The sequence below is a fragment of the Streptococcus vestibularis ATCC 49124 genome (assembly GCF_000188295.1).
Taxonomy (GTDB): domain Bacteria; phylum Bacillota; class Bacilli; order Lactobacillales; family Streptococcaceae; genus Streptococcus; species Streptococcus vestibularis.
The window spans coordinates 374228-416452 of the sequence record NZ_GL831112.1 but is presented as its reverse complement, the minus strand read 5'-3'; the positions used below and the strand labels follow the sequence as shown (position 1 = coordinate 416452).

Sequence of the window (42225 nt, the reverse complement as noted above, 5' to 3'; positions counted from 1 at the left end):
ATCACCCTTATTCCGGATAACAAAGCCGTTTTTCTTTTCGCTTGAGGTACGGTGTGGGCGTTTGTTGCCACGATTTTCGAAGTCACGGCTATTCTTCTTAGACTTGCGTTTAAAGTCACGACGGCCACCGTCTCGGTCATCGCGGTTACGGTCGCCACGGTATCCACCACCACGACGGCTGTTATCACGACCACGGTTGCCACGGCCACCTTTGCCCCCTTTACCACCAAAGCCACCACCTGATGGTTTGAATGGCAATGGTTTTTCACGGGCAATTTCCACTTCTGGCATCATCCCTGGGTCTTGAACGGTCAAGCTCAAGATGTAAAGTGCCAATTCTTCAGGTGTGAATTCTTGAGCCAATTTAACCGCATCACCCTTGAACTTGTCAAAGTTAGAACGGATAGCTTCATCCGCAAAGTCACGTTCGATTTTCTTAAGGGCAACTTTCTTCTTAGCTTGGAAGGCTTCTTGAGCTGTTGGTGGCTTAAGACCTTTCATGCGTTTCTTCGTCAAGTTTTCAATGATACTGAGGTAACCCATTTCGTTTGGTGCTACGAAAGTAATGGATTGACCTGATTGGCCTGCACGACCTGTACGTCCAATACGGTGAACATAGCTTTCTGGGTCTTGTGGAATATCGTAGTTATAGACGTGAGTAACACCTGAGATGTCAAGACCACGCGCTGCAACGTCTGTCGCAACCAAGATATCGATTTGGTCGTTCTTGAAGTCACGGATAACACGAAGACGCTTGTTTTGGTCAAGGTCACCGTGGATACCTTCTGCACGGAAACCACGAAGTTTCAAACCACGTGTCAACTCATCCACACGACGTTTGGTACGACCAAAGACAATTGACAATTCTGGTTGGTCAACGTCCATAAGGCGAGTCATAGTATCAAACTTCTCTTGTTCCTTCACTCGGATAAAGTATTGGTCAACGTTAACATTGGTCAATTCTTTAGCCTTGATTTTCACATGCTCAGGGTCTTTCATGAACTGAACACCAATACGTTTGATGGCATCAGGCATAGTTGCTGAGAAGAGAAGAGTTTGACGTTCTTCTGGCACTCGGCTAATGATAGCTTCAATGTCTTCAAGGAAGCCCATGTTAAGCATTTCATCAGCTTCATCCAAAATCAAAGTCTCGATATTATTGAGTTTAAGAGCCTTACGTTTGATAAGGTCAAGGAGACGACCTGGTGTCCCTACAACAATGTGGGCACCTGAACGAAGGGCCTTAATTTGTTTTTCAATGCTAGAACCACCGTAGACTGAGCGAACCTTAACGCCTTTGTCACGACCAAAACGGAAAAGCTCTTCTTGAGATTGCACTGCCAACTCACGTGTTGGGGCAATAACAAGGGCTTGGATTGTATTTTCTTCTGTACGAATTTTATCTAGGGTAGGCAGACCAAAGGCAGCTGTTTTACCAGTACCAGTTTGGGCCTGACCGATAACATCCTTACCTTCAAGAGCGAGTGGAATCGTCAACTCTTGGATAGGTGATGGCTTTTCAAAACCGGCAGCTACAACAGCTGATTGGATGTCTTCTGATAGGTTTAAATCTGTAAATTTCAAAATATTCTTCTTTCTATTGAAGGTAGTGCGAAGCCACCTTATGAGACTTGGTTGTGTGGTATGTTAACTACCTGTATTTAATAGTCGTTAATTTAACAACTTATCTAGTCTATCATATTTAAGAATAAAAAGACAGTGAATAACGTTTTAAAACCGCCTCCAATTTGAGAAGACGGTTTCACTCACTAATTATTATTTATGGACCAACCAACGCAAGTAGCGGGCCAAGACCAAACAAAGAATGGCACTACCAAAAATGATGAAAATCCAGGCTGGACTGACAGTCATAAAAGGTAGAGGAACATTCATCCCAAAGAAACCGGTAATGACGGCGAGAACTCCCAATAGTACCTCAATAATAGTCAAATTACTCAAGTTGTTGTTCAGATTGTTGTTTAGGATATTATTATAAGAACCTGATAGTTGCTGTAAGACCTTAGAAATGAGGTCCGTCATGGCAACCAACTGCCTAGCTTCAATCATGGCATCATCAAACTGCTCTTTTTCGACCTCATTGAGACGACGATAAATGGCATGCCCCTTAATATGTTCCAAAAGGAGACGGTTTTGTGTAGCTGCAGCCACCAAATAGACCATGCCTGTTTCCAAATCTGAAAGGTCGTACAGATTCTTACTTGTCGTGGTCTGCCTTAGGCGTCGACTAACCTCATCTTTTTGCTGATCCAAGCGTTCAATAACGGGATAATAGGCATTTGAAATCATCTCAAGTCCTGCAAAGAGCAACTTGTAAATGGACAAATCCTCATGGTTATCCACATAGTCTTGCATTTTGCTTATCACATAAGCATTATCCTCGTTACTAATAGTCACCAAACGCGTATCTTGTACAATAAAGGTCAGAGGGATAGTTTCATAGTATTCCTTGTCCTTTTCAAGCGCCAGAACATTATAGATAAAGGTGATTGTCCCAGTCTCACGGTTGTAGTCCATGTGAGCTCGTTCATTTTTATCCAAAGCATACTCTATGGTTTCCTGATCAATATCATACTTGGTATAAAGGTAGGATTGCTCAGAAATAATGTCTGAGTCAATATTAATCCAGTGACGCTTATAACTCAGTTCTTTTTCAATAAACATTTTTCTTCCTCATTACTCTAGCACTGCTGCTGCCAAAGCTTGTTGGATTTCAAAAACATTATTATCACTCTTAAATTGAAGTACCTCTGCGGGCTCCAGTGCTGATGAAATCCAAATCTTAAGTTCAGCATCTAGGTCAAAGTGCCCAGAACTTTCTACAGTAAAACGAGAGATTGAGTGATAAGGGATAGATTTATAGGAAGTCTTCTTTCCTGTAACACCTTGCTTATCGACTAAAATCAAGCGCTTCTCTGTAAAGACAATCAAGTCACGAACAAGGACATAGGCTAACTCCACCTGTTCACCTGGAATCAAGATGTTCTCCAATTGACGTTCAACCTTGCCATTATCTTTCTTAGACGCATTGCCAAGCAATCCTGAAAAAATTCCCATAGTTTTTCTCCTTTTTTTACTTAAAGATAGTTCTTGCTTTAACTATACCACAATTTTAAGATTTCAGACACTTGCAGAAATGGGTTTCTGGTAGTACAATAAAAGGGTCACAAGAGGAGCAATTGCTGAGAATGGCTAGCTTGAATCTTTTCTTCAAGACTTGCCTAAACTCTTACCACCTGATCAGGTTAGAACCTGCGTAGGGATGTGTCTCAAAATAGATTGAAATAGGAGAACTTCTATGACGTCGTTTTGATGTGGCAAAAAATAGCCAATCAAGACGATTGGTATAGGAGGTTTTTTTATGTCGAAAACAAGTATTCGACCAATGATTGAGGTTGCACTCTTTGCAACTATTGCTTATATCCTGGACCTAGTTACCCAGCCTATGTCACTAGGCCCTTGGATTTCCCTTTCCTTTAAGATGGTACCTATCTTTCTCCTCAGTTTTCGCTGGGGCTCAAAAGCTGGTGCTATGGGCGGTCTTATCTGGGGGCTACTTCAAGTGGTGACAGGACAGGCAGCCGGTGGTTGGCTAACCTTAACACAAGGTTTTCTGGAGTATTTTGTCGCCTTTAGTCTTATTGGTATCAGTGGTATTGTCAAACCAGCCCTTGATAAAGCCATTATACAAGGGAAAAAGCTCAAGTCTCTGACGGTGATTACTGAGGGGATTCTGCTTGGTAGCTTTGCTCGTTACTTCATTCACTTTATAGCTGGTGTCATCTTTTGGGGGAGCTATGCTCCTAAAGGACAAAGCCCTTATCTCTATTCATTCATTGTCAATAGCTCATCTTTCCTAGGAGAAACATTGGCAAGCCTTATTGTTTTCTTCGCCCTGCAACGATTCCTAGGCAGATTACTCAATACGGAAAAATAAAAGAAACCATAGGACAGTCTTAATTGGCAGTCCTATGGTTTTTCTTGTTTTAATAAGATATTACGACATAAAGTCAGACGGCTAGCTAGCCACAAGATAGTGGCTAGCGTCAAAAGATGAACGATTTAAAATCGTCATCTTTTGTGCTGTATTACATCTTCTCTTCCAATGTCACATCTGGGTATTTGTCCGCAAACCAACGAAGGGCAAAGTCATTTTCAAATAGGAAGACTGGTTGGTCAAAGCGGTCTTTGGCCAAGATGTTTCGGCTTGATGACATGCGTTCATCAAGGTCCTCAGGTTGAATCCAACGCACGGTCTTTTTACCCATTGGTGTCATAACGACTTCAGCATTGTATTCGTTTTCCATACGGTGCTTGAAGACTTCAAACTGAAGTTGACCAACGGCACCAAGCATGTATTCACCTGTTTGGTAATTGGTGTAGAGCTGGATGGCTCCTTCTTGCACCAATTGTTCAATTCCTTTGTGGAAAGACTTCTGTTTCATGACGTTTTTAGCAGAAACTTTCATGAACAACTCTGGCGTAAAGGTTGGTAGGGGCTCAAATTCAAATTTGTTTTTACCTACGGTAAGGGTATCACCAACCTGGTAAGTTCCTGTATCGTAAACCCCGATAATATCTCCAGCCACGGCATTTTCGACATTTTCACGGGACTCAGCCATAAACTGAGTGACGTTAGAGAGCTTAGCTCCTTTACCTGTACGGGTTAGGTTTACACTCATACCACGCTCGAATTCACCAGACACGATACGAACAAAGGCAATACGGTCACGGTGACGTGGGTCCATGTTGGCTTGAATTTTGAAAACAAAACCTGAGAAATCCTTATTAAGAGGATCAATCTCATCGCCATCCACCGTCTTGTGGCCATGTGGTTCTGGCGCGAATTTGAGGAAGGTATCGAGGAAGGTTTGAACTCCAAAGTTTGTAAGGGCAGAACCGAAGAAGACAGGTGTTAATTCACCAGCTAAAATAGCTTCTTCAGAGAATTCATTTCCTGCTTCTGTCAGGAGTTCGATATCTTCTTTAGCTTGCTCATAGAATGGGTTGTTGGCAAATAGAGTATCACCATCTTCAATCTTGGCAAAGCGCTCGTCACCTTTATAGAGCTCCAAGCGTTCGTTATAAAGGTCGTAAAGTCCTTCGAAGGCTTTACCCATACCGATAGGCCAGTTCATTGGGTAGCTGGCAATACCAAGCACTTCTTCCAACTCTTCCAAGAGGTCAAGTGGCTCACGTCCATCACGGTCCAATTTGTTCATGAAGGTGAAGACAGGAATACCACGGTGTTTGACAACTTCGAAAAGCTTTTTGGTTTGGGCCTCAATACCTTTGGCTGAGTCAACGACCATTACAGCAGCATCAACCGCCATAAGGGTACGGTAGGTGTCTTCTGAGAAGTCCTCATGCCCTGGAGTATCAAGGATATTGACACGTTTGCCGGCATAGTCAAACTGCATCACAGATGAGGTTACTGAGATACCACGTTGTTTCTCGATATCCATCCAGTCTGACTTGGCAAAGTTTCCAGTCTTCTTACCTTTTACGGTACCAGCTTCACGGATTTCACCCCCAAAGTAAAGCAATTGTTCAGTTATTGTTGTTTTACCAGCATCGGGGTGAGAGATGATGGCAAAAGTACGGCGTTTCTTAATTTCGTCTTGAATGCTCATAGTTTTCTTTCTTCTTTAAAAAAATAATCTTATTGGAAAGCAAGATAGTTGTAGCACTTCTTTCAGAAAATTTCTGTCTTGTGAGAGCTACATTTGTTGTCGAGGCTTGCAATAATTCTCGCAGGCACAGCTCTTTTATTATATCCAAATTACAGTGTGAAAGCAATTCTGAAAGCGTTTTGTGTTAGAATAAAACAAATAAAATGAAAAAATACGCTATCAACTTTCTGATAGCGTGTTTCTTCATTTATTTAATATTTCTCTTCAAAACGCTCCAGACCTTTTTTCATGATTATCATGAGAAAAATCAGAGCTCCTGAAACAGCAAAGTATTTGACAAATAAGGGAGTTCCTATAATAAATGGCGTGTGTTTAAGCATGCCATAGTTTCCACCGATTGTCTGATTAACTATTACAAGACCTAGATTCAGTATCAAGGTAGCCACCATAATCAGTCGTTGGCTGACGGGTTGGGTTTTATAACTGTTAAAAATGACATTCAGGCTATTGACAAGTAGGGCATAGTGACCAATTAGTAAAGAAAAGCCTGTGATATGTGGAAACTCATAGGGATCAAATACTGGATAAATCAATGCACAGTAAGTCCCGACAACTCCCATAATAGCGAAATAACTCTTTATTCTACTATTTTTCAGGAGGAGAACAGCAAACATGGCCATGCGACAATGGTAAAGGGGTAGACTAATGTAAAGTGGAAAGCCCTGCCAGAGGTACCAGGTATAAAGGGCAAAGAGTTGAATGGCTTGGATAGTGAGAAAGGTCCAACGCCATATCTTATTCTTATACCAACGCCAGCTCAAGTAACTCAAAAGCACCATCGCCAAAAGCATTAGTAAATAATAGGGCAACGGTATCTGGGGTGGATGAGTTTGGGTGGTTGTCAAAAAATCCTTCATTCTCTTCTCCTGCTGAGATTACTATGCCTGCTATTATATCAAATTTCAGGGTAAATCAAAAACCTGCTTCAGAGAGCAGGTTAGATAACTTAATTCTTAGCTTGGAGTTCTTCCACGACCTTAGCTAGGTTCATAGAGTTAGAGCCCTTGAGCAAGATTTGATCGTGCTCGCCTAGGCTTTCCTTGATGTGCTTAACCATAGCGTCAAATTGGTCTTCATCAGCTGTTTTCTTAAAATAATAAACATGACCAAGCGGGAATATTTGACTGGCAAGTTGTGACAATTCTGCAATGTCTTCACCGTAGAAAATCACCGTATCAATAGCATCTGGTGTCAGGCTTAGAATCATCTGCGTGTGAAGTTGAACAGACTGTTCACCAAGTTCTTTCATATCAGCTAGGACAGCGATTTTCTTGCCTCCTTCATTCTTAGGAATAGCTGAGAAGGTTTCCAAAATGAGCTTCATGGCTGTTGGATTAGCATTGTAGACGTCGGAAAGAATATCAGCACCATTGGCTGCTTTTTTCCATTCAGTACGGTTTTTTGTGAGCTGCAAGTTAGCAAGAGCTGAGAGAATATTTTCCTCAGTTACACCCAAGTGTTTGGCGACATAGGCAGCAACCATGGCATTTGTAGCATTGTATTTTCCAGTGACTGGCAAGGTAACTTGTCCGTCTAGGAAGTTTGTTGAAAAGGTGAGATGGTCCTTGAATTCTGTCAACTCAGAGACTGTAAGCTCTGCACCATCCCCAAAGCGTACCACTTCAAGATTGCTTGGCAAGAAAGGATCAACGATTGGATCACTTGGTACAAGTAAGAGACTACCATCAGGCATACCGTCTTGCATTTGCATTTTACCTTGAGCAATCTTGTCACGACTACCGAAGAATTCCAAATGAGCCTCTCCGATTAAGGTAACAACAGCTGTTTTTGGCTTCGCCAAGGTTGACAAGAGGTGAATGTCTCCCATGTGGTCTTGCCCCATCTCAAGGACGATTTTCTCCGTATCATCAGGCATGTGAAGAGCTGTATAAGGAAGACCAATCTCATTGTTGTAATTGCCTTGGGTTTTGTAAGTACGATAGGTTGTGGCCAAGATATCATGAATCATGTCCTTGGTGGTTGTCTTACCGTTAGAACCAGTCACCGCAATAACGTCAACACCGGTCTTTTCAAGATAGTAGGCAGCTAGTTTTTGGAAGGCTTCAAGAGCATCATCAACTAGGATGTGAGCTTGATCAGCTGGCAGGTCTTTTTCTGTGAATGTTGCTAGAGCACCATTCTCAAAGGCTGTTTGGATAAAATCATGTCCATCACGCGCACCTTTTAGTGGCAAAAAGAGGTCACCCGCTGTAATTTTACGGCTATCAAACTCAATTTGGTTTATGGCGACATCTTCATAGGCAGCGACATCATTTTTAGAGCCAACAATCTTGGCAATTTCATGGAGTGTCAGTTTCATCTTAAAATCCTCTATAATATTTTTTACAAGTCTGGCAAGAAGTAAGATTTTCTTGCCTGCAATCACTCCCAATTATATCACAAATCAGGCCAGCTTTTGCTTGGGAGATGAATTTGTTACAATGGTTGATGAAAGGATTAGGCATGACAAAGAAAAAATCAATCAGTCCCTCTAACAAAGAGAAAGACAGAAGAAGTGACTGCCAAAGTATTGAAGAACCTAAAAGCTGGCGCTTTAATTGGAGAAAGGTAGTTCTACTAGAGCCAACATCTGGATTGATCATCTTATTAATACTAGCACTGCTATATGGTGGTTTTTATTATTACCATCATTATACAGTCAACAAAGATAATATTTATGGTCTCTGGCAGTCTGATCATCATCAGTTAGCGATTTCCTATAAGCATATTCGAAAACGAGGAAATATCGACTGGCAGGTCGTACAGGATGGTAAGGATATTATCTATGCTGCTAGAACTCGCCCGGTCAAGCGGCTTAATGACGGAACTCTTCACATGGAGCTCTACACTGTGGAAGGTTACCTGACAGACCTCCCCACTAAGGATGGTTTCAGCTATATGGATTTCTATCTTCGTAAAAACAATTATCTTACCTATGATGGTGAGTCCTACAAACGAATAGACTCCGGAAACAGGTCCATCACTTGGAAAGATGGTTCCACCAGCCCTTATGGTCAACGGAAAACCACTATAGATGAAGTTCTTGAAGCCTTCTATTTGATACTTATGGGTATTTGTTCATTTCTTATCGTGATAGGAGGCTCGGCAAAAGAGGAGAGAAAAGCTAAGTGAGACACCAAAGAAAAAGAAAATACGCTGACCGAAAGAAACTCAACCGAAAGTATCATTCACAAAAAGCATATCGGAAACAACAGAAACACAAAACTGGATGTCGAGCACGTTGGGATAAATTTACATACCGTTTAGCTAACATTTTTGGGGGATGTTTCCTAATCATCTTACCTATATTCATTATCTATGTTATTTTCTTTGATCATAACGTTTATAAAGACAGTATCTATGGCCTTTGGCAATCTGAAAGCCATCAGCTCGCTATATCCTACGAAGGAGGTTACAAGTCAGGTAAGCGCAATTGGGAGATTGTTCAAGATGGAAATGTCCTCATCAAAAATGCACGCGTTGATGATATTAAACGCTTAGAGGATGGGACCCTCTACATTGAAGTTTATGCCGAGGAGCGCCTACTTTCAAACCTCCCCACAAAGCACGGCTATAACTATTTGAATATGTATGTACGGAAGGATCATTATTTGACTTATAATGATGAGTCCTACAAACGGATTGATGATGAAGACAAAAGCATTACCTGGAAAGACGGTTCAAAATCCCCCTATGGTCAACGAAAGACCTTACTTGATCGTCTGAAACCTTATATCGTATTTGGAATGTTTGGAGGCTTGTTTATATATGTCCTTTTCGTTGAATGGAAGATTAAAAGAAACTATAAAAACAAGTAAAACCACCCCTGCTTCTAGTTAACCTAGATAGCCACGAGGTGGTTTACTTGTTTTATTCTTTTTAAGCAAGACTTCCCCTTAGAGAGGAGTTAGTCTTATTTCACTTCGCCACCTTCAACGACGAGATCGTCAGCATTTGCTGCATCACCGTAAGTTGGGTGAAGTGTTTTTTCATAATCTTTGTGGAAAAAATTCTCTTCGCCAAGTTTCTTAATGTCTTTATTGATAAAGTCAAGGAGTTCTTTGTTACCTTTTTGAACGGCTGGGGCAATGGTGTCTGGGTCACCAAGTGATGTGATTCCAACTTCGTAACCTTTATTTTCTAGAGCCCAAGCAAGAACTTCTGTATTATCAGTCGAGAAGGCATCGCCACGACCATCTAGTAGGGCTTGGTAAGCATCGCTATATTGGTCATATTTTTGCAATTTGATATTTGGGTAGTTCTTTTCAAAGTAAGTTTCAGCAGTTGTCCCCTTAGTAACAATCAAAGTCTTACCTTCAAGCTCTTTAACGTCCTTAATCACCTTGTCTTTAGGTGACACCACACCGATTGAGACTTTCATGTAAGGAAGGGCGAAGTCCACTTGTTTCTTACGTTCATCAGTCACTGTGAAGTTGGCAAGCGTAATATCTACCTTGTTTGAAATCAAGAATTCGGCACGGTTAGCCGCATCTACTGAGACGTATTTAGGTTTAACACCCAAGTCCTTGGCCAAACGGTTACCAAGTTCAATATCGTAACCTTGGTAAGCACCCTTGTTATCTACATAACCGAAAGGTTTCTTGTCCGCAAAAACGGCGATACGGAGTTCACCACTCTTCTTAATTTCTTCGATCGTACGTGCTTTGGCTGTTGATTTACCAGAGCTACTGTTACTTGAGCAAGCAGTCACTGCCACCAAGGCAAAGACGAGGGCTAATAGGGCAAAAATTTTCTTTGTTAATTTCATAAATATCTCCTAAAATAATTTATTTTCACTAAAAACAATGGGTTACAAATAGGCACCAAACTGGCTGAAGTCAAAGACATTGAGGAACTCTTGAGCCCGTTGTGTCTTTGGATGATTGAAGAATTCTTCAGCAGTACCTTCCTCAGCGATGACTCCCTTATCCATAAAGATAATACGGTCAGCGATGGCACGCGCAAACTGAAGCTCATGGGTGACAATCAACATGGTACGGCCTTCTTGAGCGAGGTCGTTAATCAATTCCAGAACCTCACGAACCATCTCAGGGTCAAGCGAAGCCGTCACTTCGTCAAAGAGGATAACTTCAGGATGCATAAGCAGGGAACGGACAATTGCCACACGCTGCTTTTGACCACCTGACAGTTGTCGTGCGAAGCTATGCTTCTTGTCAAGAAGCCCCACACGGTCCAAAAGTTTCTCAGCCTCCGCAATGACTTCTTCCTTGTTACGCCCTTGAGCTTTGACTGGCCCAAAAATCAGATTTTGCAGGATGTCCAAGTGTGGAAAGAGGTCATAACTTTGAAAGACCATTCCGATTTTCTGACGAATCAGATGAAAATCCTTCTTGCTACCAGTGATAGACTTGCCATCTAGGAGAATATCCCCTCCTTGAATAGTCTCCAAGCCATTGATGCAACGTAGCAAGGTCGATTTCCCACAGCCTGAGGAACCCAGGATAACAACGACTTCACCTTGTTTAACATCCAAGGAGATGCCTTTGAGAATCTCATTGTCCCCAAAGGACTTTTTCAAATCCTTGATTTGTAAAATGCTTTCTGTCATCTTAATTCCTCCAACGATTTTCAAGATAAGTAGACAGCTTAGATACTGGGAAACAAATGGCAAAATAAAGAATCAAAATCGTGCCATAAATCCAGAAAGAAGCTGTTGGAATAGTCAGGCGATTACTGTCGATAATCTGCTGACCAACCTTGGTCACCTCAACTACGCCAATCAAAACCACCAAGGACGTAGTTTTAATCATACGTGTCACCAGGTTAATAGCCTGAGGCAACAAGCGACGCAAGACTTGTGGAATAATCACATAGGTATAGAGTTGGCCATTGGTTAGACCAAGGGTCCTTCCACTCTCAAACTGATGTCTAGGTAGTGACGTGATTGACCCACGCACCAAATCACCCATCTCAGCCGTTCCCCAAAGGGTAAAGACGATAATAGCCGATAACTCGCCTGAGATATTGATGTTAAAGTTCCTAGCCAGACCAAAGTAGACTATAAAGAGCAAGACTAGTTGAGGCATGATTCGGATAAATTCCAGATAAATACGTGACAACAGCCGAACAATCTTAGACTTCGAAGTCATGACAATCCCAAAAAGGGTTCCTAGTAAAAGGGAAAGAAGCACCGAAACGATGGAAATTCCAATAGTTACGCCTAAACCTTGTAAGATACGTAGGAAATTATTCCCCTGAAGAAGAACCTGAAAGCCCGAATCCTGCATAGCGTAACCTCCTTTCAATCCAACTAAAGACTAGAGAAATCGGCAGCAACATTAAGAGATAAGCCACCACCAACATGCCTAGAGCCACATCGGTTTCGTAGTAAAGACCAATCAAATCTTTGGCAACATACATCAAATCCGCCAAGGCTACCGCTGAGAATACTGATGTTTCCTTAATAAGGAAAATGACGTTAGCACTGAATGACGGCAACGCCACAGCCACTGCCTGGGGAAGGACCACATAGCGAAAGACTTGAAATGGCGTCAAGCCTATAGACAGGCCCACTTCATGCTGGGTCTGACTAACGGCCTCTAGACCACTTCGGAAGGACTCCGCCATATAAGAACCACCCAAGAAAATCAAACCCACCACAGCACAAGCCTCTGATGATAAAACCAAACCTATACGAGGCAAACCAAAGTAGAGAAAGAAGAGTTGAATCAAGAGCGGCGTATTACGAGATAGCTCAATATAAGCCGTCGAAAGCTGACTCAAAACCGGTACTCGGTAATGACGAATAACACTCACCACCAGGCCCAAAAGGAAGGAACCAAAAATCCCCAGAACGGCAATATGTAAAGTTAAAAAGAATGCCTTCTGATAAAAGGGCAAATACTGTTGAACAATGGACCAATCCAAAACCTACCTCCTCAAAACAAGATACAAAAGGCGTAGAAAATTCCGTGAGCATTCACTGCCATCTACTTCTAGCCCTTTGACTTCACTCGCCTCTGATAATCATTGCGATACGCAAATCGTCATCAAAAACGAACGAATTGCTTTATTTCATTTGAAACGTTAGATTTATTCTACCATCTGTTAGATTATTTGGATAATATGTATTTTTTATCAGCGTGATAAAGAAAAGATATAAATAAAATCTAGATTTCTGTAAAGAAAAAAACACCTCAGTCTCAGAGATTTCTCCAAGACTAAGATGTCTGTCATCTAAATCATAGTGCTTAAATCAAATGGCTTTCACGTTTGTCGAACATTTCTTGTCCCAAGGCTACCAATTCCTTGATAAGATCTGAGTAAGAAAGTCCCATATTTTCCCAAAGTAGTGGGTACATTGACCATTGAGTGAAACCTGGCATTGTATTGAGCTCGTTAAGATAAATGGCTCCATCCTCTGTCAGGAAGAAATCACAGCGGGCAAGACCGCAACCACCTAGGGCACGGAAGGCCTTGGCCGCATAGGCACGCATTTGCGCCATGACTTCTGCAGGAACGTGAGCTGGAATATCCATGGTAATCTTATTGTCGATGTACTTGGCTTGGTAATCATAGAAAGCCACGTCTTTGACCACTTCACCTGGATCAGTTGTTTTGACAGTCGTATTGCCAAGGATACCAACTTCGATCTCACGGGCAACCACACCTTGCTCAATCAAGATACGACTATCATATTTGAGAGCTAGATCAATCGCCGCACGAAGCTCTGCTTCATTTTCAGCTTTAGAAATCCCAACAGATGACCCCATGTTAGCTGGTTTTACGAAAACTGGGAAGGTCAATTTTTCAAGCGTCTCTGCTACTGCTGATTCCAAATCTTCACCCTCGATGAAGACTGTGTAGGCAACCTGAGGCACACCAGCAACTTCAAGAATATGCTTGGTCATAATCTTGTCCATAGCCACACTTGAAGAAAGAACATTAGTACCCACGTATGGCAACTTGAGGGTTTCGAGGAAACCTTGGATAGATCCATCCTCACCCATAGGACCATGAAGAACTGGGAATACCACAGCGCCTTCCTCATAAATATCGCTTGGTTTGATAGCCTGACTAGCCACAACTGTGTCATTAGTCATAAGCTTCTCATCATCACCTGGAGTTTCTGTAAATTCTTGTGTTTTGATAAAATCACCAGACTGAGTGATAAAGTAGGTTTTAACCTCAAATGCGCTGTAATCCACCGCACGCATAACACTCTCAGCTGAGAGCACAGACACTTCTCGTTCTGCTGAACGTCCACCGTAAAGAAGGATAAGGGTTTGTTTAGACATAGGTATACCGTTTTCTTTTCTTGATTTTCTAGTCTCAGTTTTGAGAACATAATTATCTTAATCATATCACAAAAGGAAGGGATTTTCAAAAAGATTATGGGTAGAAAAAAACAGCCTAAGTGCTGTTTCAATCCTGTCTTAAATTTCGTCACCAAGTTCGAACTTAGTGCCTTTGAGGGCACGTTTGAGAGACCACTTCCATGGTTTACCTTCGATAGTGACTTGTTTGTTTTCAAGGTCAACTTGAACCTTGTCTACGCCTTTGACAGCAGAGAGTTTTTCGGTAACGGTGTTGACACAGCCTTGGCATTTCATTCCTGTGATGTTATATGTTTTTGTCATTTTTCTTTCTTCCTTTTCTTTAATTATTTTTTTGATACACACCTTAAGTGCTGGTCATTATAAGTAACTGACGCTTAGACTTTGCGGTGTTTGAGACGCAGAGCATTGAGGACGACTGAGACAGAGCTAAAGCTCATGGCAAGTCCTGCTATCATTGGGTCAAGGAGAGGACCTCCAAAGAGGTGGAGGACACCCATAGCTACTGGGATAGACAAGATATTGTAGATAAAGGCCCAAAAGAGATTCTCTTTAATCGTTGTGATAGTCGCCTGACTAATTTTCAGAGCCTTAACGACATCCATGAGGTTGGGTTTCATAAGGACCATATCGGCACTTTCCATAGCAATATCTGTTCCTGATCCCATAGCAATACCGATATCGGCTGTCGCAAGGGCTGGAGCATCATTGATACCATCACCAACCATGATGACTGATTTCCCTTCTGCCTGAAGGTCGCTAATCACCCTAGATTTCTCTTGCGGAAGCACTTGACTGATAACACGCTTGATGCCAACCTTTTGAGCGATGGCTTGGGCTGTTTGGTCATTATCCCCAGTCAACATGATGACTTCCTTGCCCATTTGATGAAGGGCCACCACCATATCTGCACTATCTGCTTTAACCTGATCGGCTACACCAAAGAGTCCGATTAACTTACCATCTTCAGCTAGGAAAATAGGAGTTTGACCATCGGCCGTCAAGCTTTGGAAATCAGCTTGTGCTGAAGTCAAGTCGACTTTTTCCTCAGCCATAAGTGTTTGATTTCCAGCTAAATAAGTCTTGCCTGCATAGCTGGCAGTAAGACCTCGTCCAGTCAAACTTGAAAAGTTATCCATCTCTAACAAGTCCAAGTTAGCATTTTCTGCTGCCACAAGGATAGCTTGACCTAATGGGTGTTCAGACTTAGCTTCCAAGGATGCCAAAAGCTGCAAAGCTACTCCACTATTGCCATAGGTATAGCTAGAAACCAACTGAGGTTTACCCTGAGTAATAGTCCCTGTCTTGTCAAAAACGAGGACATCAGCCTTGTGAGCTAGCTCGAGCACATCCCCACGCTTGTAGAGAATACCGTGTTCGGCACCAAGGCCTGTACCAACCATGATAGCTGTCGGTGTCGCAAGGCCCAAAGCACATGGACAAGCAATAACCAAGACACTAACTGCTACTGTCATGGCAAAAGTAAAGGTTTGTCCCATGACAAAGTACCAAAAGAGACCTGAAACAAGTGCGATAGCCATGACAACAGGAACAAAGACCGCTGACACTTGATCGGCAATCTTGGCAATCGGTGCCTTGGTTTGTTGGGCATCCTCAACCAATTTAATGATTTGGGAAAGCAAGGTGTCCTTACCAATTTTTTCAGCCTCATAAATCAAGCTACCTTGACCATTAATAGAACCTGCAAAAACTGGCTTACCAGCAGTTTTTTCAATAGGGAGTGACTCCCCTGTAAGCATACTCTCATCAATCGCGGAGCTACCAGAAATCACCTGACCATCCACGGCTATCTTTTCCCCAGGTTTGACCACAATATGGTCACCCAGAACAACCTTATCCACAGGAAGTTTGACTTCTTTACCATCTCTAAGGACGGTTGCCTCCTTGGCTGACAAGTGCATGAGTTTCTTGATAGCATCTGAAGTCCGACCTTTAGAGAGGGTTTCAAAATACTTACCTAGAGTAATCAAGGTCAAAATAACAGCCACTGACTCGAAATAAAGCTGGTGAGCGTGATGGGCATGCCCCAATGAAATATGGTAAGTACCATAGAGACTATAAAGAAAGGCTGCCGATGTTGCCAAGGCTACCAAGGCATCCATGTTAGGATGACCCTTGGCCAAGGTACGAAAACCATTGCTATAGAAGGAACGACCCAACCACATGACTGGAACTGTCAAAACTAGCAGCACCAAGGCATAAGTCAAGGCTGCATGGTGAGGAGACAAGAAGTTTGGCACAGGTAGACCGACCATTGGTCCCATAGCTAGATAAAAGAGAGGAATGGTGAAGACAGATGACCAAATGAGGCGCTCACGCACCTTGTGAATCTTGTCTTCTTCACGTTCTTCTTGACTTTTAGCTGTATCTGGATTGTAAACTTCTGCTTCATAACCAGCGTCAGCCACAGCTTTTTCAATCGCTTCTGGACTAACCTTATCCCCAGCATAATCCACAGACATTTTTTCCGTGGTCAGATTAACCACAGCATTGTCCACACCATCCAACTTATTAACAGCATTTTCAACATTGGCCACACAGGACGCACAGGTCATCCCATTAACCACAAAAGTTTCTTTTGCCATTTCCTATATCACCTCCATATGATGCCCACAAGCGCATTGACCAGGCACACAGTCACAAACCACCTGATCCACAGGTTCTTTTGCTGCAAGCAAGGCCTGTAACTTATCCACATCGGCCTGGGTCATCGGCGTCTTTGCCATGAGTTGACCCAACAAATCGCTATGTTTGGTCAAACAAATCTTGTCAAAAACAGCTTCTAAAGCCTGAAAATTCGCCTCATCTTCCCCCAAGATAGCTTGATAGATAAACCCTCGTCCTTGACGCTGACTAGTTAGGTACCCCTTGTCCGCCAAACGTCCAAGCAAGGTCTTTACTGTCGAAGCCGACCAGTCTAGCTTCTTAGATAGAATCGCTATAATCTCTGAAGAAGTCGCTTGTCCCTTAGCCCAGAGCACTCGCATGACTTCCCATTCCGCAGATGAAATTGTCAGCATGATAGTTCCTTTCTGAATGTTATTATTTGTTTACGTTTGTAGATTTATTTTAACGCTATTCTAGAATGGCGTCAAGGGTTTTATCTACATTTGTAGATTTATTTTTGATGAAAAATACTCCCCATTTCTGGAGAGTATCATCTTCTATTTTTCAAAATGTGAACCGAACTTAACAAATTCGGCGACTTCATCTTTCTTACCGTCGTGAAGGTCACGGACAATTTTTGATCCCACGATAACACCGTCTGACACAGCGTTAAAGCGTTTGATGTCTTCCTCTGTTGACACACCGAAACCTGTGAGGACTGGAATGTCTGCATGGGAAGTCAAGTTAGACAAGTGCTTATCAAGGTCATCACGGTAATTACCAGTCTTACCAGTGACACCATTGATGGCAACGGCGTAGATAAAGCCTTCTGCACCATCAATCAACTGTTTCTGACGGTCAATGCCTGTAGTCAAGCTGACCAAAGGCACGAGAGCAATATCACTGTCTTTCAAATAAGGGGAGATAAAGTCAGCATGTTCATTTGGCAAATCAGGAATGATGAGTCCCTTGACAGAAGTCTCTGCTAAATCTTTGACAAAGTCTTCAATACCATACTGATAAACTGGGTTGATGTAGGTCATGATAACCAAAGGCACCTGTGTTTTTTGTTCCTGAAGCTTCTTGATGATAGCTGTTAAGGTCACACCTTTAGCTAAACTACGTTGTCCTGCCAATTCAATAACAGGGCCATCAGCCACTGGGTCAGACCATGGAATACCGACCTCGATAGCTGAAACACCACTATTTTCCAAGAGAGCAATAGTCTCAAAGAGTCCGTCTAGACCTTTAGCGTGGTCACCAGCCATGATATAAGGTACAAAAATGCCGTGTTTACTGTCTTTGATAGCTTGTAGGTGTTTTGTTAGTGTTTTTGTCATGGTTTATTTCCCTTCTGCTTCAGCTTCGAAACGTTCTTTAACCTGCATCACGTCCTTGTCCCCACGACCTGAAAGGCAGACAAGGAGACTTTGGTCTGGCGACATCTTAGCTGCCACTTTTTGTGCAAGCGCAATGGCATGGCTAGACTCAAGGGCTGGGATAATACCTTCCAAACGTGATAGAAGTTTGAGGCCTTCGAGAGCTTCTTCATCTGTGATAGAGTCGTAAGTCGCACGTCCAATTTCGTTGAAATAACAGTGCTCAGGGCCAACCCCTGGGTAGTCCAGACCAGCTGAGATAGAGAAGGCTTCCATGATTTGACCATGAGCATCTTGGAGGACATCCATAAGCGCTCCGTGTAGAATACCTGGACGACCTTTGGCAAAGGTTGCAGCGTGTTTATCGGTATCAAGTCCCAAACCAGAAGCCTCAGCACCATACATAGCTACTGACTCGTCATTGACAAATGGGTAGAACATACCGATAGCATTTGAACCACCACCGATACAAGCCATTACAGCATCAGGCAGTTTACCGCCAGAAATCTCTGCATATTGGCGTTTGGCTTCACGACCGATGACAGATTGGAAGTCACGAACAATTTCTGGGAATGGTGCTGGACCAAGGGCAGACCCCATGATGTAGTGAGTGTCATCAATACCTGCTACCCAAGCACGAAGGGCTGCATTTACAGCGTCCTTAAGCACGCGCGAACCATCTGTGACGCTAAATACCTTGGCACCAAGCAACTCCATACGGAAAACGTTAAGCGCCTGACGTTTAACATCTTCCTCACCCATATAGATCGTACAGTCCATGTCAAAAAGAGCTGCAGCTGTCGCTGTTGCAACACCGTGTTGACCTGCACCAGTTTCGGCGATGATTTTCTTCTTGCCCATACGTTTGGCAAGCAAAACTTGACCAAGGGCATTGTTAATCTTATGGGCACCTGTGTGGTTAAGGTCCTCACGTTTAAGGTAAATTTGTGCCCCACCAATATGATCAGTCAATCGTTTGGCGTGGTAAAGAGGCGTCTCACGGCCCACATAGTTTTTGAGGAGATCATCCAATTCCACTTGGAAACTTGGATCTTCCTTGGCTTCACGATAGGCCTTGTCCAATTCAATAACGGCTGTCATCAGCGTTTCTGGAACGAACTGACCACCGAATTTTCCATAAAATCCTTTTGCATCAGGTTGTTGATATGTCATGCTTTCACTCTTTCTATAAATGCTTTAATCTTATCTAAATCTTTGTGACCATCTGTCTCGACACCCGAGGACACATCTAAGGCATAGGGCTGGAAAGTCTCCTTGGCCTCTGCCACATTGTCCACAGTCAAGCCACCAGCGATGAAATAATCCTGTTCAATCTGTTTGTCCGCCAAGAGTTGCCAGTCAAAGGTCTGACCACTGCCAGCAATGGGAGCATCAAAAAGAAGATAATCCGCCTGGCTCTTGACCTGAGAATCACTATCCGAAATCTGAATAGCTCGAATAACTGGTACTGATATCTCTGGAATCAGAGCTTCATCAAAAGTTCCATGAATCTGGACGATATCTAAGGGAACTTGACTAATCGCTTCTTCCAGTTCCTCAAGGCTTGGTGCAACAAAGACACCGACGATTTTTGTCTGGCCTGTCACTCCTTTAGCTAGCTTGTGAGCTTGTTCAAAACTCACTTGACGCTTGCTTTTGGCGAACACAAAGCCAATGTAGTCAGCACCTGCTTCAACTGCAGTTGCTACCGCTTCTGGTGTCGATAATCCACAAATTTTAACCTTTGTCAATTTGCAACTCCTTAACCTTCTCAGCCACATTGTCAGCCGTCATAAGGGCAGTTCCTACCAAAATCCCATTAAAATATGGGGCAACAAGGGCAGCATCCTGACCTGTGAAAATAGCTGACTCAGAAATATAAACAGGCTTGTCCTTGAAATGCGTTGATAACTCAAGACTGGTATTGATATCTGTCTCAAAAGTGACCAAATTACGGTTGTTAACACCAATAATCTCAGCACCAATACGATGAGCCACTTCCAATTCTGGTAGATTATGCGTTTCAACCAAGACTTCCAAGCCAAGGCTTGTCGCAAAATCGTAGAGCTCCTTGAGGCGAGCCTCTGGCAAGGCCGCTACAATCAAGAGAATGACTGTTGCACCCGCATTACGACTACGCACAATCTGTTTCTCATCAATAATGAAATCCTTAGCCAAGGTTGGAATAGCCACCTGTGACGAAATTTCTTTTAAGTAGGAAATATCACCCTTGAAGAAGACCTCATCCGTCAAAACAGAAATCATAGCTGCCCCATTTTCCTCATAGGTCTTGGCCTGAGCCACAATATCCACATCTAAGTTAATATCACCCATACTTGGACTGGCTTTTTTCACTTCAGAAATAATTTGCAGCTTGTTTTGATTTGACTTGAGAAACTCATAAAGACGATAGGTCTGACGCAAGGGCTGCAAGTCCTCCATGACCAACTGAGCCACTTCTTTTTCTTTTTGTTCTAAGATTGTTGGGAGAAAGGCTTTACTCATACTTGTACCTCTTGGAGTTGGCGAAGTTTCTCAAGGGCTGAGCCGTCTGCAATCAATTGACGAGCAAGCTCTACACCTTCCTTAATAGTCGCAACCTTACCATTGGCAAAGAAGCCGAGACCTGCATTAAGCACTGTTGTTTCAAGATAAGGACTAGCTTCGTTTTTCAAGACACTAAGGAGAATCTCTGCATTTTCCTTGGCATCGCCACCTGTGATGTCAGACAACTCAACCTTTTCCATACCCAAATCTTCATAAGTGAAAGTGTGCTGGCTGATGTGACCATCTTCCAAAAGGGTGTAGGTGTTGGTGCCATAGAGGGCAGCTTCGTCCATATTGTCAGGACCTGTGATAATAACCGCACGTTTACGTCCCAACTGTTGAATAGCATTAGCAACAATCTCTTGTAATTCCACACGGTAGAGGCCCATGAGTTGTGTCTCAAGATCAAGTGGATTAGCCAGTGGCCCAACCAAGTTCATAATCGTTGGAATCCCAAGAGCTTGGCGGGCTGGACCAATAAAACGCATAGCTGGATGCATGGTTTGGGCAAAGATAAAGGCCAAACCAACCTCGTCAAGTGCTTTAGATAGGGTTTCTGGTGATGCCGCAACGTTGATTCCAAGAGCTTCAAGGACATCTGCCGAACCAGATTTAGAGGAAATCGAACGGTTCCCAGCCTTGGCCATACGAATTCCACCTGCTGCTAAGACAAAGCAAACCGTTGTTGAAATGTTGAAGCTATAAGACTGGTCTCCACCAGTACCACAGTTACACATAGCATCTGTGAAGGTCTCAGGCAAGACCGTCGCATGTGATTTGAGGGCACGCACGATACCTGTGATTTCATCTGCTGTTTCTCCCTTAGTTTTAAGCCCCATAAGAAAGGCAGCGATTTGGCTTTCTGAGACTTCATTTTTGAGAATACGGTCAAAGACTGCTTGGACTTGGTCTTGAGACAAGTCTTGTCGGTTTGAGATTTGTAGGAATATTTCTTTCATATCTGTTTTCCTTTTCAAAAACGGTTCAAAGTTTTCTGATGCACGAGGAGATGTTTTGAGCGTAGACCAATTTAGTCAAAAGACTGACCAACTAGCCTGCAACGATTTTCACGAAATTTTCAACCATCTTGAGCCCATCTGGACTTCCGATGCTTTCTGGGTGATATTGCAAACCATAAATTGGTAGCTCCTTATGTTGAATGGCCATGATTTCTTGATCATCAGTTGTGATAGCTGTCACATCAAAGCCCTCTGGCATTTGGTCAACAACGATGGAATGGTAACGCATGATTGGGACATCATTGTCAATATCCTTGAAAATCGGCGATGGCGTTTCAAAAGTAATATTGCTTTGTTTGCCATGCATAACATTCTTAGCCAAGCCAAGTTTACCACCAAAAGTTTCCGCAATAGCCTGGTGCCCCAAGCAAATTCCCATCATCGGTTTTTTACCAGCGAAATCCTTTATCAAGGCTTCCATTTTACCCGCATCAGCTGGCCAACCTGGACCCGGTGAAAAGACTAGTCCGTCAGCTTTTTCCGCTTCTTCATATAGGTTCGCATCATCGTTACGCAAGACCTTTACCTCTGTAAATGTCCCTAGGTATTGTGCCAAATTATAGGTAAAAGAGTCATAATTATCAACTAGTAAAATCATTGGGCATCTCCTATTCTTGTCATAGCTTTCGCCTTGTTAATCGTTTCGTAAAATTCATTTTCAGGAACACTGTCATAGACAACACCTGCACCTGCCTGAACATAGGCTTTTTGATTTTTGAGAATCATAGTACGGATAGCAATGGCAAAGTCCATATCTCCTGTCGCAGACAGATAACCAATAGCTCCCGCATAAATACCACGTTTTTCCTGTTCAAGCTCATAGATACGGCGCATAGCACGAATCTTAGGCGCTCCTGACACGGTTCCAGCTGGTAGGGTTGATTTAAGAGCATCAAGGGCTGTCAACTCAGGCAAGAGTTGCCCTTTGACCACACTGGTAAGATGCATGACATAGCGGAAATACTCAACCTCCATATACTTAGTCACCTTGACCGTACCATTTTGGGCAATCTTACCAATATCATTACGTCCCAAGTCAACCAACATACGGTGTTCCGCAGTTTCTTTAACATCATGTGAGAGTTCATCCGCTAGAGCAGCGTCTTCAGCCTCATTGGCACCACGAGGGCGAGTTCCAGCAATCGGATTGGTGACCACCTCTCCATTTTTCACTGAAACCAAGCTCTCTGGGCTGGCACCAATCACCTGATAATCTCCAAAATCATAGAAATAAAGGTAGTTTGATGGGTTGGTCACGCGCAAGTTACGGTAGTAATCCAAAGGATCTCCCTCAAAGTCCGCTGAAAAGCGTTGACTAAGCACACATTGGAACATATCTCCCTCACGAATGAGTTTCTTAGCCTTAGCCACCATGTCCATGAAGACTTCTTTTTCGATATGATTCGAAAATTGCAAAGCTTGCAAGGCCTGAGGTGTAAACTCGTTTGGCGCCTGAGTCTGTAGGCTCGTTACCACCTGACCAAGAGCCTGACGCACCGCATCGTTGTCACGACCAGAGTAGATATTGTCCTCAACTACATAAACCTTTTCCTTCTTGTGGTCAAAAATCAAATAAGACTCATAGATGAAGAAATGCATATCAGGTGTTCCAATCGTATCTTCAGGAATATCCCCGATATTTTCATATAGACCAATCATATCATAGCCTGCAAACCCGATAGCACCACCTGCGAAAGGTAGGTCAGACTTGATGCCCTTGACTGTTACTTGGTCCAAGTATTCGAAAGGATCCTGATCAATCGCCTTACCATTTTCATAAAGAACACCATCCTTGAAGGTTACTTCAAAGACCGGATTGTAGGCAACAATAGAAAAACGTGCATTTTCCTTCTCACGAGGAATAGATTCAAGGATAACCTTGTGTTCTCCCTGAACACGCATATAAGCCAAGATTGGTGTTAAGGTATCGGCTGGTAAAATTTTTCTCATAGTATTTCCTTTCAAACTGGTTTATCGAGAGTAATAAGACTGATGCAAGACTCCTTTATAGGATGTATCGGCACCACTATTGTTCTTTGTTAACTTTATCTTCCAAAGCAATAAAGGCTTGAATCATGCTTCGCTAAACACTTTCAACCACATCTGGTGACAAGCCAAGCTCTAGTGCCTCCTTGCGACGGTAGCTATCACTTGCGCAACACGATTACTAGCCTGGACAGTAGCCTTGTCTCCCTTGGGCTTAAGCTGTCCTGCCTTTTCCACAAGTCTTTGACGTTGGGCCAGTAGTCGAATTAACTCTCTATCAATATCATCAATAACACTTCGAACATTGCTTAATACATCCATAAATACCCAAGCTTTCATTAAACAATAAAATGACACTTCTTTTAGGTAAAGAGACCTTTAAAGATAAAAGTAAACAAAAAACCTCACAGAGAAAAACTCTGTGAGGGCATTAAATCTAGTTTAACACGGTACCACCTCAGTTAACAGTCTCAAAAAACGACCATCATCTCTATCTCCTCCAACAAGGAGTTGCACGGTAAGGGGTGCCAACCGAGAAGAATATGTGTTACCTTCTCATTATCATCCAATCAGCCCAATGTTCGCTCATCTCGATTACCTACTCACAATCACCGCAGGCTCCCTGAAAATCTAAGACCAGTTACTTTCTGATTTACTAATCATTATACTCCTTTAAAAAAAGATGTCAAGAATTTTCTGTTAATTTTGACAATTCTTCTCCTAAAAAATTCGTCTATAGCTAATCCAGAGAGTGAGATAGCCTTGTCCCTAAGCTATACAAAATAAAAAAATCCCCAAAGGGACTTTCTTTGTTTGATAAACAACGGCAGGGGGACAATCCTGCATCTCTTTCAGACCCGAAGGTGCGGCGGCTGCCTCTTCCGCCCTCGTTGTTATTCCTTACCCATATTATATCACATTTTCTTCACTCTACCAGCATTTATATAGTTTTTCAGCTTAGAATCTTTAATCACAAACATGGTACGGACATTAAGTTTATCACATAATCTGACCGCTACCAAAACATTACCATCAATACGTTTGATGTATTCCAAAGACTGGCCATTAGGATGGCGACCGATATAGTCCGGATGAGCAATAATCTCTGGAATACGTTCATAGGTGGCATCAAAATCACTGAATTCCTGGCGATGTTTTTCCATATGCTTCTTACGTTGTGCAGACAGCGTGATGTCTTCACCAGGATTGTAGTCCAAATCAAAAGCTTTAATGACTTTTGGCGTCAAGTGCCCTACTATTTTCATGCCTCTATTGTACCATACCTAGTGCCCATCAAGGATTTTCCTAATGTTCAGCTATCAAACAACTCAAGCCTGTTACCAAGCCCGAGTTTTGCTTTATGCTTTTTGGAAAGCACCTTGTTTATAGCTAATCCAGAAGAAAAGCGGTGTACAGATAGCCATTGCGACCAGATAAATTGGCAAAGTGTAGCTATTAAGTGTTGAGATTGCAATCACATCTCGAAGATAGTAGGAGCTGATTAGGAAGCCAAAGACTGAGTAGATAATCAAGGCCACGCGCCCCTTATTCAACGGGATACAAGCACGAATAACGGCAAGAACACCCGTTGATCCCATCATATAATAAGACAGCGTCAGCATGTCCGTATTGCTCATGCCAAGATAGACCTGAGACAGATGGAAAATAAGAACACTGATAACCAGCATCAAGGCATTAGGAATAGACAACTGGAGCGAACGTCTGAGGAAATGTTTCTCAACAGGTCGTATATTACGTTCGAAGGTCAAAATAAACGGTGGAAAACCTTCGATAAATTGACCCGCCAAAGTCATCTGAACTTGAATAAAAGGGAAGACCAAGAGGTACTCTGCCTTACCAAAAACAATACTGGCAATACAGATAAGCCCCAAAAGGAAGGAATAAACAGTTTTAATGAGGAAAATCGGTGCAATGTGGGCAATATTATTAACCACACGGCGTCCCTCAAATAGAATTTCAGGAATGTCCTTAAACTCAGAATCCATAAGCACTAAGTTGGCAATCTGACGTGTTGCAGGATCTCCCTCTGCCATAACAATCGAACAATCCGCTTCACGCAGTGCCAAGATATCATTGACACCATCACCAGTCATAGCTGTCGTATGCCCATTGGCATTAAGGGTTTGGATTAACAACTTTTTCTGGTGCGGAGATACACGACCAAAAATCGCAGTATCCTCAGCCAAAGCCTCCAACTCCTCATCGCTGACCTTAGAACAGTCAATATAGCTTTGATAGTCGGCAAAACCAGCTTGATGAGCAATATGAGAAACCGTCACTGGATTGTCACCAGAAATAATCTTAAGCGTCACATCTTCTGAACGCAGGTATTCCAGAGTTTCTGCAGCATCCTCACGAATAGGATCGGCAATTTCAAGTAAAGTCAAAGCCTCGACGTCATTCGGCAAAATCATGGTCTCTGTATCAACACCTGACTGACTCCAAGCCAAAATCAAAACACGAGACCCTCGTGCCTGAGCCTGATCGACTGCTTTGGGATTTTCTTTAAGAAGCATCTCAGGTGCCCCCAAAAAGAGAGTTCCAAGCCCATTAACGCTCACAGCACCCCATTTACGATCACTTGAAAATGGAATAACGTCACCTACTTGATAATGATGTTCCAGACCCTCATAAGCATTTCGAATAGCCTGAGCTGTTGCATTTTTATCCTTGCTATGTTGCATATAAGCCGCAAGCAAACGCTCCAACTCCTCTTTCGTAAAACGCTCTGACAGTAGTTCCAGTCCTTTAACTGTCATCTTTCCTTGTGTAATCGTCCCTGTCTTATCTAAACAAAGCACATCTACACGAGCCAAGGTTTCAACAGAGTACATCTCTTGCACAAGGATGTGTTTCATCCCAAGCTTAATGACAGCCGTCAAAAGTGATGTAATGGTCAAAAGAGCAATTCCCTTAGGCAACATTCCCAGAAGGGCTGTCGAACTGGTAACGACCGACTCTTGAAGAGAAAGCTGCTTAATCATGTAAGCTTCAAAAAAGAGTGCAAGCCCAAATGGTATAACAATCTTTCCCGTAAACTTAGCAATCTTATCCATATTATAAAGGATACGGGACACGATTGGCTTATGAGTCTTGGCCTCTAACATGAGCTTGTTGGCGTAATTGTCCTCGGCTACGTTAATGACCTTAGCATAGACCTGACCACTCACAAGATAAGAACCCGAGAGTAGCTCCTTCCCATCTTTCTTTAGAATGTGATCACTCTCACCAGTCAGCATAGCCTCGTTAAGCTCAGCCATCCCATCAATAACCACGGCATCACTGGGCACCTGCTCACCCGCAGACAAGAGCATGACATCATCCAAGACAATATCCTTAGGATCGATAGAAACAAGCTGTCCATCACGCACCACACGAATCTGATCCTGATTCATGAGATTAAGCTTATCAATCATGCGACGGGCACGCAACTCCGTCATCATCCCCGTAAAAGCATTAAGCACAATAATCCCAAAGAAAAAAAGATTAGACCAAGCCTGAACAGCAATCAAAGCCACAAAGATTGCAAAATTGAGCACATTAAAGGAGTTAAAGACATTACGCCTAAAAATCTCCCAATTGCTGGAGCCAGTTTTTGCTTTAAAATGATTTGTTTTACCGGCATCTATCCGCCGCTTGACCTCCACCTGCGTCAAGCCTTGTAACTGTTTTTTCATAACTTTCATAGTAGCATAAAAATGAGGTGTTTTCAAAGGTTAGCCGTCATAGCCGTCATGAATAGCAAGGAAATAGACCTACTATATCGAGCCGCTATCCCCACCTTTTTTATCAAATTAAGCTACTTTCAAATAGCAAGGGCAGGAGTCCCTACAAAACACTTCTATGCTATCTTTTTCTCTAATTAAACCTACTTTGATAAATTAAATTAAACAACCACTGAAGATTGATTAATGGTTTTGGTTGAGCATCAATCACTGGTTGGACGGTCTCTCTAATTTCTTTTTTGACTTTTCGTTGATTATATTTAATATTGTGATAACGTTTGTCAAAAGCATGTTGGATAGAAAAATTACGATCAAAAAGATAACTTTCACCTGAGTCCAGGAAAAAAAATAGAGTACCATTCGTAAAACTTAATACAGACGTTTTAGTTCCTTTTTCTCTAGTTATAGCGTACGACCCATCATCATCATAGCTAATACCTTCTATTTCCGGTGTATAGGCCCAACCCATATTCTCCATCAGCATAATGATGTCCGGTTCTGTCCCCTCCTTATAAGGGATATGCTGAGCATAATAAACAGAGTTAAATTTTAAATTAATAAAGGTAAATAGGCTCATTCCTAAGACTGTATACAGCCCTATAATTAGTCCTACAAAAAGCCCCAAAATATTTCTTTTTCGCATTCTTTTCTTCTCTTTCTTTTTCTATCTCCAATCGAATTTTGACTGGATTAACAATAAACCATTGTACACTATTTTTAACAAGTCTTACAATTTAAAGATTTCTTGTTTTTGTAATCGGTCCGATAGTTTTTTTGCTAGAACCTCTTGATAACTTCGTTCTAAATAGACTGAACTCCCCTATAATACCAGATTCTCTTTGGCCCTCTCTCATTTTGTTAATCAAGCTAAACATGGTATAATAGTTAAGATTTTTATACTACTCATTTCTGGGCAGAAGTGGGCAGTAAAATTTAAGAAACAAGGGCCAACCCCTTGATATGAAAGGAATCTAGAAACTATTATGATGAACATGCAAAACATGATGAAGCAAGCTCAAAAGCTTCAGAAACAAATGGAAAAAAGCCAAGCTGAGTTGGCTGCTACAACCTTCACTGGAAAATCAGCACAAGACTTGGTTGTGGCTGAATTAACCGGTGACAAAAAAGTCGTTAACATCACTTTCGCTGATGCTGTTGTGGATCCTGATGATGTGGAAACACTTCAAGATATGACTGTTCAAGCACTTAACGATGCTCTTGGACAAATTGACGAAGCGACTAAAAAATCAATGGGTGCCTTTGCAGGTAAATTGCCATTCTAAAAAATGAAAAGGAATCTCGCGATTCCTTTTTCTATACACTCATTTAGCAACTCAGCCGTAATATACAAGAAAATACTTGGACAAGAAAGGCACTGCACCCCAATAATGGGACAAGAAAAAAATTCTCATGCGACCAGTTTTCTGTACTCTACAGGAGACTGACCATTTAATTTTCGTTGAATTCTAGTTTCATTATAAAATATGATGTGATTTTTAACAATATCTGTTATATTATCTTTGGTTAAGTTTCTCCACTTAGGAAGCATGATTGAAGATAGATAAAGTCTACAGTTTCCAAAGTAAAGGTAGGTGATGTCTGTGACAAGCTTCTCCATAGGCTTGTCTACCTGAAAATCACGATCTAGCTTATTGTCTGTTACGTGGTAAGTTTTACCTAGATTTGGTACTTTCTTGGGACGTGTCCGACAGAGCCATCCACTCTCCTTCATGATACGATAAACTTTCTTCTGATTAACGACAGGACTATGAATTTTCTTGAGCAAGCAAGTGATGGTTCGATAGCCATAAATAAAGTGATTTTCCATACAGAGTTGTTCGATTTTATCTGCTATGTCATCTCTTTTCTGAGAATTCTTACACTCCTGTTTCCAGCGATAAAAGGTCGACCGTTTGACACCGAAACACTCTAAAATAATAGATACGGGCACATTTTCTTATACTCTTCCACTAGCTTGATAAGACTTACTTTGTCGATTCTCTTACCAAGCTCTGATACTTTTCCACTTCAGATAACTGCTCCATCCCTTTACCATAAGTATATTGTTTCCCCACAGGTTAGTGGAAACGGTACAATTCATCATTCTGATACCATCGCCACCAGGTCTTCACCTGACTAGCATTTTTGATACCGAGGGTATCCATGATAACCTTATTTGACTTACCCACCTTCTTCATTTCGATACAGGCTAGCTTAGTTTCTACTGAATATGCTTTTTTGACCATAACAAAACACTCCTGTTTCTAGTTTACCAGAATTCAACAGGAGTGTTTTCTTGTGTCTCATTTTACAGGTGCAGTGCCAGTCCAAGCGTTTTTTATGTTCGATAACTTATTTCGTTTTAGTCTTTGCCAACTCCAGACAGTAGGTCTTTACATGACAATGAGGGCAAGTCAGTTTCCGAGTCCTTGGTGTATGTCCGGCAAGAGCAAACTCTTTAGAACTAGGCTCAAAAGTCCTATGACAGTTAGGACAGAGGTATTCAAACTGCTTTCTATAGCGAAACACCACTAAATTTACACCTATTAAAAATGCAGGGCAGATAATAAACAAACCTCTCGGATCCTTAAAATAATAAATAACTATCAGTAGGCCTATCAGATAAAGAAGGGATGTTAGAACGACACTCCCATACACTCTCAACTGCAAATGACGCCATGATTTTTGATTTTCCATAAGACGTGAAATGTCTGACAAATCTTTCAGCGAAAGTTGACGCCGTTTAGCAGTAGCTTTTTGCAAGTGACGGGCACGTTTTAGTTTAACCTCTATTTCCTTCGAAGACTTTTCTAAACTCTCGATTTGGTCTGTCAACAAAAGCTCTAAAACCTGTTCCCTATTCTCCTCTTGCAAGAGTTTCTTGATTTGTTTGATTGAGAAGTCCAAATCTCTTAAGAAACAAATGACTTGCAGACGTTCCAAGTCTGATTCGTGATAGATTCTCCGACCACCTTCTGTGACTTCAGACGGCGTCAAGATACCTCGCTGATCATAGTACTGGACAGTCCTAACAGACACTTCTGCTGCCTTAGCCAACTCTCCTGTTGAAAACTGAGACATCTCAGTCACCTCCTTTTAAGATTTTCTATCAAAGGAGGACCTTGACCACCCTTGATACCTAGATTCTACCTTATAACGCAAGGTAATATGCAAGCCCTAACCCTAGAGGATTTTCTTTTCTTACAGAAAAAGTTAGCCATCACTCTTTACACCCTTTACAGCTTCTGTAAAGCCCTAGTCGAAAAGGCCACCCAAACCTAAGGCAGCAAAAGGATTGTTACTGACTTCTTCCTGTTGCTCCAAAAGTTTGGCATTCTCATCTAATTCGAGAAACTTCTCGTAAATCTGTGCGGTCATACGAGCATCCTCCAAGCTGTTATGACCGTGTCCCTTGATTCCAAAGAAATCTGCCACACTAGTCAACTTGAGGTTAACAATACCGTTCAAATCAGAAGCACGACGGTCAAAGGCCTCATCGAAAACATCTAAAGCATATTGCTCTTCCAAGTCTAAACCATTTTCAGCTAGAATAGGCAAATCTGATTTAAGAGCATTGTAGCCAATAAGTGGAGTGTCTCCAACAAATGATTTAAAATCCACCAGAACAGACTCTAGCTTTGGTGCCTTGGCAATCTTATACGCTGTAATTCCAGTCAAACCATTGATAAAGGATTGCAAAGGAACATCCGAATAGACGAAAGAATCAAACTGGTCCACTTCCTCATGCTGATTCAGCTTAATGGCCGATACTTGGATAATATGACTAACCCCATCCACCGTGTTAAACTCCAAATCAAAGGCAATATAAGTTTCTAAATTTTCCATTTTAATCTCCTACAATAGTTAAAGCTGAGACTGAGTCCCAGCTTCTTTTTTATTTTCCAAATAGACGTCCAAAGAAACCTTTTTTAGAAGCTTCTTCTTGTTTGGTCTGGATTTCTTCCACTTGGGCCTTGGCTTCGTCAACCTCAACCTTAGCCTCGTCAAGTTCCAGTTTAAGCTCTTCCTTGTCCTTCATAGCAGTCAAGGTCAATTGCTGTTGTTGATCAATTTGCTTGTCCTTTTCGGCGATTTGAACGTCTTTGACACGCAATTGGTCATCCATGTTAGACAACTGCTCGTCCTTAGCCTTCAACTGAGCATACAGACGGGCAATCTCAGAGTTTTTCTCGTCTACAAGAATCTCCAACAACTCACGTTGTTTTGTTTCTTCATCGATTGGCTCATCATCAAAGATGGTTTTCTTGTAAATTTCCTCCAACTTAATTAAGCCACTGCGTTTAACGACAGTAACTCCTTTAGCATTTTTTTCTAGATCTTCTTCTGGAAGTTGTTTGACACGATTATTGACTGCTTGACGACTAACACCAAGGATTTCAGCAATCTCGCTGACTGTCTTTTCAATACTCATAATAGCCTCATTTTCTCTTGAAATGTCTCACTATGAGAATATCACAATCACTCCTTTCTGTCAATTTGACTAGTTATTCTGGATATCTGAAGGACTTTTTTCCTTTCACTCTTCAAACAATTGACTTGATAGGAAGCTAAGCTTTTGGTTAACTATGTGTGGGTATAAATGTATATAGAAGGAAAGTCTTTGACTTAAACAATCGGTACTTCCAAATTGGGTTTTGTCGGTATCAGATCTGTTGTATCTAGGAATGGTGGGAACAATTCCACAAGGTTTGAGAATTTCATTCTTGCTCCAATTTTTGATGGCATTCGAGCAACCTTGGTTGCAAAACGACTTGATATTGAAGCATCAATCACATTATCTTCAACGGTTTGACTGTTGGAGTTTTTTTATTGTTACTTTACTCGCTTACTAAAGCCTCATATTGCCATCCGAGATTGAAAAAAGCCCTAAATTATGCCATAATAAACAAAAGCAAAATAGAAAGAATGAGTCCTATGAAAAACTTCCGTGATGATATTAAGGTCAATGATTTGGCCCAGCCCTTTTTAGAGCCAATCATCGAACAAATGACCACTGTATTCGACCCAGAGATTGAGCTAGATATTTACAACCTTGGTTTGATTTATGAAATCACCGTCGATGAAAATGGCCACTGCTACTTCCTTATGACCTTTACTGATACTGGTTGTGGCTGTGAAGAGACTATGCCTTATGAAATCGCTGAAAAGCTAAAATCCATTGACGGTATTAAGTCTGTCAAGGTGGAAACCACTTATTCACCAGTCTGGAAGATGACACGTATCAGTCGTTATGGACGTATTGCTCTTGGTATCTCACCTCGAGGCGGAAAATAAAAGGAAAACCGGTTGGACATTTACAACCGGTTTTTTACTAGAGCAACAACAGACAAACCATTACTTGTCACCATACTGCCAACAACTGTCTTAAAAATTAATATCAAAAAATCACATCGAACAAATGTCCGGTGTGATTTTGTTTTATATCATTTCATTAGGCTTTACCTGATTTATCCATGTTCCAGAAGTCGGTAACGGCACCACGTGACGCTGAAGAAACGATGTGAGCGTATTTACCAAGGACACCACGGCTATAAAGTGGTGGCAACTCAGTTTCGGCTTTACGTTTCGCCAACTCTTCGTCTGAAACGTGCATCGTAATTTCTTTGGTATCTTGGTCAACTGTAACCATATCACCTGTACGGAGGTAGGCAATAGGTCCACCAACCTGAGCTTCAGGAGCAATGTGACCAACAACGAGTCCGTAAGTACCACCTGAGAAACGTCCATCTGTCAAGAGGGCAACCTTATCCCCTTGACCTTTACCAACGATCATTGAAGACAATGACAACATTTCTGGCATACCAGGACCACCCTTAGGACCTACAAAACGTACAACAACTACGTCGCCATCAACGATTTCATCAGAAAGAACTGCTTCGATGGCGTCTTCTTCTGAGTCAAATACTTTAGCAGGACCAGTGATGTTACGAACTTTAACCCCTGATACTTTGGCAACCGCACCTTCTGGAGCCAAGTTACCTTTCAAGATAATCAATGGACCATCAGCACGTTTAGGATTTTCAAGCGGCATGATGACTTTTTGACCTGGTGTCAAATCATCGAAGGCCTCCAAGTTTTCTGCAACAGTCTTACCAGTACATGTGATACGATCACCGTGAAGGAAACCATTCTTAAGAAGGTATTTCATAACGGCTGGTACACCACCAACATTGTAAAGATCTTGGAAGACATATTGACCTGAAGGTTTCAAGTCAGCCAAGTGAGGCACACGCTCTTGAAAATCGTTGAAATCTTCAAGTGTCAAATCAACGTTAGCTGCATGAGCAATAGCGAGCAAGTGAAGTGTCGCATTTGTTGAACCACCAAGTGCCATTGTGACAGTGATGGCATCTTCAAAGGCTTCACGTGTCAAGATATCTGATGGCTTAAGACCTAGTTCAAGCATCTTAACAACTGCACGACCTGCTTCTTCGATATCTGCTTTCTTCTCAGCTGATTCTGCAGGGTGAGATGATGATCCTGGAAGGCTCATTCCCATTACTTCGATTGCTGTCGCCATTGTGTTGGCAGTATACATACCACCACAACCACCAGGGCCAGGGCAGGCATTACATTCAAGATCTTTAACCTCTTCTGCGGTCATATCACCGTGGTTCCATTTACCGATACCTTCGAAAACAGAAACCAAGTCGATATCCTTACCGTTAAGGTTACCTGGTGCAATGGTACCACCATAGGCAAAAATCGCTGGAATATCCATGTTAGCAATGGCAATCATAGAACCAGGCATATTCTTATCACAACCACCAATAGCAACAAAGGCATCGACGTTGTGACCACCCATAGCTGCTTCGATTGAGTCAGCGATGATATCACGAGATGTCAATGAGAAACGCATCCCTGGTGTCCCCATCGCAATACCATCTGCAACAGTAATCGTACCAAATTGAACTGGCCAAGCACCCGCGTCTTTAACACCTTCTTTGGCAATTTGTCCAAAACCGTGCAAGTGGATATTACATGGTGTGTTCTCAGCCCAAGTTGAGATAACCCCAACAATAGGCTTTTCAAAACTATCATCCGTCATCCCAGTCGCACGAAGCATGGCACGGTTAGGTGATTTAACCATGCTATCGTAGACAGAAGAACGGTGTTTCATGTTATTTTCAGACACGATATTTTCCTCCATAGTTAATAACTATTCTAATTTAAACTTCTACTCCTATTCTAACATAAATTATCTAAAAAAACTGACCATTTACAAACTATTCTCCCTTTTTAAATTATGCTAAAATAAAGGCATGAAACATTTTGATACTATCGTTATTGGTGGGGGTCCTGCTGGCATGATGGCGACTATTGCCTCAGCCTTCTATGGCCAACAAACCCTTCTAATTGAAAAAAATAAACGTCTCGGAAAGAAGCTGGCTGGTACTGGTGGTGGACGTTGTAATGTTACTAACAACGGGACTTTAGACGATCTTCTAGCAGGTATTCCAGGTAATGGCCGTTTCCTCTATAGCGTCTTTTCACAATTTGATAACCACGATATCATTGCTTTTTTCGAGGACAATGGTGTCAAACTTAAGGTTGAGGATCACGGACGTGTCTTCCCTAAGACAGATAAATCACGGACCATCATCCAAGCTCTGGAAAATAAGATTCAGGAACTTGGTGCTAGCATACTCACCAATACAGAAGTTGTCTCTGTCAAAAAAGTCGATGAACAATTTCAGGTTAAGTCTGCAGACCAGATTTTTACCAGTGATAAACTCATCGTCACAACTGGGGGAAAATCTTATCCATCAACAGGTTCAACTGGTTTTGGTCACGATATCGCCCGACATTTCAAACTTCATGTTACTGATCTTGAAGCTGCAGAAAGTCCACTCTTAACCGACTTTCCACATAAAGCTTTACAGGGAATTTCTCTTGACGATGTCACGCTGTCTTATGGAAAACACAAGATTACTCATGACCTTCTTTTCACCCATTTTGGACTATCTGGGCCGGCTGCCCTACGTTTATCTAGCTTTGTCAAAGGAGGTGAAATATCCCATCTAGATTTTCTTCCTAACCATAGCCAAGAAAATCTCAAGACCTACTTTGAGGAAAATCGCGAGAAATCTGTTAAAAACACTCTCAAAGGTCTAGTGCCTGAACGTGTCGCTGAATTTCTAGCAGGAGATAAGGCAGATAGCAAGATTAAACAACTCCATCCAAAAGATTTGGAAAAGCTTATCAGTCAACTCAAGGAGATGGAAATTCCAATTACAGGCAAAATGTCACTTGCTAAGTCCTTTGTAACCAAAGGTGGCATAGACCTCAAGGAGATTAATCCTAAGACCCTAGAAAGTAAAAAAGTCCCTCATCTACACTTTGCAGGAGAGGTCCTTGACATCAATGCACATACCGGTGGCTTTAATATTACTAGCGCCCTCTGTACTGGTTGGATAGCAGGAATTCAGAGTCCTTGGGATTAGAAAGATTTTTCAATTAAGGACAACAAAAAGTTCCCTTCTGTCATAGAAGGGATTTTTTGTCTATTTCTCAAAGGAGAGGAGGGGATTCGAACCCCCGAGCCCCGTTAAGGACTACACGCTTTCCAAGCGTGCGCACTCGGCCTCTATGCGACCTCTCCACATCAAACGATTAGCCTATTAATGGCTAATCGTTATTTTTAATCAAGTTTTCAAGAGTTAATCTTTAAACTGGGCCTCTACTCGATAGATGACCTGACCTTTTTCTGAGAACTTACGCTCGTATTCAGTCATGACGTTGCCTTCATAATCACTGGCATGAAGGTCCAACCAAACTTTGTTGAGAACCATTCCATACTGTGAAAAGCTCGCCAAACTGTATTCAAAAAGTCCACGATTGTCTGTCTTAAAGTGAATCTCTCCATTTTCAGGCAAAATTTGCTTATAAGTATCTAGGAAAGTCTTGTATGTCAAACGACGTTTCTCGTGGCGACTCTTAGGCCATGGATCTGAGAAATTCAGATACATCATATCCACTTCGCCATCTTCAAAATAATTGGTCAAGGCTGAACCATCCACGCGCAAGAGTTTGACATTTTCAGCACCCGAAGCCAAAACCTTATCCAAGGCATAGCTCAATACAGACAGCTGAATATCAATACCAATGTAGTTGATGTCAGGGTTTTGTTGGGCCATACCAGTAATGAAGGCCCCTTTACCAGATCCTACCTCGATATGGATAGGATTGTCATTACCAAAAAGCTCATGCCACTTACCTTTAGCAGCCTCCGGCTCAAGGATAACGTACTGAGGATGGTTAGCTAGGTGTTCCTCTGCACCTTTACGTTTTCTAACTCGCATGTCTACTTTCTAATATCTGTGCAAGGTCTCTCTGAATTTACGAAGTTCATAAATTTCTCGGTTGGCATGTTCCATATCACGACTATCAAAGAATTTTGAAATCTGTGTCAAATATGAAAACTGCCCATACCAATAAATCTTGTCCATCACAAGGTCGTTGTTCTTATAGCCATAGTATGACAACCACTGTGGCCAATGTGCCAATGGAATGTAATGGCTGAGGATCTGCGCCACATCATACATACGATCTGTTAGACGTACAGAATCCCAATCAACCAAATAAATCAATCCTGAGGTTGTGATGACAAAGTTACTATGACGAGCATCTCCGTGAACAATTGTTGCAATTTCCGCACGAAACTCTGGAAGATGACGTTTCAAATCTCTAACAACGTCTTGAAGGAAGCCATTTTCACGCAATTGGTAAGCGGCATTTTCCTCCCACTCGTGTAGAAGATCGAAAGGATTTTCAATATGATAATCCAACTGCAAGAGTTGATTAACCAAGTGTTTAGAGCGGTGCAAATTACCAAGAATTTGGATAATCTGTTTACTGTTCATGTCATGTTTGGTCAAAATACGACCATCAAGCCACTCCTGTGCACTCATCATGTCACCATTTCCCAGACGCTTAGCCCACAAGAGCTGTGGTGCAATCTGTTCCTTGGCAAGAGCTGCCAAGATTGGTGTTGTATTCATCTTCACAAAGACGCGATCTCCGTTTGGGTAAGTTCCCATATAGGCCTTACCACTATTTCCTTTGAGAGGAGTCAGGCTCAAATCTTTATCTGTTGATGTCACCTAGGCATCTCCTTTTTCTTTAGTCATTCGTTTCTATTTTAACTTATTTAATAGGTGTTAGTCAATCATCTTCTTAAGCTTGGCTGGTAGGTAAACAAGGCTCAGAACTAGCATCATTCCAACCAAAATCAGGCTAAACTTAAGGTCGAAGAGACAAATAGCCTGTACCAGAGTCATCCCAAGTACAATCTGGCTAATCAAGCGCTTAAGATTGCTTACCTGCATGTCTTTTCCAACTGGCATAAGGTTAGCCATTCTCTGATAAGCAAAGTGCGATTTAAGTGCCGTGAGCTGAAAGAGCAAGAGGTAATCAAAAACAACCACAAGCACCATAGCCAACCATTTTTCAGGAACCAAAAAGATAACTAGAAGTGTTAGGGCAAACAGGCGTAAACTAAGGGCAAAGTAATCCCCAGAACGCAAGAAGGCTCTTAGGTAAAGATTGTACCAAGTATGTTCCTTGTCTTTCTTTGTACGTTTGAGAATACCATCCAAATAAGCACGGCGTTTAACACTCGACGTAATCCCTTTAACATTGGTAAAGAGTGAAAAGAACTTCAGAATCGATTGTTGACGCTTATTTTCCGCTGCAATAGCCTCAGTCCAATTCAGTCCAGACTGCTTATAAAAAGGTTGAGCCTTTTTCTGAAAAATGAAGTACTTAAGAATAGCCATAGCCACAGCTACAAGGATAACTCCCCAAACTGGAAGTCCCAAGGCTAAAAAGAGCGGAATAACCAAAATAAAAATCAGGCTTTGTACGATTACCCAAAATCTAAAAGCACGCCCTGTTGCCTTCTTAACATGGTCTAACACCTCTTCTTCCTTCACCAAAAGGTAATGCTTATCAGCTGGCTCTAAATAAGTCGCAATATTCCCCCAGAAAGGCAATAGAAGACAAAGCACTAGCAAACCAAGAATGATTGCCCACGGATTCTTTGGAAAATGTCGAAGCAACTGGCTATACTGAACCAATACAAAACCTAGCAGAAAGAGAAGAACCAAGATAAAGTGATCATTAAAGACGTAGCGACTATACTTAGCACAGCGGGCATTGAATCGCTTGCTACGCTCCTTAAATAGCTTAGCTATCATGACAATTCTCCCTTAGTCAACTGCATATAGATATCGTTAAGACTAGCACTATCGTTGCCAAAAGTCTGACGGAGCTCCTCGAGAGTCCCTTGTGCCAAGACCTGTCCATGGTGCAAAATCACAAAGCGATCACACATCTTCTCAGCCGAATCCAAAACGTGAGTCGACATGAGAATCGCCTTTCCCTTAGCCTTTTCCTCAGCCAAAAGTTCAATCAAATCAGAAATCGCCAAGGGATCCAAACCTAGGAAGGGCTCATCAACAATGAGAAGACTTGGACCAACAATAAAGGCACAGATAATCATGACCTTCTGCTTCATCCCTTTTGAAAACTGAGTCGGGAACCAGTCCAACTTTTCATCTAAGCGAAAAAGCTTAAGATACTTGTCCGCACGTGCCATTCCCTCTGTAACATCAAGGCCATATGCCATCAGCACCGTTTCCAAATGTTCACGAAGCGTCAATTCTTCATAAAGACTTGGCGTTTCAGGAATATAGCCAATCTTCTGACGATAGCTAGCTGGATCTTGTTGAATCGTTAACTCATCAATGGCAATCTGTCCCCCATAAGGTGTTAAGAGACCAATAATCTCGTTAATTGTTGTTGATTTCCCAGCACCATTAAGACCAATGAGACCAACCAATTCACCATCAGCCACCTCAAAAGTCACATCTTTTAGGACGGGAATATTAGCGTAACCACCCGTCACCTTTTCTAATTTAAGCATTATCTTTTCTCTCTTTGGTATGATATAATCTATTATAACAAAAACTCATGGAAAGGTCGTTATTATGGATAATTGTATTTTCTGTAAAATTATATCTGGAGAAATCCCTTCATCAAAAGTCTACGAGGACGACAAGGTTCTAGCCTTCCTCGATATTTCACAAGCTACAAAAGGACATACCTTGGTTATTCCTAAAGAGCACGTTCGTAACATCTTAGAAATGTCTGCTGAAACCGCTGAGACTGTCTTTAGCCGTGTTCCTAAAATTGCTCGTGCCGTGCAAAAAGCAACTGGAGCAATCGGCATGAATATCCTTAATAACAACGAAGAAGTTGCTGGACAAACCGTCTTCCATGCTCATATTCATCTCGTTCCTCGTTACGGTGCAGACGATGGTATCCACATGGGATTTGACGAACACGAACCAGACTTCGCTGCCTTGGTCGACCTTGCTGACAGCATTGCTAAAGAGGTAACAGAATGAAACTCGGACGCTTTCTAGCTCTTGGAACCCTTGCCTACGGTGCCTACTACGCCTATAAACGACGTGAAGACATCAAAGAGGAAATCCTAGACCTCAAACAATCACGAGAAAATATCTCTCACGATCTGGACAGAATCAAACGCAACCTTGACATCATCAAGGAACAAAACCTTGTGCTTGATGACATCAAACAAGACCTCAGCTATAAAACACGTATCTTCCAAAAAGACCTAGAACCTCGACTTAGCATCATCCAAAAACATTTGAAAAAATATCAAAGTGAAGATAAAGAATAAAGGTAAGTAGCATAGGCTACTTACCTTTTTATTATTCAGTTTTTTCAGCATTAAAAGAACTTATAGAGACTTGAGTTGTTGTAAACTCATTATCACCCTTAGACTGAGAGAACTCAAACAGAGTCTTACCAGATGGAGCCCAGTTATTAGCAGATACGTACTGTGTACCAACTGTAACACCATCAGCATTTACCAAATTAATGGTTAGGTAGATATCTTTTATTGAATATTCTGTTGTATTCTCAACTGTTGCAGAATAATATTTTGTATATTCATTAGACTTAGTATTATCTACTGTAAAATTGATATTCTTAACAAGATTTTCAATAGCTTCTTTCTTTACATTATTATCTTTAACTTCATTTCCTTGAGCAAGTAACTCTGATAAACCATCTTTATCTTGTACCGGAATAGAATTCATTTTATCTATTTCAGAAAGTAGAGATGTTCTTTTACCAAGATGTTCATCCCACTTGGTATCAAAACTATCCGAACCATAAGTTTTCGAAATTTCTAATCCATTGTTTAATTCATTAATATAAGAAATTGCCAATTCTTGAAGTTTACTATCCTTAAACTTCTTATCTTTATATCCACTAATTTCATCTAATTCTTTATTAATTGCTTTTTTTAGCGAACGAGCCGAGTCACTTTTTTCACTATCAACATACTTCCAACGAGCATCTAGACCCTTAGCTAAAGATTTTACAAAAGCTTCATCATATGTCTTACTTTCATTAGAGCTTGTACAAGCTGATAAAGTAATAATCCCAACTAAAAGCAATAATAGAATAGTAATCTTTTTCATAAAATTTCCTCACTATTTAATTTTTTATATATTTTTAATTTCATTAACTGTCAACTATTTATGAAAATAAAATGATTTTTTTATGCTTTTTCAGATTATTACAAATAAATTGAACTAACACTATTATTTTCTTCTCTCGCTCCACTCTTCCTCCAAGTTCTACCTTGTTTTATAGCAGTGTCTGAATTGATTTTATTATTTATTACATTTCCTGCTATCGCTCCTAAACCGAGCCATTTTGCTATATTACCTAATTTATTGATTACCTCTGAAATTGTAGCAAAAATCATGATAATTACCACGAATGCCATAAAGAACAACATTGGCCAAAATAAATCCATTTTACACTCCTTGAAATAATTTTCTCATATTCAACTATTAAAGAAATTTTTTCAGGCTCGCTAGATACAATGAAGCACCTATTATTCCTAAGATTCCGCCAATCCATCCTAAGAAAGGAATAAGAGAAATCGCTCCTCCAACAATCAATAGTACACTAGGAGCAGTTCCTACCGGTGTATCCCCTTTATAATATACAGCACCAACTATTCCAAGTACTAGTAGTGCTAGCTTTACAAGATATACAAACAAAGTCATTAATACAATCGCAGCTTCTGATCCCGAAGATGCTACACCTACAATAAACCAGAATGCAAAAAGAAGAAAGATGCCTCCGATTAGTCCCACTACTCCATTTGTTACGGCTAATGTTTTTGTTTTCATTTAATCTCCTTAATTATATTATTGAATTTGAGTTGAAATATTATCTGTATATTCCTTCAATCCATTACGGTAATTTTTCAAAAATTCAACTAGACTATCTTTACCAATAATCTTCGTGTTTCCCATCGCACCGTATTCTTTCTTCTGTTCTTCCAAAGATTTCAATGTTTCTTGTTTCATTTGCTCAATTGTATTTGCATCATCTAGTACTGTACCAGCGACAGCATTTTGATAATTCGTTAGATATTCATCAACAATTTTTGAATACATCGTTATATAGTCGTTATAGGTTGAAATACTCCTAATTGTGGCATCAGATGTGTCCTGAGGGTTAAAATTACTTGAACTTACAGAACTTGAAGAGCTTGATATTGTTGAAGAACTTGATGTTGTTGAAGAACTTGAAGAACTCGAAGAGCTTGATGTTATTGAAGAACTTGAAGAGCTTGATGTTGTTGAAGAACTTGAAGATTTACTTGTAACGCCTCCTGAAATATTTTTTGCAGTATTTATTAAGTTTTTACTAGCCGAACAACCTGTTAGTGCTATAGATAGTAAAATCACTGAAAATGTAAATAAACAATTTTTCTTTTTCATAAGAACCCCTAACCTAAATTTAATTTTCCGTAAATATTATATATATATATATATATA

46 protein-coding genes, 1 tRNA gene, 2 pseudogenes and 1 riboswitch are annotated in these 42225 nt (G+C 41.4%); of the genes and pseudogenes, 8 read left to right on the top strand and 41 right to left on the bottom strand.

Annotation, left to right across the window (positions count from 1 at the left end; translation table 11 throughout):
- From cshA to HMPREF9425_RS02195, 3 genes are all read right to left on the bottom strand, one after another.
- The coding region (cshA, locus tag HMPREF9425_RS02205; RefSeq protein ID WP_003096416.1) for a degradosome RNA helicase CshA at positions 1-1584 on the bottom strand (1584 nt) is incomplete at its 3' end.
- 192 nt (positions 1585-1776) lie between these two features.
- Complete coding sequence (locus tag HMPREF9425_RS02200; RefSeq protein WP_003096414.1) at positions 1777-2682, bottom strand: magnesium transporter CorA family protein; 906 nt, start codon at positions 2680-2682, stop codon at positions 1777-1779.
- Positions 2683-2694: 12 nt separating this feature from the next.
- Positions 2695-3075, bottom strand: a complete 381-nt coding sequence (locus HMPREF9425_RS02195; protein ID WP_003094759.1) for a PH domain-containing protein — start codon at positions 3073-3075, stop codon at positions 2695-2697.
- Between the two features lie 102 nt (positions 3076-3177).
- A riboswitch (TPP riboswitch) is annotated at positions 3178-3298 on the top strand.
- Positions 3299-3379: 81 nt separating this feature from the next.
- Between HMPREF9425_RS02195 and thiT the strand changes: the two genes are divergently transcribed.
- Positions 3380-3955, top strand: coding sequence for an energy-coupled thiamine transporter ThiT (thiT, locus tag HMPREF9425_RS02190; protein ID WP_003093515.1), 576 nt, complete (start codon positions 3380-3382; stop codon positions 3953-3955).
- A gap of 151 nt (positions 3956-4106) precedes the next feature.
- On the opposite strand, the gene HMPREF9425_RS02185 is transcribed toward thiT, so the two are convergent.
- From HMPREF9425_RS02185 to HMPREF9425_RS02175, 3 genes are all read right to left on the bottom strand, one after another.
- Entirely contained in the window at positions 4107-5651 is a 1545-nt protein-coding gene (locus tag HMPREF9425_RS02185; protein ID WP_002884210.1) for a peptide chain release factor 3, read from the bottom strand.
- A 251-nt stretch (positions 5652-5902) separates the two neighbouring features.
- A complete protein-coding gene (locus tag HMPREF9425_RS02180; protein WP_003096412.1) occupies positions 5903-6568 on the bottom strand; it encodes a YwaF family protein in 666 nt (221 codons plus the stop codon).
- A gap of 89 nt (positions 6569-6657) precedes the next feature.
- Entirely contained in the window at positions 6658-8031 is a 1374-nt protein-coding gene (locus tag HMPREF9425_RS02175; protein WP_037621339.1) for a UDP-N-acetylmuramoyl-tripeptide--D-alanyl-D-alanine ligase, read from the bottom strand.
- Positions 8032-8174: 143 nt separating this feature from the next.
- Here HMPREF9425_RS02175 and HMPREF9425_RS02170 point away from each other — a divergent pair.
- Together HMPREF9425_RS02170 and HMPREF9425_RS02165 are read left to right on the top strand one after the other, a co-directional pair.
- A pseudogene (locus HMPREF9425_RS02170) lies at positions 8175-8871 on the top strand (hypothetical protein).
- Positions 8840-9529, top strand: coding sequence for a hypothetical protein (locus HMPREF9425_RS02165; RefSeq protein WP_003096393.1), 690 nt, complete (start codon positions 8840-8842; stop codon positions 9527-9529). The pseudogene HMPREF9425_RS02170 and the gene HMPREF9425_RS02165 overlap by 32 nt, the downstream one beginning before the upstream one ends.
- Before the next feature lie 95 nt (positions 9530-9624).
- On the opposite strand, the gene HMPREF9425_RS02160 is transcribed toward HMPREF9425_RS02165, so the two are convergent.
- From HMPREF9425_RS02160 to HMPREF9425_RS02070, 19 genes and pseudogenes are all read right to left on the bottom strand, one after another.
- Complete coding sequence (locus tag HMPREF9425_RS02160) at positions 9625-10479, bottom strand: cysteine ABC transporter substrate-binding protein (RefSeq protein ID WP_003094464.1); 855 nt, start codon at positions 10477-10479, stop codon at positions 9625-9627.
- A gap of 42 nt (positions 10480-10521) precedes the next feature.
- Positions 10522-11280 (bottom strand): amino acid ABC transporter ATP-binding protein, encoded by a 759-nt coding sequence (locus HMPREF9425_RS02155; RefSeq protein WP_037621335.1) that lies wholly within the window; start codon positions 11278-11280, stop codon positions 10522-10524.
- A gap of 1 nt (position 11281) precedes the next feature.
- Positions 11282-11959: an amino acid ABC transporter permease gene (locus HMPREF9425_RS02150; protein ID WP_003096385.1), complete on the bottom strand. Its 678-nt coding sequence runs from the start codon at positions 11957-11959 to the stop codon at positions 11282-11284.
- On the bottom strand, positions 11919-12599 hold the full coding sequence (locus tag HMPREF9425_RS02145; RefSeq protein ID WP_003094028.1) for an amino acid ABC transporter permease: 681 nt from the start codon (positions 12597-12599) through the stop codon (positions 11919-11921). The genes HMPREF9425_RS02150 and HMPREF9425_RS02145 overlap by 41 nt, the downstream gene beginning before the upstream one ends.
- A 323-nt stretch (positions 12600-12922) precedes the next feature.
- On the bottom strand, positions 12923-13969 hold the full coding sequence (locus HMPREF9425_RS02140) for a D-alanine--D-alanine ligase (RefSeq protein ID WP_003096381.1): 1047 nt from the start codon (positions 13967-13969) through the stop codon (positions 12923-12925).
- A gap of 138 nt (positions 13970-14107) precedes the next feature.
- Entirely contained in the window at positions 14108-14311 is a 204-nt protein-coding gene (gene copZ / locus HMPREF9425_RS02135) for a copper chaperone CopZ (RefSeq protein ID WP_002891592.1), read from the bottom strand.
- Positions 14312-14385: 74 nt separating this feature from the next.
- Positions 14386-16614, bottom strand: coding sequence for a heavy metal translocating P-type ATPase (locus HMPREF9425_RS02130; RefSeq protein WP_003096376.1), 2229 nt, complete (start codon positions 16612-16614; stop codon positions 14386-14388).
- A 3-nt stretch (positions 16615-16617) separates the two neighbouring features.
- Positions 16618-17049, bottom strand: coding sequence for a CopY/TcrY family copper transport repressor (locus HMPREF9425_RS02125; protein ID WP_003096374.1), 432 nt, complete (start codon positions 17047-17049; stop codon positions 16618-16620).
- Between the two features lie 144 nt (positions 17050-17193).
- Positions 17194-17976, bottom strand: coding sequence for a tryptophan synthase subunit alpha (gene trpA / locus HMPREF9425_RS02120; RefSeq protein ID WP_003096370.1), 783 nt, complete (start codon positions 17974-17976; stop codon positions 17194-17196).
- 3 nt (positions 17977-17979) lie between these two features.
- Positions 17980-19188, bottom strand: coding sequence for a tryptophan synthase subunit beta (gene trpB, locus HMPREF9425_RS02115; protein ID WP_003096368.1), 1209 nt, complete (start codon positions 19186-19188; stop codon positions 17980-17982).
- A complete protein-coding gene (locus HMPREF9425_RS02110) occupies positions 19185-19766 on the bottom strand; it encodes a phosphoribosylanthranilate isomerase (RefSeq protein WP_003096366.1) in 582 nt (193 codons plus the stop codon). Before HMPREF9425_RS02110 ends, trpB begins: the two co-directional genes overlap by 4 nt.
- The gene (gene trpC, locus HMPREF9425_RS02105) at positions 19753-20520 is read right to left on the bottom strand and encodes an indole-3-glycerol phosphate synthase TrpC (RefSeq protein ID WP_003096363.1); all 768 of its coding nucleotides are present in this window, start codon (positions 20518-20520) and stop codon (positions 19753-19755) included. The genes HMPREF9425_RS02110 and trpC overlap by 14 nt, the downstream gene beginning before the upstream one ends.
- Positions 20517-21521: an anthranilate phosphoribosyltransferase gene (gene trpD / locus HMPREF9425_RS02100; RefSeq protein WP_003094346.1), complete on the bottom strand. Its 1005-nt coding sequence runs from the start codon at positions 21519-21521 to the stop codon at positions 20517-20519. The genes trpC and trpD overlap by 4 nt, the downstream gene beginning before the upstream one ends.
- A gap of 91 nt (positions 21522-21612) precedes the next feature.
- Positions 21613-22179, bottom strand: coding sequence for an aminodeoxychorismate/anthranilate synthase component II (locus HMPREF9425_RS02095; protein ID WP_003093386.1), 567 nt, complete (start codon positions 22177-22179; stop codon positions 21613-21615).
- Positions 22176-23531, bottom strand: a complete 1356-nt coding sequence (trpE, locus tag HMPREF9425_RS02090; protein WP_003093688.1) for an anthranilate synthase component I — start codon at positions 23529-23531, stop codon at positions 22176-22178. The genes HMPREF9425_RS02095 and trpE overlap by 4 nt, the downstream gene beginning before the upstream one ends.
- Before the next feature lie 133 nt (positions 23532-23664).
- A pseudogene (locus HMPREF9425_RS02085) lies at positions 23665-23888 on the bottom strand (chorismate mutase).
- 593 nt (positions 23889-24481) lie between these two features.
- On the bottom strand, positions 24482-24832 hold the full coding sequence (locus HMPREF9425_RS02080; protein ID WP_003096357.1) for a PBECR3 domain-containing polyvalent protein: 351 nt from the start codon (positions 24830-24832) through the stop codon (positions 24482-24484).
- Between the two features lie 93 nt (positions 24833-24925).
- Positions 24926-27274, bottom strand: coding sequence for a cation-translocating P-type ATPase (locus HMPREF9425_RS02075; protein ID WP_003096353.1), 2349 nt, complete (start codon positions 27272-27274; stop codon positions 24926-24928).
- 172 nt (positions 27275-27446) lie between these two features.
- Positions 27447-27956, bottom strand: coding sequence for a hypothetical protein (locus HMPREF9425_RS02070; RefSeq protein WP_003096350.1), 510 nt, complete (start codon positions 27954-27956; stop codon positions 27447-27449).
- A gap of 340 nt (positions 27957-28296) precedes the next feature.
- On the opposite strand from HMPREF9425_RS02070, the gene HMPREF9425_RS02065 reads away from it, so the two are divergent.
- The gene (locus HMPREF9425_RS02065) at positions 28297-28596 is read left to right on the top strand and encodes a YbaB/EbfC family nucleoid-associated protein (RefSeq protein WP_002884818.1); all 300 of its coding nucleotides are present in this window, start codon (positions 28297-28299) and stop codon (positions 28594-28596) included.
- A 125-nt stretch (positions 28597-28721) separates the two neighbouring features.
- On the opposite strand, the gene HMPREF9425_RS10650 is transcribed toward HMPREF9425_RS02065, so the two are convergent.
- The 6 genes from HMPREF9425_RS10650 to HMPREF9425_RS09675 all read right to left on the bottom strand — a co-directional run bounded on the left by HMPREF9425_RS10650 (position 28722) and on the right by HMPREF9425_RS09675 (position 32107).
- On the bottom strand, positions 28722-29264 hold the full coding sequence (locus HMPREF9425_RS10650; protein WP_003096346.1) for an IS3 family transposase: 543 nt from the start codon (positions 29262-29264) through the stop codon (positions 28722-28724).
- A gap of 127 nt (positions 29265-29391) precedes the next feature.
- Positions 29392-29559: an IS3 family transposase gene (locus HMPREF9425_RS10645; RefSeq protein WP_003096344.1), complete on the bottom strand. Its 168-nt coding sequence runs from the start codon at positions 29557-29559 to the stop codon at positions 29392-29394.
- A 106-nt stretch (positions 29560-29665) separates the two neighbouring features.
- A complete protein-coding gene (locus tag HMPREF9425_RS02050; RefSeq protein ID WP_003096340.1) occupies positions 29666-30394 on the bottom strand; it encodes a MerR family transcriptional regulator in 729 nt (242 codons plus the stop codon).
- A gap of 174 nt (positions 30395-30568) precedes the next feature.
- Positions 30569-31159 (bottom strand): 3'-5' exonuclease, encoded by a 591-nt coding sequence (locus HMPREF9425_RS02045; protein ID WP_003096338.1) that lies wholly within the window; start codon positions 31157-31159, stop codon positions 30569-30571.
- 49 nt (positions 31160-31208) lie between these two features.
- Positions 31209-31745, bottom strand: coding sequence for a DUF536 domain-containing protein (locus HMPREF9425_RS02040; RefSeq protein ID WP_002884601.1), 537 nt, complete (start codon positions 31743-31745; stop codon positions 31209-31211).
- Positions 31746-31939: 194 nt separating this feature from the next.
- Positions 31940-32107 carry a hypothetical protein gene (locus HMPREF9425_RS09675; RefSeq protein ID WP_003096325.1) on the bottom strand — a complete coding sequence of 56 codons (168 nt, stop codon included), beginning with the start codon at positions 32105-32107 and terminating at the stop codon, positions 31940-31942.
- A 141-nt stretch (positions 32108-32248) separates the two neighbouring features.
- Between HMPREF9425_RS09675 and HMPREF9425_RS02035 the strand changes: the two genes are divergently transcribed.
- On the top strand, positions 32249-32608 hold the full coding sequence (locus HMPREF9425_RS02035; protein WP_037621331.1) for a metal-sulfur cluster assembly factor: 360 nt from the start codon (positions 32249-32251) through the stop codon (positions 32606-32608).
- Positions 32609-32765: 157 nt separating this feature from the next.
- On the opposite strand, the gene ilvD is transcribed toward HMPREF9425_RS02035, so the two are convergent.
- On the bottom strand, positions 32766-34484 hold the full coding sequence (gene ilvD / locus HMPREF9425_RS02030; RefSeq protein WP_002891655.1) for a dihydroxy-acid dehydratase: 1719 nt from the start codon (positions 34482-34484) through the stop codon (positions 32766-32768).
- A 112-nt stretch (positions 34485-34596) separates the two neighbouring features.
- On the opposite strand from ilvD, the gene aao reads away from it, so the two are divergent.
- Positions 34597-35778: an aminoacetone oxidase gene (aao, locus tag HMPREF9425_RS02025; protein ID WP_003096319.1), complete on the top strand. Its 1182-nt coding sequence runs from the start codon at positions 34597-34599 to the stop codon at positions 35776-35778.
- 71 nt (positions 35779-35849) lie between these two features.
- On the opposite strand, the gene HMPREF9425_RS02020 is transcribed toward aao, so the two are convergent.
- The 5 genes from HMPREF9425_RS02020 to HMPREF9425_RS02000 form a co-directional block, all read right to left on the bottom strand.
- Positions 35850-35936 (bottom strand) — tRNA-Ser (locus HMPREF9425_RS02020).
- Between the two features lie 58 nt (positions 35937-35994).
- The gene (gene trmB, locus HMPREF9425_RS02015) at positions 35995-36636 is read right to left on the bottom strand and encodes a tRNA (guanosine(46)-N7)-methyltransferase TrmB (RefSeq protein ID WP_003096317.1); all 642 of its coding nucleotides are present in this window, start codon (positions 36634-36636) and stop codon (positions 35995-35997) included.
- A gap of 9 nt (positions 36637-36645) precedes the next feature.
- Entirely contained in the window at positions 36646-37437 is a 792-nt protein-coding gene (gene ccrZ, locus HMPREF9425_RS02010; RefSeq protein ID WP_002884270.1) for a cell cycle regulator CcrZ, read from the bottom strand.
- Between the two features lie 57 nt (positions 37438-37494).
- A complete protein-coding gene (locus HMPREF9425_RS02005; RefSeq protein WP_371748832.1) occupies positions 37495-38529 on the bottom strand; it encodes an ABC transporter permease in 1035 nt (344 codons plus the stop codon).
- Positions 38529-39260 (bottom strand): ABC transporter ATP-binding protein, encoded by a 732-nt coding sequence (locus HMPREF9425_RS02000; RefSeq protein ID WP_003096306.1) that lies wholly within the window; start codon positions 39258-39260, stop codon positions 38529-38531. The genes HMPREF9425_RS02005 and HMPREF9425_RS02000 overlap by 1 nt, the downstream gene beginning before the upstream one ends.
- A 64-nt stretch (positions 39261-39324) precedes the next feature.
- Here HMPREF9425_RS02000 and HMPREF9425_RS01995 point away from each other — a divergent pair, with 64 nt between their 5' ends.
- Positions 39325-39744, top strand: a complete 420-nt coding sequence (locus tag HMPREF9425_RS01995; protein ID WP_003096304.1) for an HIT family protein — start codon at positions 39325-39327, stop codon at positions 39742-39744.
- Positions 39741-40040: a hypothetical protein gene (locus HMPREF9425_RS01990; protein ID WP_003096302.1), complete on the top strand. Its 300-nt coding sequence runs from the start codon at positions 39741-39743 to the stop codon at positions 40038-40040. The genes HMPREF9425_RS01995 and HMPREF9425_RS01990 overlap by 4 nt, the downstream gene beginning before the upstream one ends.
- Positions 40041-40071: 31 nt before the next feature.
- On the opposite strand, the gene HMPREF9425_RS01985 is transcribed toward HMPREF9425_RS01990, so the two are convergent.
- From HMPREF9425_RS01985 to HMPREF9425_RS01970, 4 genes are all read right to left on the bottom strand, one after another.
- Positions 40072-40848 (bottom strand): FxLYD domain-containing protein, encoded by a 777-nt coding sequence (locus HMPREF9425_RS01985; RefSeq protein ID WP_003096299.1) that lies wholly within the window; start codon positions 40846-40848, stop codon positions 40072-40074.
- Between the two features lie 98 nt (positions 40849-40946).
- Positions 40947-41189: a hypothetical protein gene (locus HMPREF9425_RS01980; protein WP_003096296.1), complete on the bottom strand. Its 243-nt coding sequence runs from the start codon at positions 41187-41189 to the stop codon at positions 40947-40949.
- A 37-nt stretch (positions 41190-41226) separates the two neighbouring features.
- Entirely contained in the window at positions 41227-41571 is a 345-nt protein-coding gene (locus tag HMPREF9425_RS01975) for a hypothetical protein (RefSeq protein ID WP_003096294.1), read from the bottom strand.
- An 18-nt stretch (positions 41572-41589) separates the two neighbouring features.
- On the bottom strand, positions 41590-42168 hold the full coding sequence (locus HMPREF9425_RS01970; RefSeq protein ID WP_003094615.1) for a hypothetical protein: 579 nt from the start codon (positions 42166-42168) through the stop codon (positions 41590-41592).
- Positions 42169-42225 lie beyond the last annotated feature (57 nt).

Coding starts and splice junctions, on each gene's coding strand:
- HMPREF9425_RS02200 (WP_003096414.1), bottom strand. CDS start 2,682: ATGTTTATTGAAAAAGAACTGAGTTATAAGCGTCACTGGATTAATATT.
- HMPREF9425_RS02195 (WP_003094759.1), bottom strand. CDS start 3,075: ATGGGAATTTTTTCAGGATTGCTTGGCAATGCGTCTAAGAAAGATAAT.
- thiT (WP_003093515.1), top strand. CDS start 3,380: ATGTCGAAAACAAGTATTCGACCAATGATTGAGGTTGCACTCTTTGCA.
- HMPREF9425_RS02185 (WP_002884210.1), bottom strand. CDS start 5,651: ATGAGCATTCAAGACGAAATTAAGAAACGCCGTACTTTTGCCATCATC.
- HMPREF9425_RS02180 (WP_003096412.1), bottom strand. CDS start 6,568: ATGAAGGATTTTTTGACAACCACCCAAACTCATCCACCCCAGATACCG.
- HMPREF9425_RS02175 (WP_037621339.1), bottom strand. CDS start 8,031: ATGAAACTGACACTCCATGAAATTGCCAAGATTGTTGGCTCTAAAAAT.
- HMPREF9425_RS02160 (WP_003094464.1), bottom strand. CDS start 10,479: ATGAAATTAACAAAGAAAATTTTTGCCCTATTAGCCCTCGTCTTTGCC.
- HMPREF9425_RS02155 (WP_037621335.1), bottom strand. CDS start 11,280: ATGACAGAAAGCATTTTACAAATCAAGGATTTGAAAAAGTCCTTTGGG.
- HMPREF9425_RS02150 (WP_003096385.1), bottom strand. CDS start 11,959: ATGCAGGATTCGGGCTTTCAGGTTCTTCTTCAGGGGAATAATTTCCTA.
- HMPREF9425_RS02140 (WP_003096381.1), bottom strand. CDS start 13,969: ATGTCTAAACAAACCCTTATCCTTCTTTACGGTGGACGTTCAGCAGAA.
- copZ (WP_002891592.1), bottom strand. CDS start 14,311: ATGACAAAAACATATAACATCACAGGAATGAAATGCCAAGGCTGTGTC.
- HMPREF9425_RS02130 (WP_003096376.1), bottom strand. CDS start 16,614: ATGGCAAAAGAAACTTTTGTGGTTAATGGGATGACCTGTGCGTCCTGT.
- HMPREF9425_RS02125 (WP_003096374.1), bottom strand. CDS start 17,049: ATGCTGACAATTTCATCTGCGGAATGGGAAGTCATGCGAGTGCTCTGG.
- trpA (WP_003096370.1), bottom strand. CDS start 17,976: ATGACAAAAACACTAACAAAACACCTACAAGCTATCAAAGACAGTAAA.
- trpB (WP_003096368.1), bottom strand. CDS start 19,188: ATGACATATCAACAACCTGATGCAAAAGGATTTTATGGAAAATTCGGT.
- trpC (WP_003096363.1), bottom strand. CDS start 20,520: ATGAGTAAAGCCTTTCTCCCAACAATCTTAGAACAAAAAGAAAAAGAA.
- trpD (WP_003094346.1), bottom strand. CDS start 21,521: ATGAAAGAAATATTCCTACAAATCTCAAACCGACAAGACTTGTCTCAA.
- HMPREF9425_RS02095 (WP_003093386.1), bottom strand. CDS start 22,179: ATGATTTTACTAGTTGATAATTATGACTCTTTTACCTATAATTTGGCA.
- trpE (WP_003093688.1), bottom strand. CDS start 23,531: ATGAGAAAAATTTTACCAGCCGATACCTTAACACCAATCTTGGCTTAT.
- HMPREF9425_RS02080 (WP_003096357.1), bottom strand. CDS start 24,832: ATGAAAATAGTAGGGCACTTGACGCCAAAAGTCATTAAAGCTTTTGAT.
- HMPREF9425_RS02075 (WP_003096353.1), bottom strand. CDS start 27,274: ATGAAAGTTATGAAAAAACAGTTACAAGGCTTGACGCAGGTGGAGGTC.
- HMPREF9425_RS02070 (WP_003096350.1), bottom strand. CDS start 27,956: ATGCGAAAAAGAAATATTTTGGGGCTTTTTGTAGGACTAATTATAGGG.
- HMPREF9425_RS02065 (WP_002884818.1), top strand. CDS start 28,297: ATGATGAACATGCAAAACATGATGAAGCAAGCTCAAAAGCTTCAGAAA.
- HMPREF9425_RS10645 (WP_003096344.1), bottom strand. CDS start 29,559: ATGGTCAAAAAAGCATATTCAGTAGAAACTAAGCTAGCCTGTATCGAA.
- HMPREF9425_RS02050 (WP_003096340.1), bottom strand. CDS start 30,394: ATGTCTCAGTTTTCAACAGGAGAGTTGGCTAAGGCAGCAGAAGTGTCT.
- HMPREF9425_RS02045 (WP_003096338.1), bottom strand. CDS start 31,159: ATGGAAAATTTAGAAACTTATATTGCCTTTGATTTGGAGTTTAACACG.
- HMPREF9425_RS02040 (WP_002884601.1), bottom strand. CDS start 31,745: ATGAGTATTGAAAAGACAGTCAGCGAGATTGCTGAAATCCTTGGTGTT.
- HMPREF9425_RS02035 (WP_037621331.1), top strand. CDS start 32,249: ATGAAAAACTTCCGTGATGATATTAAGGTCAATGATTTGGCCCAGCCC.
- ilvD (WP_002891655.1), bottom strand. CDS start 34,484: ATGGAGGAAAATATCGTGTCTGAAAATAACATGAAACACCGTTCTTCT.
- aao (WP_003096319.1), top strand. CDS start 34,597: ATGAAACATTTTGATACTATCGTTATTGGTGGGGGTCCTGCTGGCATG.
- trmB (WP_003096317.1), bottom strand. CDS start 36,636: ATGCGAGTTAGAAAACGTAAAGGTGCAGAGGAACACCTAGCTAACCAT.
- HMPREF9425_RS02000 (WP_003096306.1), bottom strand. CDS start 39,260: ATGCTTAAATTAGAAAAGGTGACGGGTGGTTACGCTAATATTCCCGTC.
- HMPREF9425_RS01995 (WP_003096304.1), top strand. CDS start 39,325: ATGGATAATTGTATTTTCTGTAAAATTATATCTGGAGAAATCCCTTCA.
- HMPREF9425_RS01990 (WP_003096302.1), top strand. CDS start 39,741: ATGAAACTCGGACGCTTTCTAGCTCTTGGAACCCTTGCCTACGGTGCC.
- HMPREF9425_RS01985 (WP_003096299.1), bottom strand. CDS start 40,848: ATGAAAAAGATTACTATTCTATTATTGCTTTTAGTTGGGATTATTACT.
- HMPREF9425_RS01980 (WP_003096296.1), bottom strand. CDS start 41,189: ATGGATTTATTTTGGCCAATGTTGTTCTTTATGGCATTCGTGGTAATT.
- HMPREF9425_RS01975 (WP_003096294.1), bottom strand. CDS start 41,571: ATGAAAACAAAAACATTAGCCGTAACAAATGGAGTAGTGGGACTAATC.
- HMPREF9425_RS01970 (WP_003094615.1), bottom strand. CDS start 42,168: ATGAAAAAGAAAAATTGTTTATTTACATTTTCAGTGATTTTACTATCT.